The organism is Mycolicibacter engbaekii, assembly GCF_002101585.1.
Classification (GTDB): Bacteria; Actinomycetota; Actinomycetes; order Mycobacteriales; family Mycobacteriaceae; genus Mycobacterium; species Mycobacterium engbaekii.
Genome location: NZ_LQOT01000019.1, coordinates 55,845 through 113,065 on the forward strand (window position 1 = coordinate 55,845; position 57,221 = coordinate 113,065).

Sequence of the window (57,221 nt, forward strand, 5' to 3'; positions counted from 1 at the left end):
GACCGCGACCCCGACCCCGGCCGGGCCGCCGGCGGCGAAGTAGCCGAAGTAGGTGTGGATCAGCAGGATCGTGATCGCCATCAGGAACGCCTGCAGGAACGACCACAACAGGTCGATGGGGTTGAGGAACGTGCGGAAATAGTGGTCGTAGAGCCCGGCCGACTGCCCGAACAGGAACACCGTGGTGAAGCGACTGGCCACAAAGGACAGGATCACCGCGATGGCATACAGCGGAACGATCGCCACCAGTCCGGCGACGATGCGGGTGCTGACCAGGTAGGCGATCGGGCGAATGGCCATCGACTCCAGCGCGTCGATCTCCTCATTGATGCGCATCGCCCCCAGCTGCGCCGTGACCCCGGCCCCGAAGGTGGCGGCCAAGCCGATTCCGGCGACCACCGGAGCCGAGATACGCACGTTGATGAACGCCGCCAGAAATCCGGTCAGGGCCTCGATGCCGATGTTGCCCAGGGAGCTGTATCCCTGCACCGCCAGCGTCCCGCCGGCCGCCAGGGTCAGGAAGCCGACGATCACCACGGTGCCGCCGATCATCGCCAGGGTGCCGGTGCCCATGCTGATCTCGGCGATCAGCCGGATGACCTCGCGGCGGTAGCGGGCGAAGGCGAACGGCGTGGTGGCGATCGCCCTGCCGTAGAACAGCGTGTGATCGCCCACCTGGCTCAACGCCGTGATGGGGCGCCGGAGCTGCCGCGTCAGGCGCGGGTAGACGGCTTGCAGACTGCGCACTGCCATGCCTCAGCGCGCCGTCATCTTGATGCCGATGGCGGTGACCACGACGTTGACCACGAACAGTGACATGAAGGCATAGACGACGGTTTCGTTGACCGCGTTGCCCACGGCTTTGGCGCCGCCGCCGGAGATGGTCAGCCCCCGGTAGCAGGCCACCATGCCCGCGATCAGACCGAACAGCGCGGCCTTGACGCAGGAGATGACCAGCTCGGGAACACCGGTCAGCAAGGTGATGCCTGCCGCGAACGCGCCCGGGTTGACGTCCTGGACGAAGACCGAGAAGGCGTAACCGCCGAGGATGCCGATGATCACCACCAGGCTGTTGAGCAGCAGCGCCACCAGGCCGGCGGCAAGCATCCGCGGTGTCACCAGCCGTTGCACCGGGTTGATGCCCAAGACCTCCATGGCGTCGATCTCTTCCCGGATGGTGCGCGAGCCCAGGTCGGCGCACATCGCGGTGGCACCGGCCCCGGCCACGATCAACACGGTCACCATCGGTCCCACCTGCGTGACGGCACCGAAGGCCGCCCCGGCGCCGGACAGGTCCGCGGCCCCGAGCTCACGCAGCAGGATGTTGAGGATGAAGCTGACCAGGACGGTGAAGGGGATGGCCACCAGCAGGGTGGGCATCAGCGAGACCCGGGCGACGAACCAGCACTGTTCGACGAATTCGCGGGCCTGGAACGGCCGCCGGAACGCGAACCTGACCGCGTCCACCGACATCGTGAACAGTCCGCCGACCGCCTCCATGGGGCCGGCCAGGCGAGCTGCCGCTGCCCCCGGGGACCACCGGATCAGGTCCTTCATCCCCATCAGGCCGGCTCCTCCCGCGTCACTGCGTGTGGAATCCTATCGGATTTGTGAATTTTGGGATACCCGGTTCTGCTTTTGTTGCACACAGATTCTCACTCTGCGTAAACGCAGCGATGCGCCTCAGAGCCGGCCGTCGACCTGCAGATCGGGGTGGACCCACTGTGGTGATCTGCGTTCCTTGAACGCCCGGAAACCCTCGACGGCCTCCGGGGCGCCCAGGCTGGTGTTCATCCCGATCCGGTCGAACAGGCCGAGGTAGGAGTCCAGGCTGGCCTTGACCACCCCGCGCGCCGCCGGCGCGGTGCGACAGCACTGCGCCAGCACCTCGCGGGCGGCGTCAGGCAGGTCGTCGTGCGCGACCACCCGGGCCACCAGGCCCCAGTCCAGGGCCTCGCGCGCATCGAGGGTGCGGCCGGTGAACATCAGGTCCCGGGTGCGGACCGGCCCGATCACGCGCGCCAGCATCTGGCTGTAGTAGGTGTCGGCGATCCCGCGGAACAGCTCCGGCACCCGGAAGGTGGCCCGGTCGCTGACCACCGCCATATCACTGCACAGCGCGATCTGCAGCCCGCCGCCCTGGCACAGTCCGTTGACCGCACAGACAACCGGTTTGACCGAAGCGCGCAGGGTGTCGAACGGGGTGATGTCCATGCCCAGCGCGGCACCGAAGGTGATCCAGTCGTCGGCGCCGCCGCCACCCATGTCGCCGCCGGGGGCGAACACATCGCCGGTACCGGTGATCAACAGCCCGGCCAGCTCCGGATCCTGATTGACCCGGCCCACCGCGTACCGCAGACCGAAGTACATGGCGGGGGTCAGCGCATTGCGGGCCTGGGGCCGGTCGATGGTGCAGACGGCGATGGGACCCTCCCGCCGCAGCGTCAGGTAGGGCGTCCCCAGCCAGTCCCCCTCGGGTGGCCCCGACCGGGAGGACCCCTGCGGTTGAGCATCCATCAGCGCCGACCTCTCCTTCTTCGTCGTCAACGTCCGGCCAGCTCGGCCACCAGCTCCAGCGTGCCCAGATCACGGATGGCCTGGCATCCTCGCCGCAGCATCGTCACGAACATGTCGTCGCCGCGGTCCGTGCCGGTCGCGAACACCAGGCCCAGCGCGCAGATCAGCGGCACCTGCAGCGCGCCGAAACGGTAGTCCTGCCAACAGGTTTCCCGGTCATAGCCGGTGACACCATGGCCCAGCAACGCGCTGTGGTACTCGGCGACCAGATCGGCTTCGATCCGCTTGCGCAGCTCGGGTTCCAGGCTGGTGCCGGTGAAAAAAGCCAGGTCGCGGGCGGGCAGCCCGACCCCCAGCGTCTGCCAGTCCACCACCCAGATCGCTTCGCCGTCGGGACTGAACAGCATGTTGTCCAGCCGGTAGTCGCCGTGGATCAGCGCAAAGCGGCCCAGCGGCGCCAACAGCCACGGGGTGACCAGGTCGAGGGCAGCGGTCAGCGTCGCGCAGTCGGCGTCGCCGAGCTGGGCGCCGAGCCGCTGCACGGTGGTCGCGGCGCACATCCGGGCGATGTCGCCCATCCCCCTGGCGCCGTCGGCATCCAGCTGGGACATGGCCAGCCCGGAGAAGGTCAGCCAGCGCTGATCGCACCAGGTCGGCGCGTGCAGGCCGGCCAGAGCGGTGACCGCCAGCCGGGCCTGGTGCTGGTCGCAGCCGGCGATCTGATCGCCCTGAACCGCGGGCGACTGATCGGCGAGCAGCAGGGCGTACTCGGTCGCATCCTCGTTGATGTCGCAATGGAAGCACTGCGGTATCGGTACCTTCACCCGCGCGGCGACGTCCTGATAGAAGGCGCACTCACTGCGATATCCCAGGACGACGCGATCCCGCACGGCGTCATCGGCGGCCGGTAGCTTGATCACGAAACTGCCCGGCAGCCCGGCGGGGTTGTCGCGGTAGTCGGCCAGCACCCGGTAGGTGGCGCCGGTCTGTCCGGTCCCGACGGCGACGACATCGACCGAGGCCACCTCGACCGGTTCGCCGCGGGCACTCAGCACCGTCGACAGCCACTGACCGGTGACGTCGCGCGGATGCCGGGGTATCGCGGTCCGCGCGTTCACGGCTTCACCAACTCGGCTGTGGCCCAACCGAGCTCATCCGAACGCTCAGCCCGATGAGAATCCTGGGCGAGCCCCCGCAAGCCGCTTCCAGCCATGCCCGCAGACGCTACAGTAAGAATTTCAGTATGGTCAACGAAAGAGGACGCCGCAGATGATGAACGCCCAGGACTGGCAGGAAACCCTGGAGGACCTCGACCGGCGGCGGCAGCACACCCGGGCCATGGGCGGCCCCGAGCGGGTGGCCAAACACCGGGCAGCCGGCAAACTCGACGCGCGCGCACGCATCGGTCACCTGCTCGATCCCGGCAGCTTCCGGGAACTGGGCTCCATGGTCGGCGGTCAGATCGCCGCCGACGGCATCGTGGCCGGATCGGGGCTCATCAACGGCTCGCCGGTGATGGTGGGGGCCGAGGACTTCACCACGCTGGCGGGCAGTATCGGCCCCGGCGGCAACGCCAAGCGCTACCGCATCGCCGAACTGGCGCTGCGCGACAAAATCCCGCTGGTGATGCTGCTCGAGGGCGCCGGGTTCCGGCCCACCGGGGAACACTACGGCCGCACCCCCACCGACCTGCTGGCCCAGGCGCAGTGCTCGGGCAAGGTGCCGACAGTCGCCGCGGTACTCGGCCCGTCGGCCGGGCACGGCGCCCTGGTCGGCCCGGTCTGCGATTTCCGGATCATGAGCCCGCACGGCGCGATCTTCACAGCCGGCCCGCCGGTGGTCAAAGAGTCCACCGGCGAGGTGATCTCCAAAGAAGACCTGGGCGGCCCCGAGGTGGCGCTGACCAGCGGTGTGGTGCACAACTTCGGCGCAGACGACGCGGCGGTGCTCGACGACATCCGCCGCTACCTGTCCTACTTTCCGTCCAGCGCCTGGTCCTATCCGGTGTCGCTGGCACCGGACTCCGCCGCCGAATCACGGGCCACACCCGAACTGCTCGACATCGTCTCGCGCGACAACCGCCGCGTCTACGACATGCGCTCGGTGCTCGACGTCGTCTTCGACCGGCCCGACTGGTTCGAGGTCCAACCGCGGTTCGGCCGCGCGATCGTCTGCGCACTGGCGCATCTGGGCGGCCATCCGGTTGCGGTGGTGGCCAACCAGCCGCAGGTGCTGGCCGGTTCCATCGACACCGACGCCGCGGACAAGGCGGCGCACTTCATCATGGTGGCCGATTCCTTCCACCTGCCGATCGTGTTCCTGGCCGACAATCCCGGCATGCTGCCCGGCAGCCGCTCGGAGCGCGCGGGGGTGCTGCGGGCCGGTGCCCGGATGTTCGCCGCCCAGACCGCGGCCACCACCTTGAAGCTGCATCTGACCCTGCGCAAGGCCTACGGGTTCGGTTCCATGGTGATGTCGCTGCTGGGTTTCGACGCGCAGGTCGCGACCTTCGCCTATCCCGGGGCGACGATGGGCGCGATGAGCGCCGCGGCGCTCAGCGCGGCCTCGCACGCCGGGGAGGATCTGGCGGCCAAGCTGCGCGACACCGAACTGCAGGCCTCCTACCACTCCGCCCAGCAGCTCGGCTTCGACGAGCTCATCGATCCCCGCGAGACCCGCGACGCGCTGCTGTGCGCCCTGCAGCGCGGTCTGCGCAGCCGCCAGGCCGCCGCCGAGCCGGTGGCCCGAACCGTCATCATGCCCTGATGAGCACCCTGCGCGAGGCCATGCTCGGCGGCTGGGAGCTGTTGTCGTTCGAGTCCCGCGGTTCAGCGAGGCTCGACGCAGGAGAGGCGAAGCTGGGACCGCGGTATGAGCCCGTCGACACCGCCACCGGCGCGGTGTCGCATCCCCTGGGCACGCAGCCGCGCGGCTTGATCCTCTACACCGGCGACGGCTACATGTCCGCGCAGCTGACCGGGAGCGCCGAGGAGGCTGTGCGCGACGGCATGTCGTCCTCCTATATCGCCTACGGCGGCCGTTTCCACGTCGACGAAGACACCGCGACGGTGCGGCACGAGGTCAGTGTGTCGATGCTGCCGCAGCTGCTGGCGGCACCGCAGGTGCGGCAGGCGCGCGTCGACGGCGACCGGCTGACCCTGTCGGCGACCACCACCACCGACGGGGTGACGGGCCGGCACACCCTGGTCTGGGTCAGACGTCGATGATCACCTTGCCGACCGCCTTGCGGTCGGCGACGTAGCGCAGCGCGGCCGCGGTCTCGGCCAAGGGGAAACGGGCACCGATGTAGGGGCTGACCGTGCCCTCGGCGAACAATCGCTGCAGCTCGGCGAGGTCGCGCTCATTGCATTCGGGATAGTCGGTGGCGAAGGTGCGGATCTCCATGCCCTGCACGGTGATGCCCTTGAGCATCACCAGGTTCAGCGGGATCGCGGGAATGACGCCGGAGGCGTAGCCGAGCGTGACGAAGCGCCCGCCGCGGGCCAGACTGCGCAGCGCCGGCTCGGCGTAGGGCCCGCCGACCGGATCCAGCACCGCCTGCGCGCCCTCGCCGGTGATCTCGCGGATGCGCGTCTTGAGGTCCTCGCGGTCGTAGTCCACGGTCGCCGCCGCGCCGCGTTGCCGGCACACCTCCAACTTCTCCGGGCTTGAGGCCGCCGCGAGCACTTTGACGCCCATTGCCACGCCGAGGTCGACGGCGGCCAGCCCGACGCCGCCGGCCGCGCCCAGCACCACCACCCAGTCGCCTTCGCCGACGCGGGCCACCGAGCGCAGCGCGTGGTAGGCGGTGCGGTAGGTGACGCCGAACCCGGCCGCGGCCGCGTAGTCGATGCCCTCGGGGATCGGTGTTGCGACCGCGGCGGGCACCAGCGCCTGCTCGGCGAAGCCGCCCACGAACGACGTGCCGACCACCCGGTCGCCGGGCGCGAAGGCCACGCCCTCCCCGACCGCCAGCACGTCACCGGCCAGCTCGCTGCCGGGGGTGAACGGCACCGGGATCTTGATCTGATACTTGCCGTCGATCATCAGCACGTCGGGGAAGTTGACCGCCGCCGCGCGCACCCGGACCACCATGGTGCCGGGCCCGGGCTCCGGATTCGGCAGCTCCCGCAGCACCAGGTCTTCGGGCGGCCCGTAGCGCTCGCAGACGATCGCGCGCATCAGTGAGCCCCCAGCCCACGCAGGCAGAACGACACGAGATGATCCACATCGGCCGGCGCAGGCCGGCGACCCGTATTGAGGTAGCCACGCATGGTCGACAAGGTAGCGCCAAAGATCAGGTCGGCATCCCGGCGGGGGTCGTCGCCGCCGAGCGCGGCAACCGGCGCGGTGAGCAGATCGCGCAACGGCGCCAGGATCTCCTGGTCGGATAACCGCCGTTGCCCGCCGGCCTCCAGCTGGGTGCTGGCGGCGCGGCTCAGGCTCAGCAGGTGCGGGTCGGAGAGCTGCGCCAGGGCACCGCGAATCCATCGCGCGACCTGGGCCGCCGGCGTGCGTTCCTTGGCCATCTGGTGTTCCAGGTAGGACACCACGATCGCGACGCCGCGTTCCATCACCGCCAGGATCACGTCGTCCTTGCCGGCGAAGTAGCGGTAGAACGCCTTGTTCGACGAGCCCGCCTCGGCGACGATGTCGCAGACCCGGGGTGGGTCGGGCGCGCTGCGCTGCAACACCGTGACCGCAGCGGCCAGGATGCGCTCCACCTCGGCGGTGGCCTCGCGCTGCCGGTCGTCGAGCGCGCGGTGCACCGCCGCCTCGACCCGGCTCATGGTCTGGGCACCGCGGGGATCTCGTCGAGCAGGTGGCCGTATTTCGCGCGGGCGGCCGCGAGGCGGTTGTCCAGGAACTCGCTGGGCCACTCCGGATCCTCGGCCTCGTAGTCCTTGAGCAGCAGCCGGGCCAGGTTCACCTTGTGCGCCTCGGTGGGGCCGTCGGCCAGACCCAGCGCCACTCCGCCCAGCAGCACATTCGTCAGCGGCAGCTGTTCGGTCAGGCCCATGGCGCCGTGCACCTGGATGGCGCGCAACCCGATCGACTTGAGTATCTGCGAGGCCAGGATCTTGCAGACGCCGATCTCGGCCCGGGCCGCCTTCTCGTCGCCGGAGTCGATCAGCCACGCGGCGTGCAGCACCGTCAGCCGGAACGGGACCAGTTCGGCGTAGGAGTCGGCGATGAAGGCCTGCACGAGCTGCTTGTCGGCCAGCGAACTGCCCTGGGTGAAGCGGCTTTTGGCGCGGCGGGCCATCATGTCGATGGCGCGCTGCGCCACGCCTATCGAGCGCATGGCGTGATGCAGGCGGCCGCCGGCCAGCCGGCTTTGCAGGATCAGGAATCCTTGCCCCGGCTCCCCCAGGATCGCGTCGGCCGGCACCCGGACGTCGTCGTAGCGCACCAGCGAATGCCCGGCCTCGTGGGGATGCGAGCCGACCAGGTGATGGGTGGCTTCGATGACCAGGCCGGGGGTGTCGGCCGGGACCAGGAAGGTGGACGCCCCGCGGTGCACGGGCACATCCGGGTCGGTGATGGCCACCACGATGAAAAACGACGCCACCGAGGCGTTGGAGGAGAAGTACTTGCGTCCGGTGATCACCCAGTCGGCATCGTCTTCGGGTCCGGCCCGCCGGGCCCTGGTGGTGAACACCCGTGGGTCGGCGCCGCCCTGCGGCTCGGTCATCGAGAAACAGGAGAAGATCTCCCCCGACAGCAGCCCCGCCAGGTAGCGGTCTTTTTGGGCGCGCGTGCCGAAGCGGGCCAGGATCTCGGCGTTTCCGGTGTCGGGGGCCTGGGTGCCGAACACGATCGGCGCCCAGCTGGATCGGCCGAGGATCTCGTTGATCAGGGTCAGTTTGACCGCCCCGAATCCCTGACCGCCCAGCTCGGGACCCAGGTGCGGAGCCCACAGCCCCTGCTCGCGCACCCGGTCCTTGAGGGGGTCGACGATACGGCGGCGTTCCTCGGTCAGCGGCAGGTATTCGCAGCCGGGAAACAGCACTTCCAGTGGTTCGACCTCGTCGCGCACGAATGAACGGATCCAGTCGAGCTTGGCCTCGAACTCCGGTTCGGTGGAGAAGTCCCACGCCATCGCTTCGTTCCTTTCGTCTGTGCCTCAGGCACTGCCGCCGTCGGCCCGCAGGATCGAGCCGGTGGTGAAACTGGAGGCATCCGACATCAAGAACAGGGCTGCGCCGACGATCTCGGGCGGATTCCCGGCGCGCTGCAATGCCGCGGAGCCGAACGGGTTGGCGGCCTGTCCGAAATCCCAGGCTTTGGAGATGTCGGTGAGAAAGGGGCCGGGCATCAAGGTGTTGACCCGCACCGTCGGCCCGAAAGCCTGGGCCAGCGCCTCGGTCATGACGTTGAGGCCGGCCTTGGCCGCGGCGTAGGGAATGAAGGAGGGGTGCGGGCGCAGCGACCCGTGGGTGCTGACATTGATGATCGATCCCCGGCCGGCCGCCACCATCCGTTCACCGATCAACGCCGACAACCGAAAGGGCCCTTTGAGGTTGAGGTTGACCACGGCGTCGAACATCTTCTCGGTGACGTCGGTCTGTTTGTCGTAGACCGGCGACATGCCGGCGTTGTTGACCAACACGTCGACCCGGCCGAACCGCTGATAGGCCGCATCGACCAATCCGTCGAGCTCATCCCAGCGCCCGACGTGCACGGCGTAGGGCATCACCGAGCGTCCGGTGGCGGCCTCGATCTCTGCGGCGACCAGCTGGCAGGCCTGATATTTGCGGCTGGCGATCAGCACGTCCGCGCCGCACCGGGCGGCGGCCATCGCCATCTCGCGGCCCAGGCCGCGACTGCCGCCGGTGATCAGGACCACGCGGTCGGTCAGGTCGAAGAGCGTGTCAGCGTAGCCCATGTCAACCTCGCTTCGACGGAAGGGAACGGGCGAGTTCGGCTGCGGCACCGATCAACTGCGGGATCATCGGTCCCATGGCGGCGGCGATCTGCGGGTCGACCGCCGCGCCGCTGACCGAGGCGGCGTAGGTCTTCTCCAGCACGATCCCCAGCTTCCAGTTGGCTAGCACCAGGTAGTAGTCGATGTTCTCGGTGGACAGGCCGCTGAGCCGCTCGTAGTGCGCCAGCAGCTCGGATCGGGCCGGCATGCCGGCGAGGTCGGCGTAATACCCGTCGGTGCGCGGGTTCTCGCCGTCGTAGCCCAGCAACGCCCAGGCCAGGTCCAGCAGCGGATCCCCGACGGTCGTCATCTCCCAGTCGATGATGGCGACCAGTTTCGCTGGTGCCCCGTGGGCGTACATCACGTTGGCGAACTGGTAGTCGCCGTGCATGATGCCCGGGGTGTAGTGCTGCGGCCGGTTGCGGCGCAACCAGTCCGCGGCCTCGTCGAGACCCGGCAGCTCCCGCACCCGGTAGCGGTCCAGGAATGCCAGCCATCGGTCCACCTGGCGCTCGTGGAATCCGTCCGGGCGGCCGAACCCTTCGAGGCCCTGCGCCCGCCAGTCCACCCGGCCGAGCCGGGCGGCGCCCTCGACCAGCTCGAAAGCCAGGCCGCGGCGGGCATCTCGGTCCGAGTCGAACGGGGCCGGCCAGGCGTTGCCGGTCGAATTCCAGCCGGTCACCTCCGCCATGACATAGAACGGGGTGCCGAGCAGCTCGCCGTCGTCAGCGGCGATCAGCTGCGCGTGCGGTACGTCGGTGCCCGACAACGCCCGCACCAGGCGGATCTCGCGCCGCAGCCCGTCGATGCGGGCGGCGTCAGCGCGCGGGCCGGGCATCCGCAGCACCATGGCGGCCTCGCCCCGGCGCACCCGGTAGAGCGTGTTCTGCGAACCTCCGGTCAGCGGTTCAAGCCGGGGATACTCGCCCTGGCCAGGGGCGCCGTGGGCGTCGAGCCATCGCCCCAGCCGGTCGCCGTCGAGCCGGGACCGCTGGACCTCCGCCATCTTGCACCTCGCAATCTCCAAACAGAGAATAGCGTTCTCCACGGAGCCGGTGGGCGGATCGGCCTATCCGGTGAGCACCTCGGAGATCGGGGCTCCCGTGGCGATCTTGCCGCGGGCCCCCATCACCTTGCCGGGCCGGCCGGCGCCCACCACCCCGGCCAGCACGCCGTTGCGCTCGTAGTAGGCCAGGAACTTGTGACCGTCGTCCTCGACCAGGTGCACGGTGTCGGTGGCCTCCGGCTCGCCCAGGCACTGGATCTTCACGTCGTACTGGTCGCTCCAGAAATACGCCGGTACCGCCACGTCGTGCAGCGACTCGCGGCCCAGTATGTTCGGGACCATGGTCCGGGCCTGGGCGACAACGTTGCTCCAGTGCTCCACGCGCACCTGATGCCCCTCGCGGCCCCGCCAGAATGCGACGTCGCCAACCGCCCACACCCGCGGCGCACTGGTGCGGCCGGTCGCGTCACACACCACCCCGTTGTCCAGCTCCACACCGGAGCCCTCCAGCCACTCGGTCGCCGGCGTCGAGCCGACTCCGAGCACCACCACGTCGGCCGAAAGTTCGGTTCCGTCGGTGAGCACCACGGTCTGGACCCGTCCCGCGCCGCGAACTTCGGCCACCCCGACGCCGCTGCGGACGTCGACGCCGTTGGCCCGGTGCAGCCGCGCCACCAGTTCGCCGATCTGCTCACCGAGCACCGCGGCCAGCGGCGCCGGCTGCGGCTCGACCAGGACCACCTCCAGGCCCAGCTTGCGCAGGCTGGCCGCCGCCTCACAACCGATGAAGCCGGCCCCGATCACCACCGCCCGGCCCGCCCCGGCTGCGTCGTCGCGCACCGCCAGGCTGTCCTCGAAGGACCGGATCACCCGGATTCCGTCGAGGTCGGGCAGGCTCGGGATGCGCCGCGGCACCAGCCCGGTGGCGATCACCAGGTGGTCGTAGCCGAGCACGGTGCCGTCGGCCAGGGTCACTTGCTGCGCCGCGGTGTCGACGCTGCGGGCCCCGCAGCCCAACCGCAGGCTGATGTCGTGCTGGGCGTAGAACTCGGGGGGCTCGAGCGTGGTGTCGTCACGCTCGCCGCGCAGCACCTCTTTGGTCAGCGGCGGCCGGTCGTACGGCGGGCGGGTCTCGTCGGAGACGATCGTGATCGGGCCCGCGTATTCCGCGCGCCGCAGTTCCTCGGCTGTGCGCACGGCTGCCAGGCCGCCGCCGACGATGACGATCCCGTTGTCGGGCACCACTATCCCCCTGTTCTGCCGACCAGAGGCGATCAGTACTTGAGCGCGCCCTTGTCGACCTGGATCTGGACTCCCGTCAGGATTCCAGAGCCATCGCCGGCCAACCAAACCACCACGTCGGAGACCTGGTCAGGCGTCATGAACGTCTGCGGGTGCAGTGGCATCGGGGGGAACGCGTGCAGGTAGTCCGGCCGCTCGGTGAAGATCTCGGCCATCACCTGCGGCTCGATCATCGGAGTGTCCACCGAGTAGGGGTGAATCGAGTTCACCCGGATGCGGTGCGCCCCGACTTCGAGGGCCAGTGTGTTGGTCAGGCCCACCAGCGCGTGCTTGCTCGCGGCGTAGTGGCCGTTGCCGGGGGTGGCCTTCAACCCCGCCGAGGAGCTGACGATCACGATGGATCCGCCGTTGTCGGCCGCGATCATCGCCGGCACCGCCGCGCGGATGGTGCGCCAGGTGCCGGTCAGGTTCACGTCGATCACGGTGTTCCACTGCTCGTCGGTGAGCTCCCACAGCCGGCCCCAGCTCAGCACGCCGGCGTTGGCCACCAGGACGTCGAGGCGGCCGAACTGCTCGACGCCGTCGGCGACCAGGCTGCGCAGCCCCTCGTCGTCGCGGACATCCACCGGACGGGCCAGCACCTTGCGGCCCTGCGCCTCGACAGCGCTGACCATCTCGGCGAAATCTTCGGGGGTGGCCGCGGGATAGGTGATGGAGTCCGACACCGGACCGCAGATGTCGGTGGCGATGATGTCGGCGCCGGCAGCCGCCAGCCGGATCGCATGAGAACGGCCTTGACCGCGCGCCGCGCCGGTCACGAAGGCCACCTTGCCCTGCAGATTGTGGTTCTGGCTCTCGCTCACCTGACGAGGCTAACAGCTCGATCTAGAACGTGTTCTACCGATCGTGGCCCGTCATAACTCGGCGATGATCTGCTGGCGCTTCTGGTGGTACTCGTCGTCGGTGACGACTCCGTCCCGGCGCAGCACCTCCAATTCCTGCAGGCGCTCTCCCGCCGATCGCGGCTCGGCGCCGTCCCGGCCCGCCGCCGCCTCGGTGCTCTGCTCGGCGGCCCGGCGGACCACCGCGGCCACCTGCTGGCGCACCGTCGGGTCGGAGCGGATGTCGATCTGGCCCTGCACCGGGACGCCGTGCGCCCGCAGGATCTGCAGGATCTCCATCACCGGGCCGGTGTGGCCGGTCAGATCGTAGGTCTTGTTGTCCTCGGCGAGGGTGAACCGTGCCGGGACCGTGCCGCCCAGCAGCGCGCTGCGCTGCCAATCGACGCGGAAGTCGTTGGTGGCGGGGTCGACCAGGACGGCAAGCCGGCGCGCGGTGATCACCGGCAACCGGTTCAGGGTGGCCAGCACGCGGTCCTGGGCGTCGAACGGCGCCAGACCCGGCCCTTCGATGTGCAGGTCGAGTTTGACCAGGGGCTGGTTGTTGACCCGGGTCGAGGTCTCGTGAATGGCGACCACCTGCGCCAGGGCCAGCACGCCGTGCTGTTCGAGGTACTGCTGCCGGCTCGCGGCCTTCGCTCCGTAGCCGGTCCACAGCACCGCGGCCACGACGTCAGCACAGGTGACCGCAATGCCCCAGTAGAGCATCCATTCCAGTCCCGCCAGCCTGCCGAAGCCCAGATAGCAGATCAGGAAGATGGGCCCCACCAGCCCGCCGAACAACAGGACCATGAACTGGGCTTTCACGTAGCGCCACACCATGTGGCACAGAATATCGCCGTGTCGGGTTCTCGCCGGCAAATACGAAAGCCCCCTTCCCGCGCGGGGAAGGGGGCTTTCGCCTCTGCTGACGCAGAAAGAGAACTACTTGATGATCTTGGTGACCCGGCCGGCGCCGACGGTACGACCACCCTCGCGGATGGCGAACCGCAGACCCTCGTCCATGGCGACAGGCTGGATCAGCTTGACGCTCATCTCGGTGTTGTCACCGGGCATCACCATTTCGGTGCCCTCCGGCAGCGTCACCACACCGGTCACGTCCGTGGTCCGGAAGTAGAACTGCGGACGGTAGTTGTTGAAGAACGGCGTGTGGCGACCACCCTCGTCCTTGGACAGGATGTAGGCCTGGCCCTCGAACTCGGTGTGCGGGGTGGTGGTGCCGGGCTTGACCACAACCTGGCCGCGCTCGACGTCCTCACGCTTGATACCACGGATCAGCAGACCGACGTTGTCACCGGCCTGGCCCTGGTCCAGCAGCTTGCGGAACATCTCGACACCGGTGACGGTGGTCTTGGTGGTCTCCGGACGGATGCCGACGATCTCGACTTCCTCGTTGACGTTGATCACGCCACGCTCGACACGACCGGTGACAACGGTGCCACGACCGGTGATCGTGAAGACGTCCTCAACGGGCATCAGGAACGGCTTGTCGGTCTCGCGGACCGGGTCCGGGATGGACTCGTCGACGGCGTCCATCAGGTCCTCGACGGACTTGACCCACTTCTCGTCACCCTCGAGGGCCTTCAGAGCCGACACCCGGACCACCGGGGCCTCCTCGTCGAACTCCTGGGCGCCCAGCAGTTCGCGGACCTCCATCTCGACGAGCTCGAGCAGCTCCTCGTCGTCGACCATGTCGGACTTGTTCAGCGCCACCAGGATGTAGGGCACACCCACCTGACGGGCCAGCAGCACGTGCTCGCGGGTCTGCGGCATGGGGCCGTCAGTGGCCGCGACCACCAGGATCGCGCCGTCCATCTGGGCGGCACCGGTGATCATGTTCTTGATGTAGTCGGCGTGGCCCGGCGCGTCGACGTGGGCGTAGTGCCGCTTCTCGGTCTGGTACTCCACGTGGGAGATGTTGATCGTGATACCACGCTGGCGCTCTTCGGGAGCGTTGTCGATCTGGTCGAACGCGCGGGACTCGTTCAGGTTCGGGTACTTGTCGTGCAGAACCTTGGTGATAGCCGCGGTCAGCGTGGTCTTGCCGTGGTCAACGTGACCGATGGTCCCGATGTTGACGTGCGGCTTCGTCCGCTCGAACTTCGCCTTCGCCACTTCTTGTCCTCCTGGACTTGTTGGTGCTGGGTTACAGCAGGATTGATCTTTTCTGGTTTGTGCCACCGTAGCGGCACGGGCGGGCAGCTGGTTACTCGCCCGTTGCCTTCGCGATGATCTCCTTCGACACCTGCGCCGGCACTTCGGCGTAGGAGTCGAAAACCATGGAGTAGTTCGCCCGGCCCTGGGTCTTCGACCGGAGGTCTCCGACATAGCCGAACATCTCGGACAGCGGCACCAGCGCCTTGACGACGCGCGCACCGCTGCGCTCCTCCATGGCCTGGATCTGACCACGGCGGGAGTTCAGGTCACCGATCACATCGCCCATGTAGTCCTCGGGCGTGGTGACCTCAACGGCCATGATCGGTTCCAGGATCACCGGCTGCGCAGCTGCGGCAGCCTTCTTCAGCGCCTGCGAGCCGGCAACCTTGAACGCCATCTCGGAGGAGTCGACGTCGTGGTACTGACCGTCGAGCAGGGTGACCTTGATGTTGACCAACGGGTAACCGGCCAGCACGCCGTACTGCATGGCGTCCTGAGCGCCGGCGTCCACCGCGGGGATGTACTCGCGGGGCACGCGGCCACCGGTGACCTTGTTCTCGAACTCGTAGGTCGCGCCGTCTTCGCCGGTGAACGGCTCGACGTCGATGATTACCTTCGCGAACTGGCCGGAACCACCCGTCTGCTTCTTGTGGGTGTATTCGACCTTCTCCACCTTGCGGCGGATGGTCTCCTTGTAGGCCACCTGCGGCTTGCCGACGTTGGCCTCGACCTTGAACTCGCGGCGCATGCGGTCCACCAGGATGTCCAGGTGCAACTCGCCCATACCGCCGATCACGGTCTGACCGGTCTCGGGGTCGAGGTGGACCTTGAAGGTCGGGTCCTCTTCGGCCAGCTTCTGGATCGCCAGGCCCAGCTTCTCCTGGTCACTCTTGGTCTTCGGCTCGATGGCCACCTCGATGACCGGAGCCGGGAAGGTCATGGACTCCAGCACGATCTGGTTGTTCGGGTCGCACAGCGTGTCGCCGGTGGTGGTGTCCTTCAGACCGATCACCGCGTAGATGTGGCCGGCGGAGACGGAGTCGACCGGGTTCTCCTTGTTGGAGTGCATCTGGAACAGCTTGCCCAGCCGCTCCTTCTTACCCTTGGTCGAGTTGACCACCTGAGCGCCGGACTCGACCCGGCCGGAGTAGACCCGGACGTAGGTGAGCTTGCCGAAGAACGGGTGCACCGCGATCTTGAACGCCAGCGCCGCGAACGGCTCGTCGATGCTGGGCTTGCGGCTGATGATCTCGTCTTCCTTGCCGGGCACGTGACCCTGCACCGACTCGACATCCAGCGGCGACGGCAGGTAGTCGATCACCGCGTCCAGCATCGGCTGGACACCCTTGTTCTTGAAGGCGCTGCCGCACAGCACCGGGTACAGCTCCGAGGCGACCGTCAGCTTGCGGATGCCGCCCTTGATCTCTTCGATCGTGAGCTCTTCGCCGCCCAGGTACTTCTCGAGCAGGGCCTCGTCGGTCTCGGCGACGGTCTCCAGCAGGGCGGTGCGGTACTCCTCCGCCTTGTCGGCCAGGTCGGCCGGGATCTCGACGGTCTCGTAGGTCTCCCCGAGCTTGGTCTCGCCGCGCCACACCTTGGCGTTCATTTCGACCAGGTCGACAATGCCCTCGAAGTCGTTCTCCGCGCCGATGGGCAACTGGATCACCAGGGGCCGGGCGCCGAGCCGCTCTTCGATGGTGCGCACGGTGAAGTAGAAGTCCGCACCGAGCTTGTCCATCTTGTTGACGAAGCAGATCCGGGGCACGTCGTACTTGTCGGCCTGCCGCCACACCTGTTCGGACTGCGGCTCCACGCCCTCTTTGCCGTCGAACACCGCGACCGCGCCGTCGAGCACCCGCAGGGAGCGCTCCACCTCGACGGTGAAGTCGACGTGCCCGGGGGTGTCGATGATGTTGATCTGGTTCTTGTTCCAGAAGCAGGTCACCGCGGCGGAGGTGATGGTGATGCCGCGCTCCTGCTCCTGCTCCATCCAGTCGGTCGTGGAGGCACCGTCGTGCGTCTCACCGATCTTGTAGTTGACACCGGTGTAGTACAGGATGCGCTCGGTCGTCGTCGTCTTACCGGCATCGATGTGCGCCATGATGCCGATGTTGCGGACCTTGCTCAGGTCGGTCAGCACGTCCTGTGCCACAGCAGTCTTCCCACTCTTTCGGTAACTTCGGTTGCTTGTTGTCGCCAGTGCGCGTCAGCGGTTACGCCGACGTGATCACCAGCGGTAGTGCGCGAACGCCCGGTTGGCCTCGGCCATCTTGTGGGTGTCTTCGCGCCGCTTGACCGCGGCGCCGAGGCCATTGCTGGCGTCCAGGATCTCGTTGGCCAGCCGCTCGACCATGGTCTTCTCCCGGCGTGCCCGCGAGAAGCTCACCAGCCAGCGCAGCGCCAGGGTGGTGGAGCGCTCGGCGCGCACCTCGACCGGCACCTGGTAGGTGGCGCCACCGACGCGGCGGCTGCGGACCTCCAGAGCCGGCTTGACGTTGTCGAGCGCACGCTTGAGCGTCACGACGGGGTCGGTGCCGGTCTTCTCCCGAGCCTGCTCGAGAGCGCCGTAGACGATGCGCTCAGCCAGCGACTTCTTGCCGTCGAGCAACACCTTGTTGACCAGCTGGGTGACCAGCTGGGATCCGTAGACCGGGTCGTTGACCAGCGGACGCTTGGGTGCGGGGCCCTTGCGCGGCATCAGCTCTTCTCCTTCTTCGCGCCGTAGCGGCTGCGGGCCTGCTTGCGGTTCTTGACTCCCTGGGTGTCCAGCGAGCCGCGAATGATCTTGTAGCGCACACCCGGCAGGTCCTTCACACGCCCACCACGCACCAGCACCATCGAGTGCTCCTGCAGGTTGTGACCCTCGCCCGGGATGTAGGCGGTCACCTCCACCTGGCTGGTCAGCCTGACGCGCGCCACCTTGCGAAGCGCCGAGTTCGGCTTCTTCGGAGTGGTGGTGTACACGCGGGTGCACACGCCCCGACGCTGCGGGCTGCCCTTGAGGGCCGCGGTCTTGACCTTGGCGACCTTGTCGCGGCGGCCCTTGCGGACCAGCTGCTGAATGGTTGGCATCTACCGGCTTCCTGTATCGCTGTTCAAAACTCTCGTAAATCCTGCAGTCTGTGCCCCACCGCTACCCCGCGGTCGGGCGTGTCGCATGGGCCGCCGCGGATTACTCCGCTGCATAATGGACATGCGAATTGGGCCAGGCGCGCGCGTTATGTCACCAAACGCGCCTCGGTGGCCAGGCACGAGCTACCACAATACCCGCCAACACTCTGGCAGGTCAAAGCGCGTCGACGCCGGCCTCCCGCGGCTACTCGGTGCGGCTGTCCATCGCCGAAGCCAGCCTGCGCACCATGTCGGCGAAGACCGCGTCGGTGTCCACGTCGTCCATGACTCCGGTCATCTCCAGCAGCACAAATCCGTGCATGGCCGCCCAGAACTCCAGGGCCGCGTGAAAGGCCTTCTCCCCTTCGAGCCCATAGGACATCAGCACCTCGATCACCGGGGCGGCAGCCCGGGTGGCCGCGGCGGTGTACTCCGGGTCGTCGCCGCCCAGCGGCATCCGGGTGAACGCCGAATACCGGCCCGGGTGATGGTGGGCATAGCTGCGGTATGCACCGGCCATCGCCAGCACCGCGTCATCGCGGGCGCGGCCCTGGCCGACCTGGGTCAGCATCTCGAGGATGTCGTCGATGACACGCATGCGCATGGCGCGCCGCAGATCGCCCAGGCTGTGCACGTGGTTGTACAGCGACGGCCCCTTGGTGCCCAGCTGAGTGGCCAATGCATTGATAGTCAGGGCATCCCAGCCCTCCCGGTCCAGAAAGTTCAGGGCGGCGTTGACGATCCCGTCGCGGCTCAGCTTGACCGGGCGCGCCCCCGATTTGCCGTTGGCGCGCGAGCGACCCCCCGCGGCGGGCGGATCTGGTCGAGCTGACATGGAATACGCCCTTCAGATTGGCCGGAGGAGGTCAGCACAGAACTCTAATCGACCGATCAGAGGGGGAACCCGAGTACGCGCCCGCGCGTCCGACGTAAGCTTTGCCGAAATTGGGTCTGGCGAGAGGTGCCCGTCGATGAAATGGACCGCGTGGGCCGGCGCGCTGCTGGCTCTGGCAGCCGGTTGCCTGGGCGGCGCCGCAACCGCGCACGCGGTGCCCGGCGACATCCATATCTATGGAGTGCACGAGACACACGTCCTGGACTGCAACGGCGGGACGCTGTTCGTCAACGGCGTCAACGTCACCATCCACGCGGTGGGCAGCTGCTGGGCGGTGACCATGCAGGGTTCGCAGAACACCGTGATCGCCGAGAACATCGTCAACGACGTCACCGTCTACGGCTACGACCAGACCGTCTACTACCACAACGGTGATCCCCTGCTGTTCGACCGCGGACGCGAGCTGGGGATGACCAACCGGCTCCAACGCGTACCGGCGTGACCGGCGGTCGCCGGCTGCGCCGCGGCCCGCTGATGGCCGGCGGCATGGCAGTGCTGGCGGTCGCGCTCACCGGCTGCGGCTCGCCGGCGCCCGAATCCGCTCGGATCGCCAAAAGCTATGACGGCCAGTTCTCCGACATGCTCAGCTACGCGTCGTTCGGCGCGACGTCGGCCCTGGACTGCGCTGACGGCAAGTCACTCACCGTGGCCGGTTCCAACAACAAGCTGACGGTCCGGGGCAGCTGTGAGGCGGTCGACGTCAGCGGTGCCGACAACCGCATCACCATCGAGCGCATCGGTAGAACGCTGACGCTGACCGGGCTCAACAATTCGGTCACCTACCGCGACGGGCGGCCGAAGGTCGACGATCGCGGGTCGGGCAACACCGTCACCGCAGCACGCTGACCGGTACCGCCCGCTGCGCGCCGCGGCCTCCGCTCACGCTTTGGCGCCGTGGCGGCCGGCACCGCCGGCGAACCGGCCCGCCCCGCGCAGCGCCTCCTCGCTCACCCGCTCGATGCTGTCGAATTCGCAGTCCATCGCGTGGGATTCGGCCAGGCCCCACTGCCGCAACGCCGACAACCGGTCCGAACGCAAGCAGCCCTGCGGCAGCTCGGCCAGTTCGAGGGCCAACCGCTCTGCCGCCCGGCGCGCATGGCCGGGGGGAACCACCCGATTGGCCAGGCCGATTGCCAGCGCCTCCTCGGCGTTGACCGCCCGGCCGGTGAGGATCATGTCCATGGCGCGGCTGTGCCCGATCAGCCGAGGCAGTCGCACGGTGCCACCGTCGATCAGCGGCACCCCCCAACGCCGGCAGAAGACGCCGAACACCGCGTCGACCTCGGCCACCCGCAGGTCGCACCACAGCGCCAGTTCCAGTCCCCCGGCCACCGCGTAGCCGCTCACCGCGGCGATCACCGGCTTGGACAACATCATTCGGGTGGGCCCCATGGGGCCTGGACCGCTGCGGTGGGTCTGATTGGCCGTGGGGGTGCCCAGGGCTTTGAGATCGGCTCCCGCGCAAAAGGTTCCGTGGTCTCCCCACAGCACCGCCACCGACGCCGACTGGTCGCGGTCGAACTCGTCGAAGGCCTGATACAGCGCCGCTGCGGTCGGGCCGTCGACGGCGTTGCGCGCCTGCGGCCGGTTGAGGATCACCGTGGTGACCGGGCCGCTGCGCTCCACACGTACCGAATCGTTCATTGCAACACCGCCTCTCGGCCCGCGTCGCGACGCGAGGCCAGTTCGTCCGCGAACTCCGCATAACGGCTGCGGATTCGCGCTCCCGGCCAGCCCGCCGGAAGCAGTTCGGTTGGCAGCACCGGATCCCGGCGCAGGTGACGGACCATGGCCGCGGCGACGACGAAGCGGGCCGGCATGTCCGTCGCCTCGGCCATGGCTGCGAGCAGCTCGTGGCCGGTCTGGGCCCACCCGGTCAGATCCCACAGCGTGGCAGCCAGTTCGGCCGGATTGTCGTCGCGAGCGGTGAGCAGCCGGGTGTGCTGCGTCAAGCCGTCGAGGTCGGCGGCGATATTGTCCGGGCGCATCCAGAACCCCTCGCGCAGTTCGGCGAACCGCCGCTCGGACAGCCCCGCCCGCAGGCCCGCCCGGGTTCGCGCGTCGCAGCCGACGCTGGTGATCACCACGGCCAGCCAGTCACCGTGCCAGTCCGTGGTCTGCGGGTCCAGAGCCGCGTCCTGTTGGCGCTGGCGCTCGAGCAGGCGCTCGGACAGTCCGTAGCCCTCGGCGGAGCGCACCAGGTCGCCGGCGGCGACCAGCCGGGTCAGCGCCACCCGCAGGGCAGTCTCTTTGATCCCGAAACCGTTGGTGAGGCGCAACAATTCAGCCGCGGTAGCCGACGCCGGGTGCGCCCCCAGAAGCACCGACAGGACTACCGAGCGCGCCGTCATCCGCATGGCGTGGCGTCCTAAACCCCGGAGGCCTGCCGGCCGTAGTCCCCGAACGGCTCGTCGCGGTGCCGCACGGCGTCGCGAAACCCGTGTGCCACCGCGTCGGCGACGAAGGCGTGGCCTTCGGGGGTGTGCCGCGCCACCCCGTCGAACACGGTGCTGACCATCCGGCTGGTGGCCACGCCCTGTTGCAGCAGCGCGGTGTTGAGCGCGAGTTTGGCCATGATCAGCTGATTGACCGGCATCGCGGCGATCCGGGCCACCAGGCGTTCGGTGCGCTCATCGAGGTCGGCCGGATCGGGAGCCTCGATCGCCAGCCCCCATTCGGCGGCCTGCGCCCCGGTGATGCAGTCACCGGTCAGCAGGAGGCGTTTGGCGCGCTGGTCGCCGAGCCGGTGCGCCCACAGTCCCGCGGCGGGCACTCCCCACACCCGGGCCGGCGGATAACCGATCTTGGCGTCGGAGGCCGCGATCACCTGATCGGCGTGCAGCGCGATGTCGGTGCCGCCGGCCACGCAGTAGCCGTGGATTTTGACCACGGTCGGTTTGTCGGCATACATCAGCGACGCGAAGCCGCGAACGAAACGGCTCATCATCTGGTAGTCGACCATCGGGTCCCACGGCTTGTCCGGGCGATGGTTGGCGGCCTGGGTCTTTCCGTCGAGCACGGTGCCGCGGTAGTCCTCCCCGCCGGCCGATGCAGACCCGTCGGCGTAGGCGCCCAGGTCGAAGCCGGCGCAGAAGCCCTCGCCGCGGCCGGACACCAGGATCACGTGCACATTCGGGTCCAGATCGGCTCGCTCCACCAGGGCCGACAGCTCCTGTGGGGTGTCGGCGGTGATCGCGTTGCCGTGCTCGGGGCGGTCGAAGGTGATCCGGGCGACGCGGTCGGTGACCTCGTAGGTCATGGTCCGCAGGTTGTCGTATTCGACCGGGGCGATGTGATGCCGCATGGCGTGCCGGCCTCAGCCCTTGACCAGTGCGCGCTCGATGATCGGTCCGAGGTCCAGACCGCCCGGCAGGGTGCCGAATGCACCGCCGGACTGATGAGCCAACCGGGTCGCCAGGAACGCCTCGGCCACGGCCGGGTGGCCGTGGCGCACCAGCAGCGCACCCTGCAGCGCCAGGCAGATGTCCTCGGCGACTTTGCGGGCCTGGTTCTGGGCGGCGACGAGGTCGGATCCGAGGCCGGCCAGTTGGGTCTGCAACGCCGCGACGTGGGAGTCGAGGCGCTGATCCTGCCCGGCGGCGCCGGCGAGTTCGTCGAAGAGCACCTCCGCCGATTGCGGGGCGGTGGCCAGCGCGCGCAGCGTGTCCAGGGCGCTGACGTTGCCCGACCCCTCCCAGATGCCCATCAGCGGCGCCTCCCGATACAACCGCGGCATCAGCGAGTCCTCGATGTAGCCGTTGCCGCCCAGGCACTCCATCGCCTCGGCGGCGTGCGGCGTGGCGCGTTTGCAGACCCAGTATTTGGTGGCCGCCAGACCGAGCCGGCGCAGCAGGCCCTCGCGCTCGTCGCCGCGCACCGCCTTGTCCGTGGCGCCGGCCATCCGCATCGCGACCATGGTGGCCGCCTCGGCCTCCACGGCCAGGTCCGCCAGCACGTTGCGCATCAGCGGCTGATCGATCAGGTAGGCGCCGAACGCCTTGCGATGCTGCGCATGGTAGGTGGCGCGAGCCAGCCCCATCCGCATGCTGGTGGCGCTGCCCAGCGCGCAGTCCAGCCGGGTGAGGTTGACCATCTCGATGATGACCGAGACCCCGCGGCCCTCCTGCCCCACCAGCCACGCGGTGGCGCCGTCGTACTCGACCTCGCTGGAGGCGTTGGCGTGGTTGCCGAGTTTGTCCTTGAGCCGCTGCAGCCGCATCCGGTTGCGGGTGCCGTCGGGCAGGATGCGGGGCAGGAAGAAGCAGCTCAGCCCGCCGGGAGCCTGCGCCAGCACCAGGAACACGTCGCACATCGGCGCCGAGGTGAACCACTTGTGGCCGGTCAGGGTGTAGCTGCCGTCGGCGCCCCGCACCGCCTGGGTGGTTCCGGCGCGCACGTCGGAGCCGCCCTGCTTCTCGGTCATCGACATGCCCGCGGTGATTCCGGCTTTGGTGGCCGGCACCTTCAGCTCGGGGTCGTAGACGCGGCTGGCCAGCAGGGGCTCGTAGGTCTTGGCGAGTTCGGCGTTGTTGCGCAGTGCGGGCACGACGGCGTACGTCATCGAGATCGGGCACATGTGGCCCGGCTCGGCGGTCCACACGCCGGTCTGCGCGGCGCGGACGACGTGCGCGCCGGGCCGCGGGTCGGCCCACGGGGCGGCGTGCAGGCCGTGGGCTATCGCGGCGCGCATCAACTCGTGGTAGGCCGGGTCGTACTCGACTTCGTCGATCCGGTTGCCGACCACGTCGTGGGTGTGCAGCACGGGCCGGTTGCGGTCGGCCAGCTGGCCCCAGCGTTGCACCTGCTGAGATCCGGACAGGGCGCCGAGTTCGGTGACCGCGTCGACGCCCCACTGGCCGCCCTCGCGGATCAGTGCCTCGATCAGGACCGGGGACGACGCGGGGTTGAACCCCTCAAGTGGAAGTACCTGGTTGGTGACGATGTGCGTGTCGGCCATAACCGGAATATTACTGTTTTTCCACGCATGCACAATGGTTGTAACCGACGGGGACCAGACGCAATAAACGGCGGTCACAGCCTGAAGTCGGGAGGTTCAGGCCGTGACCGCCGTCGTTTTTGAGGCGCCGGACTAGGCGCTGCGCATTCCCCCTACGCCATGTTGCTCAGACATGTGGACCCCCTCCAGTGCCGAGATGACGAGTGCGCAGCCGCCGCAGTCACGGCGCCTACGTATACTTCTAACACAAAACCAACCCGCTGTCATATCGACAATGAAGAATCGACCATAAGGGATGGTTTTCCGCCGTCTGCATTATCTACTCACCCGCTCCCGCAGAAACGCGATGTCAGCCGGGCGGCCCTCCTCCGCGGTTTCGCAGATCACCGGCGCCCCGGCAGCCTTGACCACGGCGACCAGCAGGTCCGGGTCGATCTGCCCGGTACCGAAGTTGGCGTGCCGGTCCCGCCCGGAACCCGGGGCGTCCTTGGAGTCGTTGCAGTGCACCAGGTCGATGCGTCCGGTGATCGCCTTGATGCGCTCCACGGCATCGGGCAGGGACTCCCCGGCCGCCCAGGTGTGGCAGGTGTCCAGGCAGAACCCGACACCGGTATCGCCGATGTGGTCCCAGAGCTTGGCGATGGTGTCGAAGTGCCGCGCCATCGCGTACTCGCCCCCGGCGGTGTTCTCCAGGTACACCGGGACCGTGGTCTCCAGGCGGTCCAGCGCCTTGCGCCAGCGAACGAAACCCGCCTGCGGATCGTCGTCGTCGGCGGTGACGTGGCCGCCGTGCACGATCACCGCTACCGCGCCGACGTCGGCGGCGGCGTCGCAGGTCTGCTGCAAGACGGTGCGCGACGGGATGCGCACCCGGTTGTTCGGCGAGGCGACGTTGATCAGGTACGGCGCGTGGACATAGATCGGCAGCGCCGCCGCGCGCAGCTGCGCCGCGTCGTCGCGGGGTTTGGGTGCCTTCCAGCTCTGCGGGTTGCCGAGGAATATCTGCACCACCTCGGCCCCCTCGGCCTCGGCGGCTGCCAGCGGATTCTGCGGGCGCACATGGGATCCGATCAACACGGCGGCCAGCCTACCGGCGCCGCGACGCCGATGGTCAGTCCAGTTCGATCGGCCAGGTGTGCACCGGCTGGTTGGTGTGCACGTGCGTGCAGTAGCGGCGCAGCATCTCCGACAGTGCGGCGCTTCGGCTGGCGCCCTGCTCCTGCAACGCCCGAACCGTCGCCACCTGCCAGGTGGCGCCGTTGCGTCCGGTCGTTACCCGATCGGCGATGATGCCCAGGTAGTGGTCGACCACCTCGGCTGCCACGCCCCATTCCTCCAGACCCTGCCGGGCCAGCGGCAACAGCTCGCGGCGCGTCAGCTCCGCCGCACTCACCTCGCCCAGGCCCGGCCAGAACAGCCGGGCCGCCATGCCGTGCCGCGCCGCCCGCCGAAAGTTGTCGTGCGCCACCGCAAAACCCAACTGGGTCCACAGCGGACGCTGCTCACGGGCCAGGCGGTGCAGCAGACCGTAGTAGAACACCGCGTTGGCCACCATATCGGCGACCGTGGGGCCCGAAGGCAGGACGCGGTTCTCCACCCGCAGGTGCGGCCGGCCGTCCACGACGTCGTAGACCGGGCGATTCCAGCGATAGACGGTGCCGTTGTGCAGACGCAGCTCAGCCAGCTACGGCGTGCGGCCCTGCGCGAGTTCGTCGGCCGGGTCCTCGTCGGAGATCTCGGGAAGCAGCGACGGAAAGTAGCGCACGTTCTCCTCGAACAGGTCGAAGATCGAGGTGATCCACCTTTCGCCGAACCAGACCCGGGGCCGCACGCCCTGGTTCTTCAGCTCGTCGGGGCGGGTGTCGGTGGACTGGGCGAACAGCTCCACCCGGGTCTCCGCCCAGAGCCGATGGCCGAAGAAGTAGGGGGAATTGGCGCCGATCGCCAGTTGCGGGCCGGCCACCACCTGCGCGGCATTCCAGTGGCTGGCGAAGTCTGACGGCGAGACTTGCAGGTGTAATTGCGTACTGGTGCAGGCCGATTCCGGCGCGATGTCTCCGACGTGCAGGTTCAGCGGCTCCGGGCCGTCGATGTCGATGTCGATGTCTCCGCCGCGGGCGGCGAAGATCGAGTCATTGAGCGCCACATACCGCGCGGAGTCACTCATCCAGTCCCCGGACAGGTGATCGGGCATCAGCGTCGGCAGAATCCCGATCATCACGATCCGCGCGTCGTGGGCACGGGCCTTGGCCTCGGCGGCATTGAGCCGGGCCCGCACCTCGGCTTCGAGATCCAGCGCGGACAGCGCCGTGAACTGCCGGGGCGGCACGTTGAACTCGATGTTGTAGGAACCCAGTTCGCGCTGAAATGCCGGATCGTCGATCGATGAGAGGACACCGGCGTTGGCCATGGCCGGCCGGTAGTCGGCGCCGATCAGGTTGCCCTCGATCTCCATACCGGTCAGCGGCGGATCGCAGTCGAAGCTGGCCTGAGCCAGCATCGTCTCGAAGACATCCAGGCACTGCTGGATCTTGTGCCGGTACTGGCGGCGCTGCTTGCGCGAAAAGGTGGTGTCCTTGAGTTCATCCCCCATGCCAACGATGCAACCGCGTCGGCTGCCGGGCCGCAACCTTGCGTGCTCACCCCACCCCGCGAGCAGACATGAAAGCCCCCGATTGCAGCGACGAAAGGGGGCTTTCACGACTGCTCGCGAGAAAGAATCACCCGGGGAGGCGCTGGTCCAAGTACATAGCGATACGCCCGACGAGTCCTGCCGGATCCCCGCGAACGTCACTTACCGTCATGGGAACCGATAGCCAGCCGCACTCCTGCAACCGGGTGACCTTCAAGCGGTAGTGCAGCAAAGCCTTCGGCCCCATGTGCCAGTCGATACTGATCACATCCAGGAGTTGCCGGGTGGTGGCCAGACCCCCGTTGGCAGCGAAGATCTCGTCGAGCGACATCCGCCGAGGATCGCGTAGACCTGCCCGACAGAAAAGTCACCCCTGTGGACAACTGACCGCCCGCCCCGAAAGGACGCGACAGCCCCCATTTCGGACCCGAAATGGGGGCTATCGCGTCTGCTCGCGCAGAAGGGACTAGCGGTAGTCGCTGTATCCGTAGTCGTCCAGCGGAACCGCGGCACCGGTGGCGGCGCCGAAGTCCGGGCTGTAGTACTGATCCTCGTAGGACGGGATCGTGTACGCAGCCGCCCGGGCCTCTTCGGTGGGCTGAACGGCGATGTTGCGGTACCGGTTGATGCCGGTGCCGGCCGGGATCAGCTTGCCGATGATCACGTTCTCCTTCAGGCCCTGCAGCTTGTCGCTGCGGCAGTTGATCGCCGCATCGGTCAGCACGCGGGTGGTCTCCTGGAAGGAGGCCGCCGACAGCCACGAGTCGGTGGCCAGCGACGCCTTGGTGATACCCATCAGGACCGGACGGCCGGCCGCGGGCTCAAGGCCCTCGGCCACCACGCGGCGGTTCGCAGTCTCGAACTCGGCCCGCTCGGTCAGCGAACCGGGCAGGAACTCCGTGGCGCCCGAGTCGATGATGGTCACCCGGCGCAGCATCTGCCGGACGATCACCTCGATGTGCTTGTCGTGGATCGACACACCCTGGGCCCGGTAGACCTGCTGGACCTCGTTGACCAGGTGGATCTGCACCTCACGGGGTCCCTGCACACGCAGCACCTCGTGCGGGTCGGCAGACCCCTCCATGAGCTGCTGCCCGACCTCGACGTGGTCGCCGTCGGCCAGCAACCGCTCCGAGCCGTCCTCGTGCTTGAACACGCGCAGCCGCTGACGCTTGGGCAGCTTGTCGTAGACCACTTCCTCGCCACCGTCATCCGGCACGATCGTGATCTTGTAGAACTTCTCGCCCTCTTCGAGCTGCACCCGACCGGCGACGTCGGCGATCGGCGCCTTGCCGCGCGGCACCCGGGCCTCGAAGAGCTCCTGAACCCGCGGCAGACCGCCGGTGATGTCCTCACCGACGCCACCCTGGTGGAAGGTACGCATGGTCAGCTGCGTGCCGGGCTCACCGATGGACTGGGCGGCGACGATACCGACCGCCTCACCGATGTCGACCAGCTTGCCGGTGGCCATCGAGCGGCCGTAGCAGGTGGCGCAGACCCCGGTTCCGGTGGCGCAGGTCAACACCGAGCGCACCTTGACGCTGGCGACACCGGCCGCCAGCAGCGCCTCGATCGACGGGTCGCCCAAGTCGTGTCCACGCTCGACGACAACGTTGCCGTTGCTGTCGACCGCGTCCACGGCCAGCGTGCGGGCGTACGCCGACGTCTCCACGAACGGGTTGCGGATCAGCGAACCGTCGGCCTGGACCTCGGCCAAGTCGACGACGATGCCGCGCTCAGTGCCGCAGTCGTGCTCGCGCACGATCACGTCCTGGGACACGTCCACCAGACGACGAGTCAGGTAACCCGAGTCGGCGGTACGCAACGCGGTGTCCGCCAGGCCCTTTCGGGCGCCGTGGGTGTTGATGAAGTACTCCAGCACGGTCAGGCCCTCACGGAAGGAGGACTTGATCGGGCGCGGGATGAACTCACCCTTGGGGTTGGTCACCAGACCCTTCATGCCGGCCAGCGTCCGGGTCTGGGTGAAGTTACCCGTCGCACCGGAGTCCACGATCGTGATGATCGGGTTGTCGGACGGGTAGTGGTCACGCAGCGCCTGACCCACCTCTTCGGTGGCTTCCTTCCAGATCTCCACCAGCGCCTCGTTGCGCTCGTCCCGGTTGAGAGCACCACGCTGGAACTGCTTCTCCAGCTTGTCGGCGCGCTCCTCGTAGGAGTCGAGGATCTCCTTCTTGCGCGGCGGCACCAGCACGTCGGCCATCGACACCGTGACCCCCGAACGCGTGGCCCAGTAGAAGCCGGCGTCCTTGAGCTTGTCGACGGTCTGCGCGACCACGATCATCGGGTAGCGCTCGGCCAGGTCGTTGATGATGACGGCCTGAACCTTCTTGTGCATCTGCTTGTCCACGAACGGATACCCGGCAGGCAGCAGCTCGTTGAACAGGACCCGACCCAGCGTGGTCTCGGCGATCCAGGCGCCGCCCGGACGCCAGCCGTTCTCGCCGAACAGCTCGGTCTCCACGTCGGCCGGCGGCCGCAGCTGGTCCAGACGCACCTTGATCCGCGCCCGCACGCTCAGCGCGCCGCGGTCCACGGCCATGATCGCCTCGGCCGGCGAGGAGTACACGCCGGTCTCCGGGCGATCCTTGGCGGCCGGGGTGTATTCGCCTGTGTCACCTTCGATCTCGGTGGTCAGGTAGTACAGGCCCGTGACCATGTCCAGTCGCGGCATGGCCAGCGGACGACCCGACGCCGGCGACAGGATGTTGTTGCTCGACAGCATCAGGATGCGGGCCTCGGCCTGCGCCTCGGCGCTCAGCGGCAGGTGCACGGCCATCTGGTCGCCGTCGAAGTCGGCGTTGAAGGCCTCACAGACCAGCGGGTGCAGCTGGATCGCCTTGCCTTCCACCAGCTGCGGCTCGAAGGCCTGGATGCCCAGCCGGTGCAGCGTGGGTGCACGGTTGAGCAGCACCGGGTGCTCGGCGATGACCTCTTCGAGGACGTCCCACACCTGGGGGCGCTGCCGCTCCACCATCCGCTTGGCGCTCTTGATGTTCTGCGCGTGGTTCAGGTCGACCAGCCGCTTCATCACGAACGGCTTGAACAGCTCCAGCGCCATCAGCTTGGGCAGACCGCACTGGTGCAGCTTGAGCTGGGGACCGACGACGATAACCGAACGGCCCGAGTAGTCGACACGCTTGCCGAGCAGGTTCTGACGGAACCGGCCCTGCTTGCCCTTGAGCAGGTCGCTCAGGGACTTCAGCGGGCGGTTGCCCGGTCCGGTGACCGGCCGGCCACGACGGCCGTTGTCGAACAGCGCGTCGACCGACTCCTGCAGCATCCGCTTCTCGTTGTTGACGATGATCTCGGGCGCACCCAGATCGATCAGTCGCTTGAGCCGGTTGTTGCGGTTGATGACCCGGCGGTACAGGTCATTGAGGTCGCTGGTGGCGAACCGGCCACCGTCGAGCTGGACCATCGGGCGCAGCTCCGGCGGGATCACCGGCACCGCGTCGAGCACCATGCCCATCGGGGAGTTGCCCGACTGCTGGAACGCGGCGACCACCTTCAGGCGCTTGAGGGCGCGAAGCTTCTTCTGGCCCTTGCCGTTCTTGATGATGTCGCGCAGCGACTCGGCCTCGGCGTCGATGTCGAAGGTCTCGATGAGCTTCTGGATCGACTCGGCACCCATGGCGCCGGTGAAGTACTCGCCGTAGCGGTCCACCAGCTCGCGGTAGACGGTCTCGTCGACGATCAGCTGCTTGGGAGCCAGCTTGACGAAGGTGTCCCAGATGTTGTCGAGGCGGTCCAGCTCACGCTGGGCACGGTCGCGCAGCTGGCGCATCTCGCGCTCGCCACCGTCGCGAACCTTACGGCGCACATCGGCCTTGGCACCCTCGGCCTCGAGCTCGGCCAGGTCGGCCTCGAGCTTCTGGGCGCGGGCTTCCAGGTCGGCGTCGCGCTGGTCCTCGACCGCCTTCTTCTCGACGACCATCTCGGCTTCCAGCGTGGACAGCTCGTTGTGGCGCATCTCGGTGTCGACGCTGGTGATGACGTAGGCCGCGAAGTAGATGATCTTCTCGAGGTCCTTGGGCGCCAGGTCCAGCAGGTAGCCCAGGCGCGACGGCACGCCCTTGAAGTACCAGATGTGCGTGACCGGGGCGGCCAGTTCGATGTGGCCCATCCGCTCACGACGCACCTTGGCGCGAGTCACCTCAACGCCACAGCGCTCACAGATGATGCCCTTGAAGCGCACCCGCTTGTACTTGCCGCAGTAGCACTCCCAGTCGCGAGTCGGTCCGAAGATCTTCTCGCAGAACAGGCCGTCCTTCTCGGGCTTGAGCGTGCGGTAGTTGATCGTTTCCGGCTTCTTGACCTCGCCGTAGGACCATTGCCGGATGTCCTCCGCGGTTGCCAGGCCGATGCGGAGCTCATCGAAGAAGTTGACGTCGAGCACGTAACTCCCTTTCCCCTTGCGGGATTAGTAACTAGTAACTAGGCCAGGTCTTCCACAGAAGCGGATTCGTTGCGGGACAGGTTGATTCCCAGATTCGCGGCTGCCCGCTCCAGGTCCTCGTCCTCGCCTTCGCGCAGCTCGATCGCCGCACCGTCCTTCGCCAGCACCTCGACGTTGAGGCACAGCGACTGCAGCTCTTTGAGCAGCACCTTGAAGGACTCCGGGATACCCGGCTCGGGGATGTTCTCGCCCTTGACGATCGCCTCGTAGACCTTGACCCGGCCGACGGTGTCGTCGGACTTGATGGTCAGCAGCTCCTGCAGCGTGTACGCCGCACCGTAGGCCTGCATGGCCCAGCACTCCATCTCACCGAACCGCTGGCCACCGAACTGCGCCTTACCGCCCAGCGGCTGCTGGGTGATCATCGAGTACGGACCCGTGGAACGCGCGTGGATCTTGTCGTCCACCAGGTGGTGCAGCTTCATGATGTACATGTAGCCGACGGTCACCGGGTACGGGAACGGCTCACCGGAGCGGCCGTCGAACAGCCTCGCCTTGCCGTCGCCGTTGACCATGACCTCGCCGTCCCGGTTGGGCAGGGTCGAGGCCAGCAGGCCCTGCAGCTCGGCCTCCCGCGCCCCGTCGAACACCGGGGTCGCGGTGCGGGTGTCCGCTCCGGCGGCGTACAGCTCCTCGGGGAGCTGGTCCGCCCAGTCCGGCACACCGGCCGCCACATCGATGTTCCATCCGGTCTTGGCGATCCAACCCAGGTGGGTCTCCAGGATCTGACCGATGTTCATACGACGCGGCACACCGTGGGTGTTCAAGATGATGTCGACCGGCGTGCCGTCCGGCAGGAACGGCATGTCCTCCACCGGCAGGATCTTGCCGATGACGCCCTTGTTGCCGTGGCGGCCGGCGAGCTTGTCACCGTCGGAGATCTTGCGCTTCTGCGCGACGTAGACACGCACCAGCTCGTTGACCCCGGCCGGCAGCTCGTCGTCGTCCTCGCGGGAGAACACCCGGATGCCGATGACCTTGCCGGACTCACCGTGCGGCACCTTCAGCGAGGTGTCGCGGACCTCGCGGGCCTTCTCGCCGAAGATCGCACGCAGCAGCCGCTCCTCGGGCGTCAGCTCGGTCTCGCCCTTGGGGGTGACCTTGCCGACCAGGATGTCGCCGTCGCGGACCTCGGCGCCGATACGGACGATGCCGCGCTCGTCGAGATCGGCCAGCACCTCATCGGAGACGTTCGGGATGTCCCGGGTGATCTCCTCGGCGCCCAGCTTGGTGTCGCGGGCGTCGATCTCGTGCTCCTCGATGTGGATCGAGGTCAGCGTGTCCTCCTCGACCAGCCTGTTGGACAGGATGATCGCGTCCTCGTAGTTGTGCCCTTCCCACGGCATGATCGCCACGAGCAGGTTCTTGCCCAGGGCCATCTCACCGTTGTCGGTGCACGGGCCGTCCGCGATCACCTGACCGGCCTCCACGCGCTGGCCGGCGTTGACGATCGGACGCTGGTTGGCGCAGGTGCCGTGGTTGGACCGGTTGAACTTGCGCATCCGGTAGGTCTGCCGGGTGCCGTCGTCGGCCATCACCGTGACGTAGTCGGCAGAGACCTCCTCGATGACACCGGTCTTGTCGGCGACGATCACGTCCCCGGCATCGATCGCGGCGCGCAACTCCATGCCGGTGCCCACCAGCGGCGCCTCGCTGCGCACCAGCGGAACCGCCTGACGCTGCATGTTGGCGCCCATCAGGGCACGGTTGGCGTCGTCGTGCTCGAGGAACGGAATCATGGCCGTGGCCACCGACACCATCTGGCGCGGGGAGACGTCCATGTAGTCGACCTCGGCCGAGGACACGTACTCGACCTCGCCGCCCTTACGGCGGACCAGCACCCGCTCCTCGGTGAAGCGGCCGTCGTCCTCCAGCGGCGAGTTGGCCTGCGCCACGACGTGGCGGTCCTCCTCGTCGGCGGTCAGGTAGTGGATCTCGTCGGTGACCACACCGTCGACCACCTTGCGGTAGGGCGTCTCGATGAAGCCGAACGGGTTGACCCGCGCGTACACCGACAGCGAACCGATCAGGCCGATGTTGGGGCCTTCCGGGGTCTCGATCGGACACATCCGGCCGTAGTGGGACGGGTGCACGTCACGGACTTCCAGGCCGGCCCGCTCCCGGGACAGACCACCCGGGCCCAGCGCCGACAGGCGGCGCTTGTGGGTCAGGCCCGACAGCGGGTTGTTCTGGTCCATGAACTGGGAGAGCTGGCTGGTGCCGAAGAACTCCTTGATCGCGGCGACCACCGGGCGGATGTTGATCAGGGTCTGCGGCGTGATGGCCTCGACATCCTGCGTCGTCATCCGCTCACGGACCACCCGCTCCATCCGGGACAGGCCGACCCGGATCTGGTTCTGGATCAGCTCACCCACGGTGCGCAGCCGCCGGTTGCCGAAGTGGTCGATGTCGTCGACCTCGACGGGAACCTCGACACCGCCCGGCACCGTCATGGTGGCCGAGACGCCGTCCTGAGCGGCCTGGTGCAGGCGCACCAGGTACTCGATGGTGGCCACGATGTCCTCTTCGGTCAGCGTGGTCGGCTGCGCCTCGCCCGGGTTGGCGGTCAGACCCAGCTTCTTGTTGATCTTGTAGCGACCCACTCGCGCCAGGTCGTAGCGCTTCTCCTTGAAGAACAGGTTCTCCAGCAGCGTCTGCGCGGACTCCTTGGTGGGCGGCTCGCCCGGACGCAGTTTGCGGTAGATGTCCAGCAGCGCCTCGTCGGGGCTGGCGGCGCTGTCCTTCTCCAGCGTCGACATCATGATCTCGGAGAAGCCGAACCGCTCCCGGATCGCCTCGGAAGTCCAGCCCAGCGCCTTGAGCAGGATGGTGACCGGCTGGCGGCGCTTGCGGTCGATCCGGACGCCGACCAGGTCGCGCTTGTCGACGTCGAACTCCAGCCAGGCGCCACGGCCCGGGATCACCTTGACCGAGTGCAGCGTCTTCTCGGTGGACTTGTCGATGTTGGCGTCGAAGTACACGCCCGGCGAACGCACCAGCTGGGACACCACCACCCGCTCGGTGCCGTTGATGATGAACGTGCCCTTCTCGGTCATCATCGGGAAGTCACCCATGAACACCGTCTGGCTCTTGATCTCACCGGTGTTGTTGTTGATGAACTCCGCGGTGACGAACAGCGGGGCGGCGTAGGTCATGTCCTTGTCGCGGCACTCCTCGACGGGGGCCTTGACCTCGTCGAACCGCGGGTCGGAGAACGACAGCGACATGGAGCCGGAGAAGTCCTCGATCGGGGACAGCTCTTCGAGCACCTCTTCGAGACCACCCTTGGGCGCAGCACCGGTCTGCTGGGCCATCTTCTCGCGCCACTGCGGCGCCCCGATCAGCCACTGGAACGAGTCGGTCTGCACGTCGAGCAGACCCGGAACCTCGAGGGGTTCACGCAGCTTGGCGAAGGACACCCGGTTGGGAGCCCCGGGCACGGAGCTGTTGGGAGAATTGTGAGTGGTAGTACCTGAAGCGTTCTTTTTGCTCTGGCGGGAGACTGCCAAGATGCATCCTTCCAGCACCTAATGCGGCCAGCGGATCCCGGTTCTCACCGGGCCCGATCGCTGCGAATATCGACCGTTGGTTCGGCTGGCGAACGCTCTGTCCGGCCTCACGCACAGCCCAACCACGAGGTGACAGTCCTGAATCGAGCCGACGGACCTGGCTCAGGCTGTACTGCGGTGTTCGGGTGCGAGTAAGGGATGGGCAGGAGGAAGCCAGCGCAACGTCCAACAATAGCGCAGGCTGACGCAATCCTCAACTGCGCCGTCCCGGAGCCCTATCGGTGCTGGCTGGCCTCCGCCGGACTCTCCGCATGTGTGCTGGTGAACAGATTGGACCGTCGCGGTCCGTCCGTCAAGAGCTGCGGTCGGCGAGCCTGGCCGGACTCAGCCAGGCGGGGTCGGGATGGACGCAGTGGGAGCGTCTTCGTCCGCCGGGAACTCGTGCACGGCGTACTTGTGGGTGCCGTCGAGTTCGTCGCGGATGGCTGCCTGGGCGTTGGCGGGCAGGGTGTGCAGGATCTCGCGTACCCGAGCCCGGCGGCGCGCCACCCCCTTGCGCTCCGGCAGGCCGGGGGTCGCGCTGAGCTGGGGCGGCACGCCCTCGATCTCTTCGACGCCGCCGTCGCTCTGGCCGGCGGCGATCATGGCTTCCTCGGCCGCCGCGGTGGCCTGGTCTTTCTCCTCGGACATGCCGATCGGGCCGATACGCCGGCCGTTGAGGAACTGGCGCACCACCGGCTCATCGGAGGTCAGCAGCACCTCGCGGGGCCCGAACATCACCAGCTCCTTGCGGAACAGCATGCCGATGTTGTCCGGCACCGTGCGCGCGATGTTGATGTTGTGCGTGACGATGAGGATGGTGGCGTCGATCTGGGCGTTGATGTCGATCAGCAGCTGGCTCAGGTAGGCCGTGCGGACCGGGTCCAGGCCGGAGTCGGGCTCGTCGCACAGGATGATCTGCGGGTCGAGCACCAGGGCCCGGGCCAGGCCGGCACGCTTGCGCATACCACCGGAGATCTCGCCGGGGAACTTGTAGCCGTCGTTGGGCATACCGACCATCTCGAGCTTCTCCATGACGATGTCACGGATTTCCTTCTCGGACTTCTTGGTGTGCTCACGCAGCGGGAAGGCGGTGTTGTCGTAGATGTTCATCGACCCGAACAGCGCGCCGTCCTGGAACAACACGCCGAACAGCGTGCGGATCTCGTAGAGCTCCTTGGCCGAACACTGCAGGATGTCGGTGCCGTCGATGGTGATCGACCCGCGCTCGGGGCGCAGCAGGCCGATCAGGGACTTCAAGAACACGGACTTGCCGGTACCGGAGGGCCCGAGCAGAACGCTGACCTCTCCCTCGGGAATGGTCATAGAGACGTCTTCCCAAATCCGGGCCGATCCGAAGGACTTGGTAAGCCCCTGTACCTCGATGGCGACACCCATTAGTGAGGTCCTTCCGCAACGTCTGGTCGTGCCACGACTGGCTTGTGGCTTGGGCCACTGTAGCGCACACGTGCGACCGTTATCGGCGGTCTGCCTCAGTCGACGGGTGTCCAGTTGCCGTGGAAGCCCATCGGAACCCGTTGCGGCAGGTGCACGGTGGCCACCGGCTCACAGGTCGCGGCGTCGAGGATCAGCAGTTGTCCCTCGTCCTCGCCCCGATGGTGCGCCATTCCGAGCAGCACGCCGTCGTCCTCCGCACGGCCGCCGGGCCGGGGCACGAACGACATCTCGCCGATCACCAGCGCCGGGTCCAGCGGCGCGGTCAGGCTCGTCCCGTTCAGGTAGTCGTGCTTGTAGAGCACGGTCGACATCGGCGTCCCCGCGCCGCCGACGAAGCCGCCCTGGATGCCCATGGTGTAGCCGAAGCGGTGTTTGGCGCCCAGCAGCGCCTCGTTGATCCGCGGGAACTCCTGCGGCCGGTCGTCGCGCGCCTCGGTGCTGACCGCCCCGGTGTCCAGGTCGATGGTCCAGCGGTCCAGCGTGGGCGGCACGTCGCCCGGGCCGTGCCGGTCGACCTCGAACATCTTCGTGTAGCGCACCACGTCGAGGACCAGCAACTCGTGTCCGGCCGGTGAGACCTCGGTGTAGGCGTTGACCGGGTGGAAGACATAGCAGGGCTCCACCTCGAACCAGCGCACCTTCGGCGCGCCCTCGCGCGGCATCACCCCGATGCGCGCGGGGTAGTCGGCGTTCCATGAGTAGGGCATCCCGGTCGGGGGCCTGGTGTCGCGGTTGACCAGCGCGGTGACCGGGTTGGGGAGCCGGACCTTGCCGATCAGGCTGCTCAGCACCATCCGGGCCGGCGCCTTGAGCCAGCGGGGCATGCGCACCGGCAGCACGTCGGCCGAATCGAAGGTGACCGGCAGGTCATAGACCACCACGTACTTCTCGGTCAGCGAGAAGTCGTGCATCATCGGCGCTCCGGTCACCGCGATGTCGACGGAGCGGCGCACGCGCCCGGCGGTGTCGATCACCGAGTACTGCACGGAACTGCCCCGCGCAAACGAATAGGACACGGCGTGCAACTCGCCGGTGTGCGGGTCGCGGTGCGGGTGTGCGGTGTAGCCCCCGTACAACGTGCCGTCGAAGTCGCAGGTGCCGACCGTGTCCAGGTCCTCGGTCAGCTCGTAGCTGGCCACGCCCCCTTCCACCAGCGCCAGTGTCTTGCCGGCGTGTTCGAGCACGTTGGTGTTGGGGCCGACGGACTGCATCCCGGCCCGCACGTCGAGGCGGCCCGGCAGGGGCTCGCCCAGCGCGGCACAGACCGCCGGGGTGCGCACCCAGCGGTTGCGGTACCAGCGGGCCCGGCCGTCGCTCAACGCCACGCCGTGCACCATCGGGTCGCCGGTGAACCAGTGGTAGGTCGCCGGATCGACGTCGGCGACCGGGTTGGGCCCGTTGCGCAGGTAGCGACCGTCGAGGTAGTCCGGGATCTGTCCGGTGACGCGCAGGTCGGTCACCGTCAGCTCGGTGTCGACCGGCGCCAGGACGTCGTCGAGATAGGGGTTCGGCGTCCGCGCCGAGCGTGACGTGTCGATCGACATGGAAGCCTCCATAACATTGTTATTTCAGTGTTATTTGAACCGTACGCCCCCTGTGCGACGATGGCAAGCGTGACTTCGCAGCCCGAGCGGACGGTGCGCGAGGACTTGCTGGCCGCGGCCCTCGCCCTGCTCGACGAACACGGTCCCGAGGCGCTGCAGACCCGCAAGATCGCCGCCGCCGCCGGAACCTCCACCATGGCGGTCTACACGCACTTCGGCGGGATGCCGCAGCTGATCGCCGCGATCACCGACGAGGGCCTGCGCCAGTTCGACGAGGCACTGACGCTGCCCGCCACCGACGATCCCGTCGCCGACCTACTGGCCACCGGGATCGTCTACCGCAGGTTCGCGCGCGATCGGCCCCACCTGTACCGGCTCATGTTCGGCAGCACCAGCGCGCACGGCATCAACGCGCCCGCCCACAACATGCTCGCGTTCGGCACCGCCGAAATCGATGCCGCGGTGCCCAGCTTCGCCCACCTGGTCCGGGGCGTGCACCGATCGATACAGGCCGGCCGCCTGCGGGTGGCGCCGAACGAGTCAGCCGAGCAGACCGACGCGGCGGTGGTGGCCGCCGCCGCGCAGTTCTGGACGGTGATGCACGGCTTCATGATGCTGGAACTGGCCGGCTACTTCGGCGAGGCGGACGACGAGGTCTACGCGGCAACCCAGATCCTGAGTCCGATGACGGTCAGTCTGCTGGTCGTCCTCGGCGATACGCCCGAGCGGGCGGCGCAGTCGCTGGCCGCGGCGCTGCACCAGGCCTGAACGGCAAAAGCCCCCGGACCCTTGCGGGCCCGGGGGCTTTGCTGCGTAGCGCTACTACTTGACGGTGACGCTGGCGCCGGCCGCCTCGAGCTTGGCCTTGGCGTCCTCGGCGGCCTCCTTGGCGACCTTCTCCAGGAGCGGCTTGGGGGCGCTGTCGACCAGGTCCTTGGCTTCCTTGAGGCCTAGGCCGGAGACGATCTCGCGGACCACCTTGATCACGCCGATCTTCTTCTCGCCGGCCGACTCCAGGATGACGTCGAACTCGGACTGCTCCTCGCCGGCCTCAGCGGCGGCGGGGGCGCCACCAGCGACGGCGGCCACAGCGACCGGAGCCGCGGCGGTGACGTCGAAGGTCTCCTCGAACTGCTTCACGAACTCCGACAGTTCCAGCAGGGTCATCTCTTTGAAGACGTCGAGCAGCTCTTCGGTGGACAATTTAGCCATGATTTCGGTCCTTTCTGATTCCGGTTAGGGAAGTTGGGATTGGGGTTATTCGGCCTCGGCCGCAGCCTCGGCGGCCTCCGCCGGAGCATCGGCCTCGGCGGGAGCCTCGGCCTCGGCCGGCGCCTCGGCAGCCGGGGCCTCGGCGGCAGGAGCTGCCTCGGCGGGCTTCTTCTCCTGCAGCGCCGCTGCCAGGCGCGCCATCTGCGATGCCGGGGCAGCGAACAGTCCGGCAGCCTTGGACAGGTTGGCCTTCATGGCACCGGCCATCTTGGCCAGCAGCACCTCGCGCGACTCCAGGTCGGCGATGCGCTCCACCTCGGCGACGGTCAGTGCCCGACCGTCCATGTAGCCGCCCTTGATGACCAGCGCCTTGTGGTCCTTGGCGAACTTCTTGATGGCCTTGGCGGCGTCGACGGGCTCACCCTGAACGAAAGCGATCGCCGTCGGACCGGCGAACAGCTCGTCGAGGCCCTCCAGCCCGGCCTCGGCAGCAGCCCGCTTGACCAGCGTGTTCTTCGCCACCGTGTAGGTGGCCGAACCGGCGAGTGATCGCCGCAGCTCCGCCAGGTTCGCCACCGTCAGACCGCGATACTCGGTGATCAGGGTGGCGGCCGACTCGTTGAACTGCTCGACGATGTCCGCGACGGCGGCGGTCTTGTCAGCCCGCGCCATGCATACCTCCTCGGGTGCTTGTCTCAGTGACACTTGTCTCGGTGACCCACCCGGGAAATGACGAACGCCCCGACGCAGGATGCGGTCGGGGCGTCACAGATACGTGCCGGCTGAGCCGGTGCCTCGTCCTCCTGCGTGGGCCGCCGGGATACTTCCCGGACCTTCAACCGATTGCTCGGTGACCGACGGTCTTCGGTGGATCGCCACTGACCATAGCCCCTCAAGTGCCGTTTGGCCAAAACGGCCCCCCGCAGCCACTCGTTGACTCTGCGCCCACCGCGGGGCCTTCTCGCACTTTGTCGTGGTGGGCGCAGAGTCAATCCAAGGAGGCCAGCGCGGCGGCGCCCACCAGCCCGGCGTCGCCGCCGAGTTCTGCGGGCACCACCTGCAGCCCGCTGAGGAAATCGAGCCGGGCCCGCTGCCCCAGCGCAGTCCGCAGCGGCCCGAACAGCACGGCCCCGGACTTGGCGACTCCCCCACCGATGACCACCAGATCCAGATCGCACACCGCCGCCACCGAGGTGATCATCACCGCCAGCGCGTCGGTGCCACGCCAGAACGCCTGCACGGCCACCGGGTCACCGGCTTGCGCAGCCGCGGCCAGCGCCTTGGCGTCGGCCACCGGGGCTTGCGGGACCCAGCCGTTGCTCAGCGCCCAGCGCACCATCGCCGGGCCGGACGCGATGGTCTCCACGCATCCGCGCCCGCCACAGCGGCACACCTCGCCCTGCGCGTCGACCACGACATGCCCGACGTGCCCCGCATTGCCGGTACGGCCGTGCAGGGGGGTGCCGTCGAGCACCAGGCCCCCGCCCACCCCGGTCGACACCACCATCCCGAGCATGGAGCGCGTGCCGCGCCCGGCGCCGTACCGGTACTCGCCGAGCGCCATGCAGACCCCGTCGCCGCCCAGCCGGACCGGCACGCCGGGCACCGCGGCGGCCACCCGGTCGCGCAGGGCGAAGCCGCGCCAGCCCGCGATATTGAGCGGGCTGACCGTACCGACGCCGACGTCGACGGGCCCGGCCGAGCCGATGCCGACCGCGTCCACCCGGCCGCCGGCGGCGTCGAGGGCGCCGGCGATCAGCTCGGCCACCACCGACCACACCACCTCGGGGCCCTGGTCGGCCCGGGTGGGCAGGGTGGCGGCGTAGGTCAGCGCCCCGCAGGAATCGACCAGGCCCACGGCGATCTTGGTTCCGCCGACGTCCAGCGCGAGGGTGGCGCCCATCAGCCGACCGTCACCGGGCTCGGCGCCAGCACCGCTATCGGCACAGCGTTCGTATAGGCCAGCGCACCCGCCCCGGCGACCCGGACCAGCGCCCACCAGGCGCCCGGCTGGGCCCACGCCGGCGGAGCGATGTCGAAGCCCAGCTCCACGCGCCCCCGGGCCGGCACGACGGCACCGACCGCCGGGGGCCCGGCCCACTCCCAGGTGCCCCAGGGACTGATCAGGTGCGCCTCGATCGCCAGGTCGGCGTGGGCGTCGGTGCCGACCGAGAACGTCAGCCGTCCAGACCGCCCCGCGGTGACCGCGAGTTCCTCGAGGTTGTCGACATAGAGCAGCCGGTCGGTGCCCGGATCCGCGACGCGCACCACCGTCACGTCTTCGACCGGCTGGGACCAGGCTGGCGGCAGCTCGCCGGACAGGTCGAGTCGCGCCCGCAGCGGGTAGAGCCCGGGGCCGGCGCCGGCCGGCACCCGCACGTGCACCGGCACGCGCAGATGCTCCCCGGGCGCCAGGTGCACCCGGTGTTCGTCCGGTGTGACGGTCCAGCCCGGCGGGCACTGCCACGTCACCGCGCCGGTCAACGTCGAGTCCACGCAGTCGCTGGCCACGGTCAGCTCGAGGGTGTGTTGCGTGCCCGGCTCGGCGTCGATCCGGTGCGGGTGCACCGCCGGGATCGCCGGCAGACCGCCCAGCGGGGCCGGGCCGCGGTTGTGCAGCCAGTACCGGGCGTACAGCGGCTGCGCCGCCTCCGCCTCCGGCGCCAGGCCGGTGGCCGCACGGCCCGCACCGCTGCCCTCGACGCGCAGGCGCGCGGTGAGCGTGGCGATCTCGCAGCCGTGCAGCCGGTCGGGAACGGGCTGCTCGAGCGGCTGTTCCAGGAGATCGGCGCGGCCCAGGACGGTGAGCGTGCCCACGTCGCTGTGCACCGCGACCGCGGCCCCGGTCCCGTGGGTCTCCACCAGCCGCAGGGTGACGGTGCTCGGGTCGACCGGCGCCGCACTGCCGCGGGCCAGCGGATTTCCCGCCGCCTTGAGCGCACCCAGGCCCACGCCGTCGCCGAGGCGCAGCAACGATCCGCTCGCCGGCAGCGGGCCACCGCCGCCGGCCGCCGGGACGGCCCGCAGCGGATCGGCGAACTGCGCGCTGCGCTCCGGGATCTGCGCGTCGCGCCAGTCGCCGTCACCGGCCACCAGTGCGTGGTCGAAGGTGTGTGTCCAGTGCTGCAGCTGGAAGGCGCTGCCGTCGGGGGCGGCCCGCCGGGGGCCGTCGGTCCACGACGCCGACGGCCAGCTGGTGCAGGAGCGCAGCAACGCGGTGTGCAGGGTTCCCGCGGTGTCGACGGCGAAACTGGGCACGCCCCGGTTGATCAGGGCGACGGTGCGCGCCTCGAAGGGCTCCATCTGCGCGCTGACGTCCTGCTCGACCTCGATCTGGGCGTCGGCCAGATCGTCGGCCAACCGGGCGATCTCGGCCGCCAGCCCGTCGTCGTCGCGGGCGGCGAGCACCAGCACCGGCAGGGCGCGCGGGTGCGTCAGGTCGGCTCCGGGAACCCAGGCCCGCGCCAGCGAGGTCTGCGCCGGAACCCACACCCTGGCCCGGCCGTGCCGCTCGAGCTGGCCGCGCAGCTCGGCGGTGTACGCCGGATCGGCGTCTGACAGCACCGCCCGGGTGAAACCGTTGCGGTCCGGCCCGCCCAGGACGATGCGGACGTCGGGCAGGTTGGAGTCGACGCCGAGGTCGCCGTAGCGGGGCCCCTCGGCATGCGAACAGGTGGCGGTGACTCCGCGCCGCACCAGCGCGACCATCAACTCCCGCGGCGACGCGAAACCGGCCGGGTGGACGACTTCGGCCACCGACACCGCTGCGCTGCCGCCGCCGGCGTTGATCCGGACGGTCGCCGACAGGCCGAACCACCGGTGGGCGGAGGTGTCCAGGGTGCGGGGGTGCTGTGCCGTGTCCACCGAACGCCCACTGGGCTCGTGCAGGACGGCGAAGCCGCGTCCGATCACCGCGTCTGCCACCTCGGCGACGGGCTTGGCGCCGGGGATCGGGCAGGGCCACCGCAGCCGCAGCAGGTGGTCGGCCCCGGTGAACTCGTGCACGGTCGTGGCACAGTCCACCCGGTCCACCCCGTGCCACAGGGTCAGTGTCTGGGTGTAGGCCAGCACGTCGCGGATCCGGCCGGACACCACCAGCCGCTGCCCCAGCGGGCCGTGCTGGGCCTGCACGGTCACGGCGGTGGCGACCGCCGAGGTGAACAGGTTGCCGCTGGGCACCAGATGCCACGGCCCCTCACCGGACTGTGGGTGCCGGGGGTATTCGTCGTAGACGGCGAGCTGGTTGCCCAATCCGCCGTCGACGATCATCTCGCGGCCCCGGTGGCGCCACGACGTAATGCCGCCACCGCGGGCCGGGTCCGCGACCAGCCGGTGGTGCTCGTTGCCGATCTCGGTGCCGGCCACCGGCCGCCAGCCGCGGGCATCCGGGGCGGGGATCACCCGGTAGGACCGCCAGCCCAGCGACGGCACGTCACGTGCCAGCCAGCTCAGCGTGCTGCCCCCGTGGTCGATGTGGGCGGGCAGCTCGGCGCCGTCGGAGTCGATGACTCGGGCACCGGCCGTCAGCGGTTCCGCCAGGTGCACGGTGACGATGTCGGTCCGGTCCCGGGCCACCGGGTTCCACACCACCACGTGCTGTCCGTCGTGACCGGTGTCCACCAGCCCCGACAGCGCCGCCAGAGCCTGGTCGCGGGCGTCGGTGCCCAGCTGCCAGGCATCCCGCCAGCCGGTCAGCAGGTCCAGATAGACCTGGTCGGCCTCCGAGCCGGTGATCGCGTCGTGGTGGGCGCCGTAACACAGTTGCGCCCAGGCCTTGGCCAGGGCCGCGTCCGGATAGGGAGCGCCGGTCAGGGCCGCGGCGAACACCGCGAAGCGCTCCGCGCCGAGCGTCGCCTGTTCGGCGGCCCGGTTGGCCTGCTTGGTGTCGATGTAGGACACGTGGCAGCCGGTGTAGATCGGGTTCATGTCGCGGGTCTGCGGGGAGGGTTGGGCCCCGCGCCGGCGCAGGTCGGCGCGCACCGCGGCGAAGAACTCGCGCGGCAGGGCGCAGATGAACCTCGGCCAGGTGTAGCGGGCGTTCCAGTCCCGGTGGATCTGGGTGATCCACCGATTGGGCGGAGTGAAATCGGTGCCCACCGGCAACAGGACGTTGCGGGTGGCGGCCACCTTCTTCATCTCGACGAACAGCCCGTAGACGTCGTCCTGCGCGGCCGCCAGCGACGCGCTGGCGTCCATCCACCAGCCGGCCGCGTAGTGCGCGGGCATGTAGTGGGTCAGCAGGCCGCGCCCCGACGGCGCGATCCATTCGAACTCGGATGCGAACTGCATCCGCCGGGGATCGCCGCGGTCTGCCATCGGGCCCCACTGGTGAAACGGTCCGCGGGCCCAGGCGCTGGACGTCAGCCCGGCGTCGGCGGCCAGCCCGGGGAACTGGGGATCGTGGCCGAACACGTCCAGCTGCCAGGCCGTGACCGGATCAGCGCCCATGACGTCGCGCTGGAAACCCATCCCGGCCACCAGGTTGCGAATCGTGGTCTCGGCGTCGGTGAGATTCGTCGACGGCTCGTTGTACGTGCCGCCCATCACCTCGACCCGGCCCTGCGCCATCAGCCGGCGCAGTTCGGCGCGATCCTGCGGGTGGGTGTCCCAGTAGGGCTTGAGGTAGTCCACCTCGGCCAGGACGAACTTGTACTCGGGGTTCTCGCGCGCCCAGTCCAGGTGGGCGCGCACCAGGTCGAAGCCGTTGGTCTGCCGGCACGCCCCGAGCGGGTGCTCGGTCCACACGCTGGTGTAGTTGGCCTGGGTGTTCCACCACACCGGGTCGTAGTGGAAGTGGCCGATCATGAACAGGGTCCAGCCGGGCTCGGCCACGGTGAAGGTGAAGGCGATGCCGTTGGCCCGCGCGGCCCGTTGCTGGCCGGGCGTCGGGTCGGCGACCGTCACCGGCACCTCCAGGACACCGCTGCCCGGCTCGGCCGTCGCTTCCCCGGCCAGGCCGTCTCCCTCGATGCGGACCGCAGCACCCACGGCGGCGTCGCGGTAGCCGACGCGGACCAACTGCACGGGCGCCCCGGGGGGCCCGACGAACTTCTCGGTCGATTCGACGTCGAGGATCCGCATGCCACAACGCTACGGATGCGCGCCCCGCCGGCGGAGCCTTTCGGCGCCCGTCCGCATTCGGTGTGGGTGGCTCAATGTCGGACCCGGCTGGCAGGCTCGGGTCATGCCCGCCTGGAGTGACTTGCTGGCCGACCAGCTCGACTGGCACTGGAAAAACCAGCTGCGCCCGAGACTGGACGGCCTCACCGACGACGAGTACCTGTGGGAGCCGGTGGCCGGCTGCTGGACCGTCCGCCGTGACGGCATCGACTTTGCCTTCCCGGCGCCCGAGCCGGCGCCCTTCACCACCATCGCCTGGCGGATGGCGCACGTCATCGTCGGCGTGTTCGCCGTGCGCAACCATCACCACTTCGGCGGGCCGCCGGCCGACTACCAGAGCTGGACCTACGCCCTCGACGCCGCCACCGCGCTGTGCCAGCTCGATGACGCCTACGCAGGCTGGATGGCCGGTGTGCGCGGCCTCGATGCGTCCGCCTTGGACCGGCCCATCGGCGCGGCGGAGGGGCCGTGGGCCGACCACACCATGGCGGAGCTGGTCGTACACATCCACCGCGAAGCCATCCATCACGGAGCAGAAATCGCCTGCCTGCGTGACCTGTACACGCACCGACTCGAGCGAAAGGACTAGACCATGCCTGGGCTTGCCTCACCGGTGACCGACGAACGCGACGCGCTGCGCCAATTTGTGGCCTATCACCAAAGCGCCTACTTCGCGGTGGCCTACGGCCTGACCGACGAGCAGGCGCGTGCCACCCCGACCGCCAGTTCCCTGTCGATCGGCGCTTTGATCAAGCACGCCACCGGGATGCAACGCAGCTGGATGTCCCGCGTCGCCGCCGCACCGGCAGCGCCGGCCGCAGACAGCCGAACGGGCGAGGAGAGGGCCCGCGAATACCAGGACGAGTACGTACTGCGCCACGACGAAAGCCTCTCCGGGGCGCTGGAGGCGTTCGCGGCACAAAACGCCGAGACACTCCGCCTGCTGGAGTCCGCCGACCTCGACGCCGCGGTGCCGGTACCGCGTGACGCACCGTGGTTTCCCGCCGACGTCGACGCGTGGACGGTGCGCTGGGTCTTCCATCACGTGATCAACGAGCTGGCGCGGCATGCCGGGCACGCCGACATCATCCGGGAAAGCATCGACGGGGCCACCATGTACGAACTGATCGCCGGGTTCGAAGGCTGGGAACCGACCGCATGGCTGGCCCCCTGGCGACCGGGCGCCACGGCGTAGCACAGTGCGCTGGCGGAGAACTTCCGCCGCTGATTTGGCAGACTGCAGCAATGAGTTCGACCCCACCCCGCCAGGTCGCCCAGCTCGATCGGGTGCCGTTGCCGGTTGAGGCGGCCCGCATCGGTGTGACGGGCTGGCAGCTCGCCCGCGCCGCCACCCGTGTTTTCACCCGGCTGCTCTCGCCGGGGCCGATTCAGCAGAAGGTGATCCGCGAGCTGCCCCAGACGTTCGCCGACTTGGGTCCCACCTACGTCAAGTTCGGCCAGATCATCGCCTCGAGCCCCGGCGCGTTCGGCGAGCCGCTGTCGCGGGAGTTCCGCGGGCTGCTCGACGCCGTCCCCCCTGCCGACCCGGCCGAAGTCCACCAGTTGTTCGTCGAAGAACTGGGCGCCGCGCCGCAGGAGCTGTTCGCCAAGTTCGACGAGACCCCGATCGCATCGGCGTCGATCGCCCAGGTGCACTTCGCCACCCTGCACAGCGGCGAGGAGGTGGTGGTCAAGATCCAGCGACCGGGCATCCGCCGCCGGGTCGCCGCCGACCTGCAGATCCTCAAGCGGTTCGCGCAGCTGGTCGAGCTGGCCAAGCTGGGCCGGCGGCTGTCGGCCGGGGATGTGGTCGCCGATTTCGCCGACAACCTGGCCGAGGAACTGGATTTCCGCATCGAGGGCCAATCGATGCAGACCTGGGTCTCGCATCTGCACGCCTCTCCCCTGGGCCGCAACATCAAGGTGCCCGACGTGCACTGGGACTTCACCAGCGAGCGGGTCCTGACCATGGAGCGGGTGTCGGGGCTGCGCATCGACGACGCGCCCGCCATCCGCAAGGCCGGATTCGACGGCGTGGAGCTGGTCAAGGCACTGCTGTTCTCCACCTTCGAGGGCGGACTGCGGCACGGGCTGTTCCACGGCGACCTGCACGCCGGCAACCTGCTGGTCGACGACCAGGGCCGGGTGGTGTTCCTGGACTTCGGCATCATGGGGCGCATCGACCCGCGCACCCGCTGGCTGCTGCGCGAGCTGGTGTATGCGCTGCTGGTCAAAAAGGACCACGCCGCCGCCGGCAAGATCGTGGTGCTGATGGGTGCGGTGGGCACCGTCAAGCCCGAGGGTCAGGCCGCCAAAGACCTCGAGGCGTTCGCCACGCCACTGACCATGAAGTCGCTGGGCGACATGTCGTACGCCGAGATCGGTCGGCAGCTCGGGGCACTGGCCGACGCCTACGACGTCAAGCTGCCGCGTGAGCTGGTTCTGATCGGCAAGCAGTTCCTCTATGTGGAGCGGTACATGAAGCTGCTGGCCCCGCGCTGGCAGATGATGTCGGATCCGCAGCTGACCGGCTACTTCGCCAACTTCATGGTCGATGTCAGCCGCGAGCACAAAGACCACACCGAAGAGCCGGGAGTCTGACCGTGGAGATACGCAGCGGCCGCGCCCGCTCGGGGGATCTGGAGATCTTCTACGAAGACTTGGGCAACCCCGAGGATCCCCCGGTGCTGCTGGTGATGGGACTGGGAGCCCAACTGCTGCTGTGGCGCACCGGCTTCTGCGAGAAGCTGGTGGCCCAGGGCCACCGGGTGATCCGCTTCGACAACCGCGACGTCGGCCTGTCCAGCAAGCTCGACCACCACCGCGGACGTGACGCGGTGGTCCCGCGCATGGCCCGGTTCTGGCTGGGTAAGCCCAGCCCGGCGCCCTACACCCTCGAAGACATGGCCGACGACGCCGCCGCCCTGCTGGACCACCTGGGTATCGAGCAGGCGCATGTGGTCGGCGCCTCGATGGGGGGCATGATCGCGCAGGTGTTCGCGGCCCGGTTCGCCACCCGGACCCGTTCGCTGGCCATCATCTTCTCCAGCAACAACCGGCGTTTCCTGCCGCCGCCGGCGCCGCGGGCGCTGATGGCGCTGCTGACCGGACCGTCGCCGGACTCCCCGCGCGAGGTGATCATCGACAATGCGGTGCGAGCCAGCCGGATCATCGGCAGCCCCGGTTACCCGACGCCGGAAGAGAAACTGCGGGCCAACATCATCGAGGCCTACGAGCGCAGCTACTACCCGTGGGGGATCGCCCGCCAATTCGGGGCCATCCTGGCCAGCGGCAGCCTGGCCGCCTACGACCGGCTGATCACGGCGCCCACCGTGGTCATCCACGGCCTGGCCGACAAGCTCATGCGCCCGGCGGGAGGACGCGCGATCGCCGAGACCATCGAATCGGCACGCCTGGTCTTGTTCGAGGGTATGGGCCACGACCTGCCCGAAGAGCTCTGGGACCCGTTGATCAGCGAGCTGACCACCACATTTGCTGCAGGACGGTAACCAGGCCCGGCCACGCGGCAGTGGTCAAAGCCACGCCGAAGTGCTCCGAACGGACCAGCAACGGTAGTCTGACCACACCCTCCCCCTCATGAGACAGATCGCGAGTGAACACAGCCATGCCGAAATTGGAACCAAAGTACGAGGAACTTCAGTCGATCTACGACATCTCCAACGAGTTCTACGAGCTGTTCCTGGGTCCGACAATGGGCTACACCTGCGGGTTCTATCCCGACAAGGACACCACCTGCGACGAGGCGCAGATCGCCAAGTTCGACCTGGCGCTGGGCAAACTGGGCCTGGAGCCCGGCATGACACTGCTCGACGTGGGCTGCGGCTGGGGGGGCTGCCTGCAGCGCGCGCTGGAGAAGTACGACGTCAACGTCATCGGACTCACCCTCAGTGGTGAGCAGCGCCAGTACGCCATCGACAGGCTGGCCAAGGTGGAGACGAACCGCAACGTCGAGGTGCGACTGCAGGGCTGGGAGGAGTTCACCGACAAGGTGGACCGGATCGTGTCGATCGGCGCGTTCGAGCACTTCGGCCGCGACCGCTGGTCGGCCTTCTTCGAGACCGCCTACAACGCGCTGCCCGACGACGGCCGGATGCTGCTGCACACGATCACCGCGATCAGCGGGCAGGACGAGGCCCAGGAAAAGGGCATCCCGATGACCATGTCGCTGGCCAAGTTCACCCTGTTCATCATGAGGGAGATCTTCCCCGGCGGTCAGCTTCCGTCGGCGTGGTTGCCCCGCAAGTACGCCGCCGACGCCGGTTTCACCGTGACCCGGGACGACGAGATCGGGCCGCACTACGTACGCACCCTGCAGGACTGGGCAGCGATGCTGGCGGCGAACAAGGAGCGGGCGATCGAGGTGCAGGGCCAGGAGGCTTACGACCGCTTCGACAAGTACCTCAACGGCTGTGTGGCACTGTTCCAAAACGGAAACACCAGCGTCCACCAGTACACGCTGCAGAAATAACCCCGGATTGGCCTGCCGCGGGTTCCGGCTTGGCTACATTTCACGTCAACGGATTCACCCCCCGACCCGTTAAGCTTCAACAGTTGACCGGCGTGGCGGACATCACGTCCGGTCACAGCAGGTTTCATCAGGAAGGCAATCAGTTACACATGGTGGACAAAGCGACAGACACCGCGGAGATGCGTCCGAAGTTCGAAAATATCCAGGCCCACTACGACCTGTCGGACGATTTCTTCGCACTGTTCCAGGACCCGAGCCGCACCTACAGCTGCGCATACTTCGAGCCGCCGGATGCCACCTTGGCGGAGGCTCAGATCGCCAAGCTCGACCTGAACCTGGACAAGCTGGACCTGCGTCCCGGTATGACGCTGCTGGATGTCGGTTGCGGCTGGGGCGCGACCATGAAGCGGGCCGTCGAGAAGTACGACGTCAACGTGATCGGCCTGACCCTGTCGAAGAACCAGCGCGCCTACACCCAGGGCCTGCTGGACGCCATCGACACCGACCGGTCGCGGCGCGTCCTGCTGCAGGGCTGGGAGCAGTTCCACGAGCCGGTGGACCGGATCGTGTCGATCGAGGCCTTCGAGCACTTCGGTTTCGAGAACTACGATGCGTTCTTCAAGAACTGTTATGACATCATGCCGGCCGACGGGCGGATGGCCATCCAGAGCAGCGTGAGCTTCCACCCCTATGAGCTCAACGCGCGCGGCAAGAAACTGACGTTCGAGACCGCCCGGTTCATCAAGTTCATCCTGACCGAGATCTTCCCGGGCGGGCGGCTGCCCACCACCAAGATGATGGTGGAGCACGGCGAGAAGGCCGGTTTCACCGTGCCCGAAGCACTTTCGCTGCGACCGCACTACATCAAGACACTGAAGATGTGGGGCGACGCGCTGGAGGCCCACCACGACGAGGCGGTCGCCATCCAGTCCGAAGAGGTCTACCAGCGCTACATGAAGTACCTGCGCGGCTGCGAGTACTACTTCACCGACGAGAGCCTGGACGTCAGTCTGGTCACCTACGTCAAGCAACCCGCCTGATCCCAGCGCACCGCGAAAAGCCCCCGCACGCCGACGCGTGACGGGGGCTTTTCGGTGGGGCTTCCCCAACCCCCCTGCGCACAGCGAAAAGCCCCCGCACGCAAGCGCGTGACGGGGGCTTTTCGGTGCGTCTTATTCGGCCGCGAAGTTGCGGGTCACGGTCGGGTCCACCGGGATGCCGGGGCCCGTCGTGGTCGAGATGGTGACCTTCTTGAGGTAGCGGCCCTTGGAGGACGACGGCTTGAGCCGCAGCACCTCATCGAGGGCGGCCCCGTAGTTCTCGGCCAGGTTCTTCTCGTCGAAGGACGCCTTGCCGATCACGAAGTGCAGGTTGGCCTGCTTGTCCACCCGGAAGTTGATCTTGCCGCCCTTGATGTCGGCGACGGCCTTGGCGACATCGGGGGTGACAGTGCCGGTCTTGGGGTTGGGCATCAGGCCACGCGGGCCCAGCACACGGGCGATCCGGCCCACCTTGGCCATCTGGTCCGGGGTGGCGATCGCGGCGTCGAAGTCGAGGAACCCGCCCTGGATCTTCTCGATCAGGTCGTCGCTGCCGACCACGTCGGCGCCGGCGGCGATGGCCTGCTCGGCCTTCTCGCCGACTGCGAAGACCGCCACGCGCGCGGTCTTACCGGTGCCGTGCGGCAGGTTGACGGTGCCGCGCACCATCTGGTCGGCCTTACGCGGGTCGACACCCAGCCGGATGGCCACCTCGACGGTGGCGTCCTGCTTGGTCGACGACGTCTCCTTGGCCAGTTTCGCCGCCTGCAGCGGGGTGTAGAGGTTGTCGCGGTCCACCTTCTCGGCGGCGGCGCGGTAGGCCTTGCTGGTCTTGCTCATCGGTGATCCAATCTCGTGGTTGGTTGTGGTTGGCGGGCCGAAGCTGGCCCTCCCACGTACTTGCTTCTCGGTCGATTCGCCGAGGTACTGCTGCTACTCGACGGTGATGCCCATGGAGCGGGCGGTACCGGCGATGATCTTGGCGCCCGCCTCGATGTCGTTGGCGTTGAGGTCGGCCTTCTTGGTCTCGGCGATCTCGCGCACCTGGTCCCAGGTCACCTTGGCGACCTTGGTCTTGTGCGGCTCGGCCGAACCCTTGGCGATACCGGCCGCCTTGAGCAGCATCCGCGCCGCGGGCGGGGTCTTGAGCGCAAACGTGAAGCTGCGGTCCTCGTAGACGGTGATCTCCACGGGGATGACGTTGCCGCGCTGGCTCTCCGTCGCGGCGTTGTACGCCTTGCAGAATTCCATGATGTTGACGCCGTGCTGACCAAGTGCGGGTCCGACCGGCGGCGCGGGGTTGGCCTCGCCTGCCTTGATCTGAAGCTTGATCAGCCCGGCGACCTTCTTCTTCGGGGCCATGAGAGGGTGTTTCCTTTCCTGCGTACTAAATCTTTGAGACCTGGTTAAAGGCCAGTTCCACGGGTGTCTCGCGACCGAAGATGGACACCAGCACCTTGAGCTTCTGCTGCTCGGCGTTGACCTCGCTGATCGAGGCGGGCAGCGTGGCGAACGGGCCGTCCATCACGGTGACCGACTCGCCGACTTCGTAGTCGACCTCGATGATGGGCCGCTCCAGACCGCCCTCGGCGGCGGCGGCCGCGGCACTGGCCGTGCCACGCGCCTGCTTCTTGGCTCCGCCCTGCGGCAGCAGGAACTTGACCACGTCGTCCAGCGGCAGCGAGGTCGGCCGCGAGGTGGCGCCGACGAACCCGGTCACGCCCGGGGTGTTGCGCACCGCCGACCAGGAGTCGTCGGTGAGATCCATGCGAACCAGGATGTAGCCCGGCAGCACCTTGCGGTTGACCTGCTTGCGCTGGCCGTTCTTGATCTCGGTGACCTCTTCGGTGGGAACCTCCACCTGGAAGATGTAGTCGCCGACGTCCAGGTTCTGCACGCGGGTCTCGAGGTTGGCCTTCACCTTGTTCTCGTAGCCGGCGTAGGAGTGGATGACGTACCAGTCGCCCGGCTTGGAGCGCAGCTCGGCCTTCAGCGCCGCCGCGGGGTCGAGTTCCTCGGCCGGCTCGTCCTGGGCAGCCTCTGCGGTTTCTGCGGATTCTGGGGCGTCAGACTCGGTGGCCTGCACCGCGGAGTCCTCAGCGGGAACCTCGGTGCTCGCCGCCACGTCGACCGGCTCGCCCGCAGGCGTATCGCCGTCGAAGGTAGTCACGGTTGTCAGTCCTTCCTATAACTTCACTCGCCGAACACCAGCAGCACCAGCCGGGCGAATCCGTAGTCAGCCCCGGCGACCAACGCCACCATGAAGACCAGGAACGCCAGCACCACCGCGGTGTAGGTGACCATCTGCTTGCGGTTCGGCCAGATCACCTTGCGAAGTTCGCCGACGACCTGCTTGAGAAAGTTGAGTACGTAGACGAACGGGTTGCGCGAGGGCCCCTCGGACTTCTTCTTGGCCTTTTTCTTGGCGGCCTTCTCGTCGTCGGCGCCCAGCTCGGTGGCGGTGGAGTCCACGTCTTCGACGCCGTCACCTGCAGCACGACGGCGCGAACGCTTGCCGGTGGGCCGCAGCGGGTCGCCGACCTGCCTGTTCGCCACGGCCGTGCGACTGCTGCGGCCGGATTCGGCATCGCTGTCGCCGTCGGCTGCGGGACGGTCGAGCTCGTCGGTCACCGCATGCTCCTTCGTTGTTCGCGCTTACCTCATTGCCGGACCGCGCCTGGTGTCCAGTGTCCACCATGGCACGTCAGCAGGGGCGACAGGACTTGAACCTGCAACCTGCGGTTTTGGAGACCGCTGCTCTGCCAGTTGAGCTACGCCCCTTCGCGGTTGGCGTACCAACCTGCGGGTTCGGAAGCTTCGCCTGTGCGCCGTCTCCGGCTCACACAATTCGCGCGCCCCCCGTTCGCTCACGGAAAGCGCGCTAATGCTGGGAAAACCCCGAGGTCCGAGTGTACCCCGCCACGACGGCCAGTTACTAATCAGGCTGTTCGGACGACCTGACCGGATTCCGCATCCCACCGGAGGTTGACCGAATCGTCACCGTCGTGACCCATCATCGTGGTGAACGCCTCCAGCACCACGTCGCCGTTCTCGTCGGTCAAGATGTTGCGGGTGGTGACGATGTCAGCCCCGAACCGCTCGTTGACCGAGGCGATCTCCATCCGGGCGAACAGCTTGGTGCCGGCCTTGATCGGCTTGTGGTAGGTGAACCCCTGGTCGACCTGCACCATCTGCATGGTGGTGTAGCCGGTGTCGACGTGCCGGAAGAAGTCGGACTGCACGAGCTTGGCCAGCGTCGCCACGAAGGTGGGCGGTGCCACCAGCGCGTCGTAGCCCAGTTCGGCCGCGGCCTCCTCATCGAAGCAGGCGGGATCTTCGGCTTTGACCGAGCGGGCGAACTCGCGGATCTTCTCGCGGCCCACCACGAACGGCTCGGGGTAACGCCAGATCATGCCCCGGATATCAGTCTTGATCGCCATAGCCGCGCCTCTCTAGGCCAGCTTGGCGGAGGCCACCGCCCGCCCGAAGATCTTCTTTCCGCCGGTGGTGGCGGTGAGCGCGATGGTCACCGTCTTGGTCTCCGGGTCGGCGGACTTGATCCGGCCGCTGAAGGTGATCTCGGCACCCTTGCCGTCGTTGGGCACCGGCACCACCGCGGTGAAGCGCACGTTGTACTCGGTCACCGCGCCCGGGTCGCCCACCCAGGCGGTGACGTAACCGCCGCCGAGCCCCATGGTCAGCATGCCGTGGGCGATGGCGGTGTCCAGGCCCACCTGCTGGGCGATCTCGTCGTCCCAGTGGATCGGGTTGAGGTCGCCGGACACCCCGGCGTAGTTGACCAAGTCCTGTCGCGACAGCGGGATGACCCGCTCGGGCAGCTGATCGCCGACCTTGACCGAACTGAACTCACGCAACGGCATCGGTGAATCCCTTATCTCCATCGCCGGCGCGACCCGCCAGCGTCGTGTACGTCTGCTGCACGATGTCACCGGCCTCGTCGGTGACTACCTGCTTGGTCATGATGATGTCGGTACCGTGCGCGCGGCGGATCGACTCCACCGACACGTCGCAGTACAGCCGGTCGCCTTCTTTGATCGGCCGATGGAATTCCACCTTCTGGTCCACCTGGACGATCTGGGCGTCGTCGGTGGTGACACCACAGTGCTCGAAGAACGCCGAAATGGCCTTGTGCCCGAAAACCGAGATGAAGGTCAGCGAGGCGACCAGGCCGTCATAGCCCTGTGCAGCGGCCGCCCGCAGGTCGAAGCTGGCCGGATCCACCGCTTTGACCGCGCGGGCGTACTCCCGGATCTTCTCCCGCTCCACCTCGTAGTAGTCGGGGTAGCGAAACTGCGCCCCGGCGAGGCGATCTGCCAACGACACGCCGGACCTGCTTAGCGAGATTCGCGGTGCGACTCGTGCTTGCCGCAGTTGGGGCAGAATTTCTTCAGCTCCAGCCGGTCGGGGTCGTTACGGCGGTTCTTCTTGGTGATGTAGTTGCGGTGCTTGCACACCTCACAGGCCAAGGTGATCTTCGGCCGCACATCGGTGCTGGAGGCCACGTCAGCTGCCCTCTTTCATCTGTTGTTGCGCTGGTTCTCGTAGTAGCGATGGCCGGACTTGAACCGGCGACCTAACGATTATGAGTCGTTCGCTCTAACCAACTGAGCTACATCGCCGCGGGTAATACACCTGCCAGCAGGCCCGGCGTCCACCGAGCCCCCTAACGGAATCGAACCGTTGACCTTTTCCTTACCATGGAAACGCTCTGCCGACTGAGCTAAGGGGGCCTTGCCTCCAGCGCCCTTTCGGGTGCTGCAAGCCTGTAGAAGGTTACAACCTCGCCCACGAGGTCACCAAACCGCACCGGAAGAACCCGGCCGAGCGCCCTGCACGGCGGGGGTGTTGAGGCGTTGCATGCGTGCCCGGCTTCGCCGCGCCGCCCACGGCCGCTGCTTTAGGCTGATGGACGTGGCAGAACCCGACCGGCTGTATTTCCGCCAACTGCTCTCCGGACGCGACTTCGCCGCCGGTGACCCGATGGCCGCCCAGATGCGCAACTTCGCCTATCTGATCGGCGACCGCGCGACCGGCGAGGCCGTGGTGGTCGACCCGGCCTACGCCGCCGGCGACCTGCTCGACACCCTCGAGGCCGACGGCATGCGCCTTGCCGGCGTGCTGGTCACCCATCACCACCCCGACCACGTGGGCGGCAAGATGATGGGTTTCGAACTCAAGGGGCTCGCCGAGCTGCTCGAGCGAGTCAGCGTTCCGGTGCACGTGAACACCCATGAAGCCCAGTGGGTTTCGCGGGTCACCGAAATTCCCATGACCGACCTGACCGCACATGATCACGGCGACAGGGTCAGCGTCGGCGCCGTCGACATCGAGCTGTTGCACACCCCCGGACACACCCCCGGCAGTCAGTGCTTCCTGGTGGACGGCCGGCTGGTCGCGGGCGACACGTTGTTCCTGGAAGGCTGTGGCCGGACCGATTTCCCCGGCGGCGACTCCGACGAGATGTTCCGCAGTCTGCAGCAGTTGGCCGCACTGCCGGGCGACCCGACGGTGTTCCCCGGGCACTGGTATTCGGCTGATCCGAGCGCCGCACTGTCGGAAGTCAAGCGTTCCAACTACGTATTCAGCGCCGCAAACCTGGACAGGTGGCGCATGCTGATGGGCGGATGAGGGGAAAGCCGATGGATTCAGTCGAGGACCGCTTGTACGACGTTGCCCACGCGAGCGCGACCACCTGGCTGGCCTGGGCCGCGTGGCTGGCCATCGTCATCACGGTGCTGGCGCTGATCTATCTGAACCGTCAATTGCAGCGCAACCGCAGGCTGGCGGCCGAGCAGACCCGTCCGCATGTGGCGATGTTCATGGAGCCGCACGCCGCGGACTGGCACGTCATCGAGCTGGTGGTCCGCAACTTCGGCAAGACCGCCGCCTACGACATCCGGTTCGCGTTCGACCAGCCGCCCACCGTTGCCCGCTACGAAACCGCCTCCGACGGCTATGCCGACGTGGTGGCGCTGCAACTGCCCGAGGAACTGACGGTACTGGCGCCCAACCAGGAGTGGCGGACGGTCTGGGACTCGGCGATCGACCGCGCTGAGCTGGGCGAGGGCATCGAGTCGCGCTTCACCGGCACGGTCAGCTACGCCGACTGCCCCGACGAACCCAAGGGCTGGTTCGGCCGCCGCGGCAAGAAACCCCGCTACGAGAACAAGGTGGTCCTGGACTGGGGGGATCTGCCGCCGGTGCGGCGCGTCGAGTTGATGACGACGCACGACCTGGCCAAGCGGGAGAAGCAGAAGCTGGAACTGCTGCGCAGTCTGCTCAGCTACTTCCACTACGCCAGCAAGGAGACCCGCCCGGACGTGTTCCGTGCGGAGATCGAGCGGATCAACGGGGCAGCCCGCGAGATCCAGGATCGGCTGCGCGGTCGCGAGCAGCTCGAGGCCGCCGGCAACACCGACATCACGGTGCGGCTCGGCGACGCCAGCGCCGAGCTGGGCAAACACCGCAACTGAGCGTCAGTTCGGACCCACCGGCGGGTCCGGGTAGTGCGCCGCGCGGAACCGCTGCAGATACGCCGCCCAGTCCCAGGTCGATAAGAACTCGCTCGCCGCGGCGTAGCCGTTGTCGTAGAGCCTTTCGAGCCGGTCGCGGGAGATGCCGAAGTCCAGGACGCTGACGTCGGTGGAGTTGACCTTGATGGCGCGGACACTGACCCAGGGCTGGTTCAGATAGGTCTGGTCGTGGCCGACCAGCATGGTGCTGATCAGGTTCTCCAGCAGCAGTGCCTGCCCGAACAGCCGCAGCGGGCGCAGCACCGGAACCATGGCGCCCACGCCGTCGGAGATCTCCGGGACCACGGTGACACCGAAGGTGGGCCACTTCGGCGGTCTGCCGTCGAGCCGGTCGAAGGTGTAGATCGGGAAGTTCGACAGCACCCCGCCGTCGACGAGGGTGGATCGCAGGCCGGCAGCGCTGGTCAGCGTCACCGGGCGGTAGAAGAACGGGAC

General features: G+C 68.1%; 53 protein-coding genes, 3 tRNA genes and 1 pseudogene (2 of these 57 cut by a window edge). 13 read left to right on the forward strand and 44 right to left on the reverse strand.

What is annotated here, in order from left to right; translation table 11 throughout:
* The 4 genes from AWC02_RS05100 to AWC02_RS05115 all read right to left on the reverse strand — a co-directional run.
* Positions 1-753 carry the 5' portion of an MlaE family ABC transporter permease gene (locus AWC02_RS05100; RefSeq protein ID WP_085127705.1) on the reverse strand. 102 nt of this gene lie to the left of the window's left edge, so 753 of the gene's 855 nt are visible here — the first part of the coding sequence; it begins with the start codon at positions 751-753; its stop codon lies off the left edge, out of view.
* 3 nt (positions 754-756) lie between these two features.
* A complete protein-coding gene (locus AWC02_RS05105) occupies positions 757-1,563 on the reverse strand; it encodes an MlaE family ABC transporter permease (RefSeq protein ID WP_085127706.1) in 807 nt (268 codons plus the stop codon).
* A gap of 120 nt (positions 1,564-1,683) precedes the next feature.
* A complete protein-coding gene (locus AWC02_RS05110) occupies positions 1,684-2,517 on the reverse strand; it encodes an enoyl-CoA hydratase/isomerase family protein (RefSeq protein WP_085127707.1) in 834 nt (277 codons plus the stop codon).
* Between the two features lie 26 nt (positions 2,518-2,543).
* Complete coding sequence (locus tag AWC02_RS05115; RefSeq protein WP_085127708.1) at positions 2,544-3,635, reverse strand: phosphotransferase family protein; 1,092 nt, start codon at positions 3,633-3,635, stop codon at positions 2,544-2,546.
* Positions 3,636-3,786: 151 nt separating this feature from the next.
* Here AWC02_RS05115 and AWC02_RS05120 point away from each other — a divergent pair, with 151 nt between their 5' ends.
* The gene (locus AWC02_RS05120; protein ID WP_085127709.1) at positions 3,787-5,283 is read left to right on the forward strand and encodes an acyl-CoA carboxylase subunit beta; all 1,497 of its coding nucleotides are present in this window, start codon (positions 3,787-3,789) and stop codon (positions 5,281-5,283) included.
* Positions 5,283-5,744, forward strand: a complete 462-nt coding sequence (locus AWC02_RS05125; RefSeq protein ID WP_085127710.1) for a lipocalin-like domain-containing protein — start codon at positions 5,283-5,285, stop codon at positions 5,742-5,744. Before AWC02_RS05120 ends, AWC02_RS05125 begins: the two co-directional genes overlap by 1 nt.
* Here the strand turns inward: AWC02_RS05125 and AWC02_RS05130 are convergent.
* The 13 genes from AWC02_RS05130 to AWC02_RS05190 form a co-directional block, all read right to left on the reverse strand.
* Positions 5,731-6,699: an NADPH:quinone oxidoreductase family protein gene (locus AWC02_RS05130; RefSeq protein ID WP_085127711.1), complete on the reverse strand. Its 969-nt coding sequence runs from the start codon at positions 6,697-6,699 to the stop codon at positions 5,731-5,733. The genes AWC02_RS05125 and AWC02_RS05130 overlap by 14 nt on opposite strands.
* The gene (locus AWC02_RS05135; protein ID WP_085127712.1) at positions 6,699-7,307 is read right to left on the reverse strand and encodes a TetR/AcrR family transcriptional regulator; all 609 of its coding nucleotides are present in this window, start codon (positions 7,305-7,307) and stop codon (positions 6,699-6,701) included. Before AWC02_RS05135 ends, AWC02_RS05130 begins: the two co-directional genes overlap by 1 nt.
* The gene (locus AWC02_RS05140) at positions 7,304-8,620 is read right to left on the reverse strand and encodes an acyl-CoA dehydrogenase family protein (protein WP_085127713.1); all 1,317 of its coding nucleotides are present in this window, start codon (positions 8,618-8,620) and stop codon (positions 7,304-7,306) included. The genes AWC02_RS05135 and AWC02_RS05140 overlap by 4 nt, the downstream gene beginning before the upstream one ends.
* A gap of 24 nt (positions 8,621-8,644) precedes the next feature.
* Positions 8,645-9,406, reverse strand: a complete 762-nt coding sequence (locus AWC02_RS05145; protein WP_085127714.1) for an SDR family NAD(P)-dependent oxidoreductase — start codon at positions 9,404-9,406, stop codon at positions 8,645-8,647.
* Between the two features lies 1 nt (position 9,407).
* Entirely contained in the window at positions 9,408-10,451 is a 1,044-nt protein-coding gene (locus AWC02_RS05150; RefSeq protein ID WP_085127715.1) for a phosphotransferase family protein, read from the reverse strand.
* 63 nt (positions 10,452-10,514) lie between these two features.
* Positions 10,515-11,729, reverse strand: coding sequence for an NAD(P)/FAD-dependent oxidoreductase (locus tag AWC02_RS05155; RefSeq protein ID WP_109560880.1), 1,215 nt, complete (start codon positions 11,727-11,729; stop codon positions 10,515-10,517).
* Positions 11,726-12,556: a mycofactocin-coupled SDR family oxidoreductase gene (locus AWC02_RS05160; RefSeq protein ID WP_085127716.1), complete on the reverse strand. Its 831-nt coding sequence runs from the start codon at positions 12,554-12,556 to the stop codon at positions 11,726-11,728. Before AWC02_RS05160 ends, AWC02_RS05155 begins: the two co-directional genes overlap by 4 nt.
* A 51-nt stretch (positions 12,557-12,607) precedes the next feature.
* Positions 12,608-13,414 carry an SHOCT domain-containing protein gene (locus AWC02_RS05165; protein ID WP_085127717.1) on the reverse strand — a complete coding sequence of 269 codons (807 nt, stop codon included), beginning with the start codon at positions 13,412-13,414 and terminating at the stop codon, positions 12,608-12,610.
* Between the two features lie 102 nt (positions 13,415-13,516).
* Positions 13,517-14,707, reverse strand: a complete 1,191-nt coding sequence (gene tuf, locus AWC02_RS05170) for an elongation factor Tu (RefSeq protein WP_085127718.1) — start codon at positions 14,705-14,707, stop codon at positions 13,517-13,519.
* Positions 14,708-14,798: 91 nt separating this feature from the next.
* Positions 14,799-16,901, reverse strand: a complete 2,103-nt coding sequence (fusA, locus tag AWC02_RS05175; RefSeq protein WP_085127719.1) for an elongation factor G — start codon at positions 16,899-16,901, stop codon at positions 14,799-14,801.
* Positions 16,902-16,976: 75 nt separating this feature from the next.
* Positions 16,977-17,447 (reverse strand): 30S ribosomal protein S7, encoded by a 471-nt coding sequence (rpsG, locus tag AWC02_RS05180; protein WP_046316943.1) that lies wholly within the window; start codon positions 17,445-17,447, stop codon positions 16,977-16,979.
* A complete protein-coding gene (rpsL, locus tag AWC02_RS05185; RefSeq protein ID WP_046316940.1) occupies positions 17,447-17,821 on the reverse strand; it encodes a 30S ribosomal protein S12 in 375 nt (124 codons plus the stop codon). Before rpsL ends, rpsG begins: the two co-directional genes overlap by 1 nt.
* Positions 17,822-18,065: 244 nt before the next feature.
* On the reverse strand, positions 18,066-18,695 hold the full coding sequence (locus AWC02_RS05190) for a TetR/AcrR family transcriptional regulator (RefSeq protein WP_085127720.1): 630 nt from the start codon (positions 18,693-18,695) through the stop codon (positions 18,066-18,068).
* A 136-nt stretch (positions 18,696-18,831) separates the two neighbouring features.
* Here AWC02_RS05190 and AWC02_RS05195 point away from each other — a divergent pair, with 136 nt between their 5' ends.
* Complete coding sequence (locus AWC02_RS05195; RefSeq protein ID WP_085127721.1) at positions 18,832-19,197, forward strand: DUF3060 domain-containing protein; 366 nt, start codon at positions 18,832-18,834, stop codon at positions 19,195-19,197.
* The gene (locus tag AWC02_RS05200) at positions 19,194-19,601 is read left to right on the forward strand and encodes a DUF3060 domain-containing protein (RefSeq protein WP_237160331.1); all 408 of its coding nucleotides are present in this window, start codon (positions 19,194-19,196) and stop codon (positions 19,599-19,601) included. The genes AWC02_RS05195 and AWC02_RS05200 overlap by 4 nt, the downstream gene beginning before the upstream one ends.
* A gap of 33 nt (positions 19,602-19,634) precedes the next feature.
* Here the strand turns inward: AWC02_RS05200 and AWC02_RS05205 are convergent, their stop codons facing one another.
* The 11 genes and pseudogenes from AWC02_RS05205 to AWC02_RS05255 all read right to left on the reverse strand — a co-directional run bounded on the left by AWC02_RS05205 (position 19,635) and on the right by AWC02_RS05255 (position 37,371).
* A complete protein-coding gene (locus AWC02_RS05205; protein ID WP_085127722.1) occupies positions 19,635-20,399 on the reverse strand; it encodes a crotonase/enoyl-CoA hydratase family protein in 765 nt (254 codons plus the stop codon).
* The gene (locus AWC02_RS05210) at positions 20,396-21,106 is read right to left on the reverse strand and encodes a PaaX family transcriptional regulator C-terminal domain-containing protein (protein ID WP_085127760.1); all 711 of its coding nucleotides are present in this window, start codon (positions 21,104-21,106) and stop codon (positions 20,396-20,398) included. Before AWC02_RS05210 ends, AWC02_RS05205 begins: the two co-directional genes overlap by 4 nt.
* 17 nt (positions 21,107-21,123) lie before the next feature.
* The gene (locus tag AWC02_RS05215; RefSeq protein ID WP_085127723.1) at positions 21,124-22,059 is read right to left on the reverse strand and encodes a crotonase/enoyl-CoA hydratase family protein; all 936 of its coding nucleotides are present in this window, start codon (positions 22,057-22,059) and stop codon (positions 21,124-21,126) included.
* 12 nt (positions 22,060-22,071) lie between these two features.
* Complete coding sequence (locus tag AWC02_RS05220) at positions 22,072-23,712, reverse strand: acyl-CoA dehydrogenase family protein (protein ID WP_085127724.1); 1,641 nt, start codon at positions 23,710-23,712, stop codon at positions 22,072-22,074.
* 315 nt (positions 23,713-24,027) lie between these two features.
* On the reverse strand, positions 24,028-24,789 hold the full coding sequence (locus tag AWC02_RS05225) for a deoxyribonuclease IV (RefSeq protein WP_085127725.1): 762 nt from the start codon (positions 24,787-24,789) through the stop codon (positions 24,028-24,030).
* Between the two features lie 34 nt (positions 24,790-24,823).
* Positions 24,824-26,305, reverse strand: a pseudogene (locus tag AWC02_RS05230) (glutamate-cysteine ligase family protein).
* A 127-nt stretch (positions 26,306-26,432) separates the two neighbouring features.
* Positions 26,433-26,675: a hypothetical protein gene (locus AWC02_RS05235; protein ID WP_085127726.1), complete on the reverse strand. Its 243-nt coding sequence runs from the start codon at positions 26,673-26,675 to the stop codon at positions 26,433-26,435.
* 135 nt (positions 26,676-26,810) lie between these two features.
* Complete coding sequence (locus tag AWC02_RS05240; protein WP_085127727.1) at positions 26,811-30,761, reverse strand: DNA-directed RNA polymerase subunit beta'; 3,951 nt, start codon at positions 30,759-30,761, stop codon at positions 26,811-26,813.
* A gap of 38 nt (positions 30,762-30,799) precedes the next feature.
* Positions 30,800-34,348, reverse strand: a complete 3,549-nt coding sequence (gene rpoB / locus AWC02_RS05245; RefSeq protein ID WP_085127728.1) for a DNA-directed RNA polymerase subunit beta — start codon at positions 34,346-34,348, stop codon at positions 30,800-30,802.
* 366 nt (positions 34,349-34,714) lie between these two features.
* The gene (locus tag AWC02_RS05250; RefSeq protein ID WP_085127729.1) at positions 34,715-35,767 is read right to left on the reverse strand and encodes an ABC transporter ATP-binding protein; all 1,053 of its coding nucleotides are present in this window, start codon (positions 35,765-35,767) and stop codon (positions 34,715-34,717) included.
* Positions 35,768-35,862: 95 nt separating this feature from the next.
* Complete coding sequence (locus AWC02_RS05255; protein ID WP_419179202.1) at positions 35,863-37,371, reverse strand: carotenoid oxygenase family protein; 1,509 nt, start codon at positions 37,369-37,371, stop codon at positions 35,863-35,865.
* Positions 37,372-37,431: 60 nt separating this feature from the next.
* On the opposite strand from AWC02_RS05255, the gene AWC02_RS05260 reads away from it, so the two are divergent.
* On the forward strand, positions 37,432-38,139 hold the full coding sequence (locus tag AWC02_RS05260) for a TetR/AcrR family transcriptional regulator (protein WP_085127730.1): 708 nt from the start codon (positions 37,432-37,434) through the stop codon (positions 38,137-38,139).
* A 54-nt stretch (positions 38,140-38,193) separates the two neighbouring features.
* Here the strand turns inward: AWC02_RS05260 and rplL are convergent, their stop codons facing one another.
* From rplL to AWC02_RS05280, 4 genes are all read right to left on the reverse strand, one after another.
* Complete coding sequence (rplL, locus tag AWC02_RS05265; protein WP_046316910.1) at positions 38,194-38,583, reverse strand: 50S ribosomal protein L7/L12; 390 nt, start codon at positions 38,581-38,583, stop codon at positions 38,194-38,196.
* A 45-nt stretch (positions 38,584-38,628) separates the two neighbouring features.
* Positions 38,629-39,255, reverse strand: coding sequence for a 50S ribosomal protein L10 (gene rplJ / locus AWC02_RS05270; RefSeq protein ID WP_085127731.1), 627 nt, complete (start codon positions 39,253-39,255; stop codon positions 38,629-38,631).
* Positions 39,256-39,571: 316 nt separating this feature from the next.
* Positions 39,572-40,486, reverse strand: a complete 915-nt coding sequence (locus AWC02_RS05275; protein WP_085127732.1) for an ROK family protein — start codon at positions 40,484-40,486, stop codon at positions 39,572-39,574.
* On the reverse strand, positions 40,486-44,664 hold the full coding sequence (locus tag AWC02_RS05280; protein WP_085127733.1) for a glycoside hydrolase family 38 N-terminal domain-containing protein: 4,179 nt from the start codon (positions 44,662-44,664) through the stop codon (positions 40,486-40,488). The genes AWC02_RS05275 and AWC02_RS05280 overlap by 1 nt, the downstream gene beginning before the upstream one ends.
* Positions 44,665-44,767: 103 nt before the next feature.
* Here AWC02_RS05280 and AWC02_RS05285 point away from each other — a divergent pair, with 103 nt between their 5' ends.
* The 6 genes from AWC02_RS05285 (at position 44,768) to AWC02_RS05310 (ending at position 50,232) form a co-directional block, all read left to right on the forward strand.
* A complete protein-coding gene (locus AWC02_RS05285; protein WP_085127734.1) occupies positions 44,768-45,292 on the forward strand; it encodes a DinB family protein in 525 nt (174 codons plus the stop codon).
* A gap of 3 nt (positions 45,293-45,295) precedes the next feature.
* Positions 45,296-45,898 carry a DinB family protein gene (locus AWC02_RS05290; protein ID WP_085127735.1) on the forward strand — a complete coding sequence of 201 codons (603 nt, stop codon included), beginning with the start codon at positions 45,296-45,298 and terminating at the stop codon, positions 45,896-45,898.
* Between the two features lie 50 nt (positions 45,899-45,948).
* Positions 45,949-47,304, forward strand: a complete 1,356-nt coding sequence (locus tag AWC02_RS05295) for an ABC1 kinase family protein (RefSeq protein ID WP_085127736.1) — start codon at positions 45,949-45,951, stop codon at positions 47,302-47,304.
* A gap of 2 nt (positions 47,305-47,306) precedes the next feature.
* Complete coding sequence (locus AWC02_RS05300; RefSeq protein WP_085127737.1) at positions 47,307-48,212, forward strand: alpha/beta fold hydrolase; 906 nt, start codon at positions 47,307-47,309, stop codon at positions 48,210-48,212.
* 116 nt (positions 48,213-48,328) lie between these two features.
* Positions 48,329-49,192, forward strand: a complete 864-nt coding sequence (locus AWC02_RS05305; protein WP_085127762.1) for a cyclopropane mycolic acid synthase family methyltransferase — start codon at positions 48,329-48,331, stop codon at positions 49,190-49,192.
* Between the two features lie 149 nt (positions 49,193-49,341).
* Positions 49,342-50,232: a cyclopropane mycolic acid synthase family methyltransferase gene (locus AWC02_RS05310; protein ID WP_085127763.1), complete on the forward strand. Its 891-nt coding sequence runs from the start codon at positions 49,342-49,344 to the stop codon at positions 50,230-50,232.
* A 132-nt stretch (positions 50,233-50,364) separates the two neighbouring features.
* On the opposite strand, the gene rplA is transcribed toward AWC02_RS05310, so the two are convergent.
* From rplA to AWC02_RS05365, 11 genes are all read right to left on the reverse strand, one after another.
* Positions 50,365-51,072 (reverse strand): 50S ribosomal protein L1, encoded by a 708-nt coding sequence (rplA, locus tag AWC02_RS05315; RefSeq protein ID WP_085127738.1) that lies wholly within the window; start codon positions 51,070-51,072, stop codon positions 50,365-50,367.
* A gap of 93 nt (positions 51,073-51,165) precedes the next feature.
* On the reverse strand, positions 51,166-51,594 hold the full coding sequence (gene rplK / locus AWC02_RS05320) for a 50S ribosomal protein L11 (protein ID WP_024440984.1): 429 nt from the start codon (positions 51,592-51,594) through the stop codon (positions 51,166-51,168).
* A 25-nt stretch (positions 51,595-51,619) separates the two neighbouring features.
* Positions 51,620-52,402 (reverse strand): transcription termination/antitermination protein NusG, encoded by a 783-nt coding sequence (gene nusG / locus AWC02_RS05325; protein WP_085127739.1) that lies wholly within the window; start codon positions 52,400-52,402, stop codon positions 51,620-51,622.
* 23 nt (positions 52,403-52,425) lie between these two features.
* A complete protein-coding gene (secE, locus tag AWC02_RS05330) occupies positions 52,426-52,863 on the reverse strand; it encodes a preprotein translocase subunit SecE (RefSeq protein ID WP_085127740.1) in 438 nt (145 codons plus the stop codon).
* 77 nt (positions 52,864-52,940) lie between these two features.
* Positions 52,941-53,013: transfer RNA gene (locus AWC02_RS05335), tRNA-Trp, on the reverse strand.
* 158 nt (positions 53,014-53,171) lie between these two features.
* Positions 53,172-53,672, reverse strand: a complete 501-nt coding sequence (gene hadC / locus AWC02_RS05340) for a (3R)-hydroxyacyl-ACP dehydratase subunit HadC (protein WP_085127741.1) — start codon at positions 53,670-53,672, stop codon at positions 53,172-53,174.
* Between the two features lie 12 nt (positions 53,673-53,684).
* On the reverse strand, positions 53,685-54,113 hold the full coding sequence (gene hadB / locus AWC02_RS05345; protein ID WP_085127742.1) for a (3R)-hydroxyacyl-ACP dehydratase subunit HadB: 429 nt from the start codon (positions 54,111-54,113) through the stop codon (positions 53,685-53,687).
* The gene (gene hadA, locus AWC02_RS05350) at positions 54,100-54,576 is read right to left on the reverse strand and encodes a (3R)-hydroxyacyl-ACP dehydratase subunit HadA (protein ID WP_085127743.1); all 477 of its coding nucleotides are present in this window, start codon (positions 54,574-54,576) and stop codon (positions 54,100-54,102) included. Before hadA ends, hadB begins: the two co-directional genes overlap by 14 nt.
* 11 nt (positions 54,577-54,587) lie before the next feature.
* A complete protein-coding gene (rpmG, locus tag AWC02_RS05355; RefSeq protein ID WP_024440978.1) occupies positions 54,588-54,755 on the reverse strand; it encodes a 50S ribosomal protein L33 in 168 nt (55 codons plus the stop codon).
* Positions 54,756-54,798: 43 nt separating this feature from the next.
* A tRNA-Met gene (locus tag AWC02_RS05360) sits at positions 54,799-54,872 on the reverse strand.
* Positions 54,873-54,910: 38 nt separating this feature from the next.
* Positions 54,911-54,983 (reverse strand) — tRNA-Thr (locus tag AWC02_RS05365).
* Positions 54,984-55,158: 175 nt separating this feature from the next.
* Between AWC02_RS05365 and AWC02_RS05370 the strand changes: the two genes are divergently transcribed.
* Positions 55,159-55,881 (forward strand): MBL fold metallo-hydrolase, encoded by a 723-nt coding sequence (locus AWC02_RS05370; RefSeq protein ID WP_109560878.1) that lies wholly within the window; start codon positions 55,159-55,161, stop codon positions 55,879-55,881.
* Between the two features lie 11 nt (positions 55,882-55,892).
* Positions 55,893-56,726, forward strand: a complete 834-nt coding sequence (locus tag AWC02_RS05375) for a hypothetical protein (RefSeq protein WP_085127744.1) — start codon at positions 55,893-55,895, stop codon at positions 56,724-56,726.
* A 3-nt stretch (positions 56,727-56,729) separates the two neighbouring features.
* Here AWC02_RS05375 and AWC02_RS05380 read toward each other — a convergent pair whose 3' ends face one another.
* A protein-coding gene (locus AWC02_RS05380; protein WP_085127765.1) for a patatin-like phospholipase family protein crosses the window boundary here: on the reverse strand, positions 56,730-57,221 show its 3' portion. The gene runs 558 nt beyond the window's last position; the window shows 492 of its 1,050 coding nt (coding positions 559-1,050); its start codon lies beyond the right edge, outside the window; the stop codon is at positions 56,730-56,732.

Coding starts and splice junctions, on each gene's coding strand:
- AWC02_RS05105 (WP_085127706.1), bottom strand. CDS start 1,563: ATGGGGATGAAGGACCTGATCCGGTGGTCCCCGGGGGCAGCGGCAGCT.
- AWC02_RS05110 (WP_085127707.1), bottom strand. CDS start 2,517: ATGGATGCTCAACCGCAGGGGTCCTCCCGGTCGGGGCCACCCGAGGGG.
- AWC02_RS05120 (WP_085127709.1), top strand. CDS start 3,787: ATGATGAACGCCCAGGACTGGCAGGAAACCCTGGAGGACCTCGACCGG.
- AWC02_RS05125 (WP_085127710.1), top strand. CDS start 5,283: ATGAGCACCCTGCGCGAGGCCATGCTCGGCGGCTGGGAGCTGTTGTCG.
- AWC02_RS05130 (WP_085127711.1), bottom strand. CDS start 6,699: ATGCGCGCGATCGTCTGCGAGCGCTACGGGCCGCCCGAAGACCTGGTG.
- AWC02_RS05135 (WP_085127712.1), bottom strand. CDS start 7,307: ATGAGCCGGGTCGAGGCGGCGGTGCACCGCGCGCTCGACGACCGGCAG.
- AWC02_RS05140 (WP_085127713.1), bottom strand. CDS start 8,620: ATGGCGTGGGACTTCTCCACCGAACCGGAGTTCGAGGCCAAGCTCGAC.
- AWC02_RS05145 (WP_085127714.1), bottom strand. CDS start 9,406: ATGGGCTACGCTGACACGCTCTTCGACCTGACCGACCGCGTGGTCCTG.
- AWC02_RS05150 (WP_085127715.1), bottom strand. CDS start 10,451: ATGGCGGAGGTCCAGCGGTCCCGGCTCGACGGCGACCGGCTGGGGCGA.
- AWC02_RS05165 (WP_085127717.1), bottom strand. CDS start 13,414: ATGGTGTGGCGCTACGTGAAAGCCCAGTTCATGGTCCTGTTGTTCGGC.
- rpsG (WP_046316943.1), bottom strand. CDS start 17,447: ATGCCGCGCAAGGGCCCCGCACCCAAGCGTCCGCTGGTCAACGACCCG.
- rpsL (WP_046316940.1), bottom strand. CDS start 17,821: ATGCCAACCATTCAGCAGCTGGTCCGCAAGGGCCGCCGCGACAAGGTC.
- AWC02_RS05190 (WP_085127720.1), bottom strand. CDS start 18,695: ATGTCAGCTCGACCAGATCCGCCCGCCGCGGGGGGTCGCTCGCGCGCC.
- AWC02_RS05195 (WP_085127721.1), top strand. CDS start 18,832: ATGAAATGGACCGCGTGGGCCGGCGCGCTGCTGGCTCTGGCAGCCGGT.
- AWC02_RS05205 (WP_085127722.1), bottom strand. CDS start 20,399: ATGAACGATTCGGTACGTGTGGAGCGCAGCGGCCCGGTCACCACGGTG.
- AWC02_RS05210 (WP_085127760.1), bottom strand. CDS start 21,106: ATGACGGCGCGCTCGGTAGTCCTGTCGGTGCTTCTGGGGGCGCACCCG.
- AWC02_RS05215 (WP_085127723.1), bottom strand. CDS start 22,059: ATGCGGCATCACATCGCCCCGGTCGAATACGACAACCTGCGGACCATG.
- AWC02_RS05220 (WP_085127724.1), bottom strand. CDS start 23,712: ATGGCCGACACGCACATCGTCACCAACCAGGTACTTCCACTTGAGGGG.
- AWC02_RS05235 (WP_085127726.1), bottom strand. CDS start 26,675: ATGTCGCTCGACGAGATCTTCGCTGCCAACGGGGGTCTGGCCACCACC.
- AWC02_RS05250 (WP_085127729.1), bottom strand. CDS start 35,767: ATGGGTGTCGCCATCGAGGTACAGGGGCTTACCAAGTCCTTCGGATCG.
- AWC02_RS05255 (WP_419179202.1), bottom strand. CDS start 37,371: ATGTCGATCGACACGTCACGCTCGGCGCGGACGCCGAACCCCTATCTC.
- AWC02_RS05260 (WP_085127730.1), top strand. CDS start 37,432: ATGGCAAGCGTGACTTCGCAGCCCGAGCGGACGGTGCGCGAGGACTTG.
- rplL (WP_046316910.1), bottom strand. CDS start 38,583: ATGGCTAAATTGTCCACCGAAGAGCTGCTCGACGTCTTCAAAGAGATG.
- rplJ (WP_085127731.1), bottom strand. CDS start 39,255: ATGGCGCGGGCTGACAAGACCGCCGCCGTCGCGGACATCGTCGAGCAG.
- AWC02_RS05275 (WP_085127732.1), bottom strand. CDS start 40,486: ATGGGCGCCACCCTCGCGCTGGACGTCGGCGGAACCAAGATCGCCGTG.
- AWC02_RS05280 (WP_085127733.1), bottom strand. CDS start 44,664: ATGCGGATCCTCGACGTCGAATCGACCGAGAAGTTCGTCGGGCCCCCC.
- AWC02_RS05285 (WP_085127734.1), top strand. CDS start 44,768: ATGCCCGCCTGGAGTGACTTGCTGGCCGACCAGCTCGACTGGCACTGG.
- AWC02_RS05290 (WP_085127735.1), top strand. CDS start 45,296: ATGCCTGGGCTTGCCTCACCGGTGACCGACGAACGCGACGCGCTGCGC.
- AWC02_RS05295 (WP_085127736.1), top strand. CDS start 45,949: ATGAGTTCGACCCCACCCCGCCAGGTCGCCCAGCTCGATCGGGTGCCG.
- AWC02_RS05305 (WP_085127762.1), top strand. CDS start 48,329: ATGCCGAAATTGGAACCAAAGTACGAGGAACTTCAGTCGATCTACGAC.
- AWC02_RS05310 (WP_085127763.1), top strand. CDS start 49,342: ATGGTGGACAAAGCGACAGACACCGCGGAGATGCGTCCGAAGTTCGAA.
- rplA (WP_085127738.1), bottom strand. CDS start 51,072: ATGAGCAAGACCAGCAAGGCCTACCGCGCCGCCGCCGAGAAGGTGGAC.
- rplK (WP_024440984.1), bottom strand. CDS start 51,594: ATGGCCCCGAAGAAGAAGGTCGCCGGGCTGATCAAGCTTCAGATCAAG.
- hadC (WP_085127741.1), bottom strand. CDS start 53,672: ATGGCGATCAAGACTGATATCCGGGGCATGATCTGGCGTTACCCCGAG.
- hadB (WP_085127742.1), bottom strand. CDS start 54,113: ATGCCGTTGCGTGAGTTCAGTTCGGTCAAGGTCGGCGATCAGCTGCCC.
- AWC02_RS05370 (WP_109560878.1), top strand. CDS start 55,159: ATGGACGTGGCAGAACCCGACCGGCTGTATTTCCGCCAACTGCTCTCC.
- AWC02_RS05375 (WP_085127744.1), top strand. CDS start 55,893: ATGGATTCAGTCGAGGACCGCTTGTACGACGTTGCCCACGCGAGCGCG.